The 56,539-nt window shown below is 57.0% G+C and carries 56 protein-coding genes (2 of these 56 running past the window's edge); 44 read left to right on the forward strand and 12 right to left on the reverse strand.

The window, feature by feature from the left end; genetic code table 11:
• Together N879_RS00765 and N879_RS00770 are read right to left on the reverse strand one after the other, a co-directional pair.
• Positions 1 to 22: the 5' end (the start) of a crotonase/enoyl-CoA hydratase family protein gene (locus N879_RS00765; protein WP_009461766.1), read on the reverse strand. The gene continues 773 nt to the left of window position 1, outside the view; 22 of the gene's 795 nt are visible here — the first part of the coding sequence; it begins with the start codon at positions 20 to 22; its stop codon lies off the left edge, out of view.
• A 44-nt stretch (positions 23 to 66) separates the two neighbouring features.
• On the reverse strand, positions 67 to 1,674 hold the full coding sequence (locus N879_RS00770; RefSeq protein ID WP_031231977.1) for a long-chain-fatty-acid--CoA ligase: 1,608 nt from the start codon (positions 1,672 to 1,674) through the stop codon (positions 67 to 69).
• 114 nt (positions 1,675 to 1,788) lie between these two features.
• Between N879_RS00770 and N879_RS00775 the strand changes: the two genes are divergently transcribed.
• Positions 1,789 to 2,841: an AraC family transcriptional regulator gene (locus N879_RS00775; RefSeq protein ID WP_009461767.1), complete on the forward strand. Its 1,053-nt coding sequence runs from the start codon at positions 1,789 to 1,791 to the stop codon at positions 2,839 to 2,841.
• Positions 2,842 to 2,877: 36 nt separating this feature from the next.
• Here N879_RS00775 and N879_RS00780 read toward each other — a convergent pair whose 3' ends face one another.
• The 4 genes from N879_RS00780 to N879_RS00795 all read right to left on the reverse strand — a co-directional run bounded on the left by N879_RS00780 (position 2,878) and on the right by N879_RS00795 (position 7,777).
• Positions 2,878 to 3,774 carry a recombination-associated protein RdgC gene (locus N879_RS00780; protein ID WP_009461768.1) on the reverse strand — a complete coding sequence of 299 codons (897 nt, stop codon included), beginning with the start codon at positions 3,772 to 3,774 and terminating at the stop codon, positions 2,878 to 2,880.
• A gap of 167 nt (positions 3,775 to 3,941) precedes the next feature.
• Positions 3,942 to 5,615: an MFS transporter gene (locus N879_RS00785; protein ID WP_009461773.1), complete on the reverse strand. Its 1,674-nt coding sequence runs from the start codon at positions 5,613 to 5,615 to the stop codon at positions 3,942 to 3,944.
• Positions 5,616 to 5,619: 4 nt separating this feature from the next.
• The gene (locus N879_RS00790) at positions 5,620 to 7,077 is read right to left on the reverse strand and encodes a sensor histidine kinase (protein ID WP_009461774.1); all 1,458 of its coding nucleotides are present in this window, start codon (positions 7,075 to 7,077) and stop codon (positions 5,620 to 5,622) included.
• 10 nt (positions 7,078 to 7,087) lie between these two features.
• A complete protein-coding gene (locus N879_RS00795; protein WP_003799515.1) occupies positions 7,088 to 7,777 on the reverse strand; it encodes a response regulator transcription factor in 690 nt (229 codons plus the stop codon).
• A gap of 206 nt (positions 7,778 to 7,983) precedes the next feature.
• Between N879_RS00795 and recA the strand changes: the two genes are divergently transcribed.
• Complete coding sequence (recA, locus tag N879_RS00800; RefSeq protein WP_021446515.1) at positions 7,984 to 9,066, forward strand: recombinase RecA; 1,083 nt, start codon at positions 7,984 to 7,986, stop codon at positions 9,064 to 9,066.
• 137 nt (positions 9,067 to 9,203) lie between these two features.
• Entirely contained in the window at positions 9,204 to 9,698 is a 495-nt protein-coding gene (gene recX, locus N879_RS00805; protein ID WP_009461777.1) for a recombination regulator RecX, read from the forward strand.
• A gap of 163 nt (positions 9,699 to 9,861) precedes the next feature.
• Here recX and N879_RS00810 read toward each other — a convergent pair whose 3' ends face one another.
• Positions 9,862 to 10,782 (reverse strand): LysR family transcriptional regulator, encoded by a 921-nt coding sequence (locus N879_RS00810; RefSeq protein WP_009461778.1) that lies wholly within the window; start codon positions 10,780 to 10,782, stop codon positions 9,862 to 9,864.
• 117 nt (positions 10,783 to 10,899) lie between these two features.
• Here N879_RS00810 and metE point away from each other — a divergent pair, with 117 nt between their 5' ends.
• The 22 genes from metE to N879_RS00915 all read left to right on the forward strand — a co-directional run bounded on the left by metE (position 10,900) and on the right by N879_RS00915 (position 32,221).
• Positions 10,900 to 13,194, forward strand: a complete 2,295-nt coding sequence (gene metE / locus N879_RS00815; protein ID WP_021446516.1) for a 5-methyltetrahydropteroyltriglutamate--homocysteine S-methyltransferase — start codon at positions 10,900 to 10,902, stop codon at positions 13,192 to 13,194.
• Positions 13,195 to 13,466: 272 nt separating this feature from the next.
• Entirely contained in the window at positions 13,467 to 14,045 is a 579-nt protein-coding gene (locus N879_RS00820; protein WP_021446517.1) for a DUF2889 domain-containing protein, read from the forward strand.
• 84 nt (positions 14,046 to 14,129) lie between these two features.
• A complete protein-coding gene (gene sucC, locus N879_RS00825) occupies positions 14,130 to 15,290 on the forward strand; it encodes an ADP-forming succinate--CoA ligase subunit beta (protein ID WP_009461782.1) in 1,161 nt (386 codons plus the stop codon).
• Between the two features lie 21 nt (positions 15,291 to 15,311).
• Entirely contained in the window at positions 15,312 to 16,193 is an 882-nt protein-coding gene (sucD, locus tag N879_RS00830) for a succinate--CoA ligase subunit alpha (protein ID WP_009461784.1), read from the forward strand.
• 301 nt (positions 16,194 to 16,494) lie between these two features.
• Positions 16,495 to 17,199, forward strand: a complete 705-nt coding sequence (locus tag N879_RS00835; RefSeq protein ID WP_009461786.1) for a TerC family protein — start codon at positions 16,495 to 16,497, stop codon at positions 17,197 to 17,199.
• Between the two features lie 4 nt (positions 17,200 to 17,203).
• Positions 17,204 to 17,329, forward strand: a complete 126-nt coding sequence (locus N879_RS20845; protein ID WP_003799533.1) for a hypothetical protein — start codon at positions 17,204 to 17,206, stop codon at positions 17,327 to 17,329.
• Entirely contained in the window at positions 17,326 to 18,288 is a 963-nt protein-coding gene (gene hemC, locus N879_RS00840) for a hydroxymethylbilane synthase (protein ID WP_009461790.1), read from the forward strand. Before N879_RS20845 ends, hemC begins: the two co-directional genes overlap by 4 nt.
• Positions 18,289 to 18,294: 6 nt before the next feature.
• Positions 18,295 to 19,095 (forward strand): uroporphyrinogen-III synthase, encoded by an 801-nt coding sequence (locus tag N879_RS00845; RefSeq protein WP_009461792.1) that lies wholly within the window; start codon positions 18,295 to 18,297, stop codon positions 19,093 to 19,095.
• Positions 19,096 to 19,119: 24 nt separating this feature from the next.
• Positions 19,120 to 20,478 (forward strand): uroporphyrinogen-III C-methyltransferase, encoded by a 1,359-nt coding sequence (locus N879_RS00850; RefSeq protein ID WP_009461793.1) that lies wholly within the window; start codon positions 19,120 to 19,122, stop codon positions 20,476 to 20,478.
• 3 nt (positions 20,479 to 20,481) lie between these two features.
• Positions 20,482 to 21,987, forward strand: coding sequence for a heme biosynthesis HemY N-terminal domain-containing protein (locus N879_RS00855; protein WP_021446518.1), 1,506 nt, complete (start codon positions 20,482 to 20,484; stop codon positions 21,985 to 21,987).
• Positions 21,988 to 22,015: 28 nt separating this feature from the next.
• Entirely contained in the window at positions 22,016 to 22,552 is a 537-nt protein-coding gene (gene ppa, locus N879_RS00860; RefSeq protein WP_009462201.1) for an inorganic diphosphatase, read from the forward strand.
• Positions 22,549 to 23,244, forward strand: coding sequence for a fumarylacetoacetate hydrolase family protein (locus tag N879_RS00865; RefSeq protein WP_009462199.1), 696 nt, complete (start codon positions 22,549 to 22,551; stop codon positions 23,242 to 23,244). The genes ppa and N879_RS00865 overlap by 4 nt, the downstream gene beginning before the upstream one ends.
• Before the next feature lie 252 nt (positions 23,245 to 23,496).
• Entirely contained in the window at positions 23,497 to 23,754 is a 258-nt protein-coding gene (locus N879_RS00870; RefSeq protein WP_009462197.1) for a hypothetical protein, read from the forward strand.
• Positions 23,751 to 25,013: a hypothetical protein gene (locus N879_RS00875; RefSeq protein ID WP_009462195.1), complete on the forward strand. Its 1,263-nt coding sequence runs from the start codon at positions 23,751 to 23,753 to the stop codon at positions 25,011 to 25,013. The genes N879_RS00870 and N879_RS00875 overlap by 4 nt, the downstream gene beginning before the upstream one ends.
• Positions 25,010 to 25,612 carry a hypothetical protein gene (locus tag N879_RS00880; RefSeq protein ID WP_009462193.1) on the forward strand — a complete coding sequence of 201 codons (603 nt, stop codon included), beginning with the start codon at positions 25,010 to 25,012 and terminating at the stop codon, positions 25,610 to 25,612. The genes N879_RS00875 and N879_RS00880 overlap by 4 nt, the downstream gene beginning before the upstream one ends.
• On the forward strand, positions 25,609 to 26,229 hold the full coding sequence (locus N879_RS00885; RefSeq protein ID WP_009462191.1) for a hypothetical protein: 621 nt from the start codon (positions 25,609 to 25,611) through the stop codon (positions 26,227 to 26,229). Before N879_RS00880 ends, N879_RS00885 begins: the two co-directional genes overlap by 4 nt.
• A complete protein-coding gene (gene cpaB, locus N879_RS00890) occupies positions 26,226 to 27,107 on the forward strand; it encodes a Flp pilus assembly protein CpaB (RefSeq protein WP_009462189.1) in 882 nt (293 codons plus the stop codon). Before N879_RS00885 ends, cpaB begins: the two co-directional genes overlap by 4 nt.
• Entirely contained in the window at positions 27,104 to 28,474 is a 1,371-nt protein-coding gene (locus tag N879_RS00895) for a type II and III secretion system protein family protein (protein WP_432763168.1), read from the forward strand. The genes cpaB and N879_RS00895 overlap by 4 nt, the downstream gene beginning before the upstream one ends.
• Positions 28,464 to 30,113, forward strand: a complete 1,650-nt coding sequence (locus tag N879_RS00900) for an ATPase, T2SS/T4P/T4SS family (protein ID WP_009462185.1) — start codon at positions 28,464 to 28,466, stop codon at positions 30,111 to 30,113. Before N879_RS00895 ends, N879_RS00900 begins: the two co-directional genes overlap by 11 nt.
• Positions 30,110 to 30,955 (forward strand): type II secretion system F family protein, encoded by an 846-nt coding sequence (locus tag N879_RS00905; RefSeq protein WP_009462183.1) that lies wholly within the window; start codon positions 30,110 to 30,112, stop codon positions 30,953 to 30,955. Before N879_RS00900 ends, N879_RS00905 begins: the two co-directional genes overlap by 4 nt.
• Positions 30,956 to 30,957: 2 nt before the next feature.
• Positions 30,958 to 31,818, forward strand: coding sequence for a type II secretion system F family protein (locus N879_RS00910; protein WP_021446522.1), 861 nt, complete (start codon positions 30,958 to 30,960; stop codon positions 31,816 to 31,818).
• Between the two features lie 4 nt (positions 31,819 to 31,822).
• Positions 31,823 to 32,221, forward strand: a complete 399-nt coding sequence (locus N879_RS00915) for a hypothetical protein (RefSeq protein WP_009462179.1) — start codon at positions 31,823 to 31,825, stop codon at positions 32,219 to 32,221.
• Here the strand turns inward: N879_RS00915 and N879_RS00920 are convergent.
• Positions 32,218 to 32,994, reverse strand: coding sequence for a BPSS1780 family membrane protein (locus N879_RS00920; protein ID WP_009462177.1), 777 nt, complete (start codon positions 32,992 to 32,994; stop codon positions 32,218 to 32,220). The genes N879_RS00915 and N879_RS00920 overlap by 4 nt on opposite strands.
• 14 nt (positions 32,995 to 33,008) lie before the next feature.
• Positions 33,009 to 33,980: a homoserine kinase gene (locus N879_RS00925; protein WP_021446523.1), complete on the reverse strand. Its 972-nt coding sequence runs from the start codon at positions 33,978 to 33,980 to the stop codon at positions 33,009 to 33,011.
• A gap of 203 nt (positions 33,981 to 34,183) precedes the next feature.
• Between N879_RS00925 and dusA the strand changes: the two genes are divergently transcribed.
• Positions 34,184 to 35,176: a tRNA dihydrouridine(20/20a) synthase DusA gene (dusA, locus tag N879_RS00930; RefSeq protein WP_021446524.1), complete on the forward strand. Its 993-nt coding sequence runs from the start codon at positions 34,184 to 34,186 to the stop codon at positions 35,174 to 35,176.
• Positions 35,177 to 35,196: 20 nt separating this feature from the next.
• Here the strand turns inward: dusA and N879_RS00935 are convergent, their stop codons facing one another.
• Both N879_RS00935 and N879_RS00940 read right to left on the reverse strand, forming a co-directional pair.
• Positions 35,197 to 35,658 carry a CBS domain-containing protein gene (locus N879_RS00935; protein WP_009462173.1) on the reverse strand — a complete coding sequence of 154 codons (462 nt, stop codon included), beginning with the start codon at positions 35,656 to 35,658 and terminating at the stop codon, positions 35,197 to 35,199.
• Entirely contained in the window at positions 35,642 to 37,021 is a 1,380-nt protein-coding gene (locus tag N879_RS00940) for a YihY family inner membrane protein (protein WP_009462171.1), read from the reverse strand. Before N879_RS00940 ends, N879_RS00935 begins: the two co-directional genes overlap by 17 nt.
• A gap of 56 nt (positions 37,022 to 37,077) precedes the next feature.
• Here N879_RS00940 and N879_RS00945 point away from each other — a divergent pair, with 56 nt between their 5' ends.
• From N879_RS00945 to N879_RS00975, 7 genes are all read left to right on the forward strand, one after another.
• Positions 37,078 to 37,488 carry a DUF2069 domain-containing protein gene (locus tag N879_RS00945; RefSeq protein ID WP_009462169.1) on the forward strand — a complete coding sequence of 137 codons (411 nt, stop codon included), beginning with the start codon at positions 37,078 to 37,080 and terminating at the stop codon, positions 37,486 to 37,488.
• A gap of 10 nt (positions 37,489 to 37,498) precedes the next feature.
• Complete coding sequence (locus tag N879_RS00950) at positions 37,499 to 38,965, forward strand: protein adenylyltransferase SelO (protein WP_021446526.1); 1,467 nt, start codon at positions 37,499 to 37,501, stop codon at positions 38,963 to 38,965.
• A 93-nt stretch (positions 38,966 to 39,058) separates the two neighbouring features.
• On the forward strand, positions 39,059 to 40,120 hold the full coding sequence (gene aroC / locus N879_RS00955) for a chorismate synthase (RefSeq protein WP_021446527.1): 1,062 nt from the start codon (positions 39,059 to 39,061) through the stop codon (positions 40,118 to 40,120).
• Positions 40,121 to 40,186: 66 nt separating this feature from the next.
• A complete protein-coding gene (locus tag N879_RS00960; protein ID WP_009462160.1) occupies positions 40,187 to 41,014 on the forward strand; it encodes a M48 family metallopeptidase in 828 nt (275 codons plus the stop codon).
• A 220-nt stretch (positions 41,015 to 41,234) separates the two neighbouring features.
• Entirely contained in the window at positions 41,235 to 42,701 is a 1,467-nt protein-coding gene (locus N879_RS00965; protein ID WP_009462158.1) for a sensor histidine kinase, read from the forward strand.
• Positions 42,698 to 43,336, forward strand: coding sequence for a response regulator transcription factor (locus tag N879_RS00970; protein WP_009462156.1), 639 nt, complete (start codon positions 42,698 to 42,700; stop codon positions 43,334 to 43,336). Before N879_RS00965 ends, N879_RS00970 begins: the two co-directional genes overlap by 4 nt.
• Positions 43,337 to 43,430: 94 nt before the next feature.
• Positions 43,431 to 43,931, forward strand: a complete 501-nt coding sequence (locus N879_RS00975) for a GlcG/HbpS family heme-binding protein (protein ID WP_031231990.1) — start codon at positions 43,431 to 43,433, stop codon at positions 43,929 to 43,931.
• 259 nt (positions 43,932 to 44,190) lie between these two features.
• Here the strand turns inward: N879_RS00975 and N879_RS00980 are convergent, their stop codons facing one another.
• The gene (locus tag N879_RS00980) at positions 44,191 to 44,622 is read right to left on the reverse strand and encodes a carboxymuconolactone decarboxylase family protein (RefSeq protein WP_009462153.1); all 432 of its coding nucleotides are present in this window, start codon (positions 44,620 to 44,622) and stop codon (positions 44,191 to 44,193) included.
• Between the two features lie 178 nt (positions 44,623 to 44,800).
• Between N879_RS00980 and pdxR the strand changes: the two genes are divergently transcribed.
• The 11 genes from pdxR to N879_RS01035 form a co-directional block, all read left to right on the forward strand.
• On the forward strand, positions 44,801 to 46,228 hold the full coding sequence (pdxR, locus tag N879_RS00985) for a MocR-like pyridoxine biosynthesis transcription factor PdxR (RefSeq protein ID WP_021446529.1): 1,428 nt from the start codon (positions 44,801 to 44,803) through the stop codon (positions 46,226 to 46,228).
• 234 nt (positions 46,229 to 46,462) lie between these two features.
• The gene (gene leuC / locus N879_RS00990) at positions 46,463 to 47,866 is read left to right on the forward strand and encodes a 3-isopropylmalate dehydratase large subunit (protein WP_009462151.1); all 1,404 of its coding nucleotides are present in this window, start codon (positions 46,463 to 46,465) and stop codon (positions 47,864 to 47,866) included.
• A gap of 13 nt (positions 47,867 to 47,879) precedes the next feature.
• On the forward strand, positions 47,880 to 48,524 hold the full coding sequence (gene leuD, locus N879_RS00995) for a 3-isopropylmalate dehydratase small subunit (RefSeq protein ID WP_009462149.1): 645 nt from the start codon (positions 47,880 to 47,882) through the stop codon (positions 48,522 to 48,524).
• A 120-nt stretch (positions 48,525 to 48,644) separates the two neighbouring features.
• On the forward strand, positions 48,645 to 49,721 hold the full coding sequence (gene leuB / locus N879_RS01000; protein WP_009462147.1) for a 3-isopropylmalate dehydrogenase: 1,077 nt from the start codon (positions 48,645 to 48,647) through the stop codon (positions 49,719 to 49,721).
• 45 nt (positions 49,722 to 49,766) lie between these two features.
• Positions 49,767 to 50,891, forward strand: coding sequence for an aspartate-semialdehyde dehydrogenase (gene asd / locus N879_RS01005; protein ID WP_009462145.1), 1,125 nt, complete (start codon positions 49,767 to 49,769; stop codon positions 50,889 to 50,891).
• A gap of 2 nt (positions 50,892 to 50,893) precedes the next feature.
• Positions 50,894 to 52,300 carry a type IV pilus assembly protein FimV gene (locus N879_RS01010; protein ID WP_021446530.1) on the forward strand — a complete coding sequence of 469 codons (1,407 nt, stop codon included), beginning with the start codon at positions 50,894 to 50,896 and terminating at the stop codon, positions 52,298 to 52,300.
• A 12-nt stretch (positions 52,301 to 52,312) separates the two neighbouring features.
• Positions 52,313 to 53,128, forward strand: a complete 816-nt coding sequence (truA, locus tag N879_RS01015; protein WP_009462143.1) for a tRNA pseudouridine(38-40) synthase TruA — start codon at positions 52,313 to 52,315, stop codon at positions 53,126 to 53,128.
• Positions 53,129 to 53,312: 184 nt separating this feature from the next.
• Positions 53,313 to 53,930 (forward strand): TRAP transporter small permease subunit, encoded by a 618-nt coding sequence (locus tag N879_RS01020; RefSeq protein ID WP_009462141.1) that lies wholly within the window; start codon positions 53,313 to 53,315, stop codon positions 53,928 to 53,930.
• A gap of 2 nt (positions 53,931 to 53,932) precedes the next feature.
• Complete coding sequence (locus N879_RS01025) at positions 53,933 to 55,606, forward strand: TRAP transporter large permease (RefSeq protein WP_021446531.1); 1,674 nt, start codon at positions 53,933 to 53,935, stop codon at positions 55,604 to 55,606.
• A 59-nt stretch (positions 55,607 to 55,665) separates the two neighbouring features.
• Positions 55,666 to 56,328 (forward strand): phosphoribosylanthranilate isomerase, encoded by a 663-nt coding sequence (locus tag N879_RS01030; RefSeq protein ID WP_009462139.1) that lies wholly within the window; start codon positions 55,666 to 55,668, stop codon positions 56,326 to 56,328.
• Positions 56,329 to 56,425: 97 nt separating this feature from the next.
• Positions 56,426 to 56,539: the beginning of a TlpA disulfide reductase family protein gene (locus N879_RS01035; RefSeq protein WP_009462137.1), read on the forward strand. Its footprint extends 702 nt past the window's final position; only the first 114 of its 816 coding nucleotides appear in the window; it begins with the start codon at positions 56,426 to 56,428; its stop codon lies off the right edge, out of view.

Here is a 56,539-nt window from a genome sequence, read left to right on the forward strand (position 1 = left end):
TGAGCAGGAAAGGGGCGGCCATAAAAAACTCCTTGTGTTACGTAAATGCGAGGGCAGTGGTGCAAATCAGCTGGGGTCGGTTTGATCCGCCAGCATTTTGCGCAGTGCCATTTTTTGAATCTTTCCAGTTGCCGTCATCGGCATCTGGTCGATGAAAATTACTTTGTCGGGTACGGACCAGCGGGTGACGCGATCCTGATAGCGCTCCAGCATGTGGGCCTCGTCCAGCTCAGCGCCTTCGCGTGGCACCACGAACAGCACGGGGCGTTCGCCCCATTTGTCGTCGGCCTGGGCGATGCAGGCAGCCAGCTCAACCAAAGGCTCTTCCATGGCGATGTTCTCAATCTCGATCGAGGAGATCCATTCGCCACCGGACTTGATTACATCCTTGCTGCGGTCGGTAATGTAGACGTAGCCATCGGCGTCGATGGAGCCTACGTCGCCCGTGCGGAACCAGCCGTTTTCACTGGCCAGATCGGGTTTGCCGTAATAGCGGTCCAAGATCCAGTTGCCCTGGATCAGCAGGTGGCCACTGCTCTTGCCGTCGCGTGGCAAGGTATTGCCTTCGTCGTCAACAGTTTTCAGGCGTGCGCCGAACAGGGCACGGCCTTGCGAGGCCAGCACGTGCTGCTTCTGGGCTTCGGGCAGATCGCTGTGTTTGGGTAGCAATTGGCAAACAGTGCCCAGCGGCGAGGTTTCCGTCATGCCCCAGGCGTGGCGCACGGTAATGCCGTAGCCCGCCCAGGCGGCAATCATATTGGGTGGGCAAGCGGAACCGCCGATCAGGATGCGGCTCAGGGTAGTGAATTGCTTGCCATTGGCTTTGGCATAGTCCAGCACGGTTTTCCAGATGGTGGGTACACCGGCGGACAAGGTGACGCCAGCGCGTTCGCAGAGGGAGTAAATGCGCTCTCCCTGCAAATTTGCACCGGGCAGAACAATTTTGGCTCCGGACATCAGGCCGGAGTAAGGCAGGCCCCAGGCATTGACGTGAAACATGGGGACCAAAGGCATGACGGCGTCAGCGCTGGCAATGCACAGTGCGTTCGGGTGGGCCGAGGCGTAGGCATGCAAGAGGGTGGAGCGATGGGTGTACAGGGCACCTTTGGGATCGCCCGTGGTGCCGGAGGTGTAGCACAGGCCGCTGGCAGTATTTTCATCAAACACAGGCCACTCAAAGCCCGTGCTGTCATTGCCCAGCCAGCTTTCGTATTCATCGGCCAAAGGGCCTTGAGCCTGGCTGCCCATGCGTACCCACTGCTTGACGGTGGGGCACTGGCCGCGCAGATAGCTGATCATTTCTTCAAAATGTTCGTCGTAGAACATCACCGTGTCTTGAGCATCATTGATGATGAAGGCAATTTGCTCGCGCGTCAGGCGCGGGTTCACGGTGTGACAGATCAGACCGATGCCCGAGGTGGCGTAGTAAATTTCCAGATGGCGGTAGGTGTTCCATGCCAAAGTTGCCACGCGTTCGCCGGGCTGCAGGCCTTCTCGGCGCAGTCCCAGAGCCAGATCCTGAACCCGGTGGGCAAATTCAAGATAGCTGTAGCGATGAAGCTCGCCATTATCCAAAGCGGTAACAATCTCCTGCTCAGGGTTATTCTCTACGGCGTGGGTGAGAATTGAACTGATGAGCAAGGGCATATGCATCATATTTCCAGTGCCTAACATGGTGATGTCTCCTTGTATTATGTGTGTCAGCATAGGATGGTTTAGCACCTTACCCAATAGCGAATACTGACGTCGAATATGCAAAAAGTGACAATCTTTGAGAGGTCATAGGAAATGAATGCTTTGCCCGGCACGCTCCCGGTGCCCGTTGATGCAGCCCATACGGCCACCGTGGCGCTGGATCTGGTTCAGGACTGGTTTCATAGCCTGCGCACCAGCTATTCCGAACATGTGCTGGATCATTGCCTGAAGCAGGCGGGCATCGTGAAAGATTTTATTGATCGGCCCGGCGCTCGTTTGACGCGTGATCAACTGGTGCGCCTGTATCAGGAAAGCGCCAGGAAAACGGGCGATGAGATGATGGGTTTCTGGACTCGGCCCATACGCGCCGGGGCCTTGAAATACATTGTGCGCACCGTGCGGGACGCGCCATCCATCAATGTGGCCTTGTACCGTTTCACCCAGTTCTGGAATCTGCTGCTGGATGATTTCAGCCTGAATCTGATACGCACGGATAAAGAGTTGGGCATTGAGCTGGTGCCGCGTTATCCCACCGCCTATGTGCATCGTTTCGGCCATGCACTGATGCTGAAGCTGACGCACGGTATTGTGTCCTGGCTGATGGGGCGCGAGGTGCCGGTGCAGCAAGTGGCCTTTGCATTTCCCAGACCGGCTTTTGCGGCGGACTATTCGGTGCTGTTTCCCGCTTCAGTCAGTTTTGATGCGCCGTGCTCGCATATCTTGTTTGGCGTGGAGTTGGGGCAGGTACGGCCACAACGCACTCAGGTTGAGGCCAGAGCCTTTCTGGAGCGTGCGCCGCGTGACTGGATTTTTACCTCCTATCACGAGCATGCCTTGCGCCTGAAAGTGCGGGAAATCTTGCATACCGACCTAGGCTACACCTTGCAGGATGTGTCCGGCAAATTGCATATGTCGGCGCGCACGCTGATACGCAGGCTGCAAGATGAAGGCCTGTCGTTTCAGGGGATCAAGGATGAGCTGCGCCGAGATTTGGCGATTTTCAAATTGCTGCGCAAAGATATGTCGCTGGCTGAAATTGCTTACGCATTGAAGTTCAGTTCGCCAGCGACATTTCACCGGGCTTTCCGCCATTGGACGGGCATGACGCCCGGTGTGTATCGCGCCGCCCAGCAGGAGCTGGCCTGAAGGGCGGTTCAGCCAAGCGGGCTGTGTGGTCCGGGTTTACTTGCGTTCGCCGCCCAGGACTTCGACCAGATCGCTGATCATCTTGGCCAGCTCGGAGGTCATCAAGGTCATGTCAGCGTCAAAGATTTCGTCATCGTTGACGGCCGTCACATCTTGTTTTTCAGTCAGGATGTCCAGTGGGGCCACGCGTTTGACGTCCAGCGCATCGGTCAGCACAAAGCTGATGCGATCCGCCCAGGTCATGGCCAAACGGGTGCATTGCTTGCCGGCTTCAACGTGCTTGCGCACTTCGTCAATGTCGGCGCTTTGCTTTACGTAGCGCACGGCGGCACCGCTATCGCCGGTGGAGCGCAGTTCCGTGTCCTGGTCCACAGTAAAGTTGGCCAGTTGCTCTTCGTCCACCAGCCAGGAGGTCATGGCGGCACCGGGTGATTGCTCGGTATACAGAGGCTGCACGGGGAAAGGTTCCACGCTCTTGGCCAGCAGGCCCAGAACTTCGTCGCTCTTGGCGGTAGCCGCGGCATCAATAGCCAGCCAGTGGTTGCGGGTATCCAGCCAGACGCGGGTGTCGCGCGAGACGGCGAAGGCACGAGGCATCAAGTCCACAATGACTTGTTCCTTGATTTCCTTCATTTGCTTGCGGCCAGGTTTGTAGCCTTGCTGCTCTTCGATATCACGAGCCTTCTCACGAGCGACTTGGTTGATCACTGTGGTGGGCAGCAGCTTCTTTTCGGCGCGCAGAGCGATCAGGTACTGACCGTTAACTTCGTGCACCAGAGCACTGTTCTCGCGTGGGCTGACCCAGCCCAGGCTTAGCGGTTCCTGGCTGGAACCAGGGGTGAAGCTGTGTTTGGAAAGGGCTTCTTCCAGCTCTTCGGCGGAACATACCCAGTCGGGGGAGAGGCGATAGATGCGTAGATTCTTAAACCACATGGATACGAAGATAAATAAACAGAAGAAAAAGGGCGGGCGTAAAGCCCGAGGCAATGTTCGATTGTACGCGCAGATCTTCCTGTGCCGCCCCGCCATTTACGGACCCTTGCATTTGCTTGACAGAGCGCGGGAAATGGCCGGTGCAACGCGTTTTTTGCCTGGACTGGCTAACGATTGATGTCGTTATGGCGGGTTTCCCGCACAAAGGGCGCACCAATCGCAACCGTCACCAGACAGATCAGAATCGGGTACCACAAACCATCGTAAATATTGCCAGTGACGGCAATCATGGCAAAGGACAGGGTGGGCAAAAAGCCCCCGAACCAGCCATTGCCAATGTGATAAGGCAGGCTCATGGAGGTGTAGCGGATGCGGATCGGGAACATCTCCACCAGCATGGCCGCAATGGGGCCGTAGACCGCGGTTACCAGCCCCACCAGATAGGTCAGCAGAACCACCAGCATCACTTTATTGATCTGCTCCGGGTCTGCGCCGTCCGGGTAGCCGTACTGGCGCATGGTCTGAGTCAACTCATTGCGCAACTCTTGCGAGTGACGGGCAAAATCGGCGCGGCTCAGATGTCCGCCTTCAAAACCATCGATCACATGATCGCCAATGCGTACCTGGGCCACCTGACCGGGCGAACCCTTGACGTTGTTGTAGCTGACCGCGTGGCTGGCCATGTAGGACTTCACGATATCGCAAGAGCTGGTGAAGGTGTGGCTGCCCACCGGATTGAACTGGAAGGAACAACTGGCCGGGTCAGTAATGACAGTGACGGGCGCGTTGCGCTGCGCCTGGACCAAAGCGGGGTTGGCAAAATAGGCCAGGCCCTGGAAGACCGGGTAGTAGGTCAGGGCGGCCAGCAAACAGCCCGTCAGGATGATGGGCTTGCGCCCGATTTGATCCGACAGCCAGCCAAAAAAGATAAATAGCGGGGTGGCCAGTAGCAGTGAAATTACCATCAAGGTTTGCGCCAAGGTGGCATGCAAACCCAGCATTTGGGTGATGAAGAACAAGGCGTAGAACTGCCCCGTGTACCAGACCACGCCTTGGCCGGCCGTCAGGCCGAACAGTGCCAGCAAGGCGATGCGCAGATTCGCCCAGCGCCCGAAGGATTCGGTAATGGGCGAGGTCGACAGCGTGCCTTCTTCCTTGATGTGCTGGAAGGCAGGTGACTCTTTCAGGTTCATCCGTATCCAGACGGAAATCGCCAGCAGCAGCACGGAAATCAGAAAGGGAATGCGCCAGCCCCAAACCACAAATGCTTCTTCCCCGACCAGACTGCGTATGCCCATGATGACCAGCAGGGACAGCAGCAAACCCACGGATGCGGTGGTCTGAATCCAGCTGGTGTAAAAACCGCGACGGTGCTGGGGCGCGTACTCAGCCACATAGGTGGCGGCACCGCCGTATTCGCCACCCATGGCCAGGCCTTGCAGCAGACGCAGGACGATCAGCATGATGGGGGCGGCAATCCCGATGGCTTCATAGCTCGGTAGTACGCCGACCAAAAAGGTGGACAGTCCCATCAGCAAGATGGTGATCAGAAAGGTGTACTTGCGGCCCACGCGGTCGCCAATACGACCAAAGAGCAAGGCTCCAAAGGGGCGTACGGCAAAACCGGCGGCAAAGGCCAACAAGGCAAAGATAAAGCCGGCTGTCGGATTAACGGCGGTAAAGAAGTGTTGCGCCAGAATGGCGGCCATGGAGCCGTACAGATAGAAGTCGTACCACTCGAACATGGTGCCCAGGGCGGAGGCAAAAATAACTTTGCGACCCTGGGTGTCCAGCTTATTCTTGGCTTTCGGGAAGGTTGCACTGGTGATTGTCTGGGGCATGTGCTCAGGCTCTCCAAGGCAAAGACAGTGGGAAACTGACGCGTAAGCGCAGGCCGCTTTCCTGGCCCCCAGTCAGTGGCATGAAGTCGATGGAGGCGCCGTGAATGTCGGCAATCTCCCGCACAATGGCCAGCCCCAGGCCACTACCGTCTGCCTGGTTGCCCATGATGCGATAAAAACGATCAAAAATTCGTGCTTTATGTTCCGTGGGAATGCCGGGGCCGTTGTCCTCGATTTCCAACCAGCCCTTGCCTTGAGTCTGGCCGGTACGCATGGTGATCCAGCCGCCAGCAGGGGTGTAGATCAGGGCGTTATCCAGCAAATTGTTGATCAGCTCATCGAGCAGGACCGGATCCGCTTGCAAGAGGATAGCCTTGGCAGTGTTTTCCAGCCCCAGATCCAGCCCCAGTTTCAAGGCATCGGGCACACGCTGGCCTACATGCAATTCAGTCAGCGTATTCAGGTCCAGGGTTTGTTTGGTAGGGGCGTACAGGACATCGCTGCTTTCGGCACGGGCCAAGGCCAACATTTGGGTGACCAGGCGCGTGGCCCGGTCGATGCCGCGTACCAGTTGTTGCAAGCTGGCTTCGGTCTGCTTGGGGTCGCGCTCGCGCAGGGCCAGTTCGGCTTGGGTGCGTATCCCCGCCAGCGGCGTTTTCAACTGGTGGGCCGCATTGGCCACAAACTGCCTTTGGGTGGCTGAAAATTGTGCCTGCTGGGCCAGGAGTCCATTCATGGCATCAATCAGCGGCACAATTTCGGCAGGTGCCTGCTCTTGATCTACCGGCGATAAATCACCGGGAGCACGAGCACGCAAGCGCGCTTGCAGCAGGTTCAGCGGCTCCAGGCCATGTGTCAGCCCCAGGCCCGCCAGCATGGCCGCCAGCGGTACCAGAATGAATTGTGGTGTCAGCATCCCGATCAGAATTTCTCTGTGTAGCACCGCTCTATGTTCATTGGTTTCGGCAGCAACCGCCAGAAAGGGCATGTCGTTTTTGTCCTTGCCCCCCCAGACATAGGCCAGCCGCAGGCTTTGATCGTCCAGAATAACGTCCCGGTAGCGCAGCAGGTCGGTGTCATACCCCCAACTGTCGGGAACCGGCAAATTCGCGTTGCCAGCCAGTGGCTCGCCATTGGCATCGCGGATTTGCCATAGCGTAGGGGTCGGGCTTTCCTGACGCAAAATTGTCTGTGCCCCGTGCGATAAATGGATGGGCTGGCTCAGATCCTGATGGCTGATTTCCACTCGCAACAAGTCCAGGTGATCGCGCAAGGTGCGGTCGTAAGGGGAGTTCGCAATGTGCTGGGCGATGAAGTAGGTAATGACAATGCCTACCGTCCACAGCAAAAACAAAGGCCCGAAAATCCAGATCATGATCTTGTGAATGAGCGGGCGTGGTGCGACACGCTTGCCTTTGGCAGGCGCAGCCTTGTTGCTGGTTGGGGGCGTAGCGTGCTGCATGGACGATCCTTTAGGCTGGAGCGTCTTCTCGCAATTTTTCCGGTTCCAGACAGTATCCCAGACCACGCACGGTCAGGATGCGTACGCCGCTAGGCTCCAGTTTTTTGCGCAGGCGGTGGATATAGACCTCGATGGCGTTAGGGGTGACTTCCTCACCCCACTCACAGAGCAGATCCACAAACTGGTTCTTGCTGATCATGCGGCCGCTGCGCGACAGGAAAATCTCCAGCAAGCTGGTTTCACGCGCCGACAGCTCCAGGGGCTGATTGTCTATATAAGCCATGCGACCTTTCAGGTCGAAGCTTAGTCGTTTGTGATGCAGCAAGGCGCTGCTGGTGCCGGTGCTGCGACGCGTCAGGGCGCGTACACGGGCTTCCAGTTCGGTCAGGGCAAAGGGTTTGGACATATAGTCGTCCGCGCCCAGGTCCAGACCGCGCACACGCTGTTCGACCGTATCGCTGGCAGTCAGGATCAGAACGGGGAGGGTGTCCTGGCGTTGGCGGATTGACTGCAGCACCGACAGGCCGGGCTTTTTGGGCAGGTCCAGGTCCAGGATCAGAAGGTCAAAGCTTTGCAGCTGCAAGGCCGAGTCGGCGCTATCGCCATCGTGCACGACATCAACCGCATAGCCTTCGTAGCGTAAGGAGCGAGAAAGTCCATCCGCGAGAATACTGTCGTCTTCAGCTATTAGTATGCGCATGACCCTACACAAACAGATGATTGAGTGGCTGTTCGGCATTGTTGCACAAGGCTGTAAGGCTGGTCAGTAGGGGATAACGATGCCGGCTAGTTAATTTATTTGAATATCTGTGTATATATACAGTATAATTTGATGCAATAATTAGGTTTGATTTTTAATTGCCGTGCCCGTCCGTTGGGGCGCCATTCCACAGTCAAGGATTTTTCATGGACGATAAAAACAGCAAAGCAGTGGCCTCGGAACGTTCCAAAGCGCTGGCCGCCGCTCTGTCGCAAATCGAAAAGCAGTTCGGCAAGGGCTCGATCATGCGTTATGGCGACGACAACGTCGAGCATGACATCCAGGTGGTCTCCACGGGTTCCTTGGGTCTGGACATTGCTTTGGGCGTCGGTGGTCTGCCACGTGGTCGCGTTATTGAAATTTACGGCCCGGAATCTTCGGGTAAAACCACGCTGACCCTGCAAGTGATTGCAGAGATGCAAAAGCTCAAAGGCACATGTGCCTTTATTGACGCCGAACACGCGCTGGACGTGCAATACGCTCAAAAACTGGGCGTGAATCTGGGTGATCTGTTGATCTCCCAGCCTGATACCGGCGAGCAGGCTCTGGAAATTACCGAAGCCCTGGTGCGTTCGGGTTCGGTAGACCTGATTGTTATCGACTCGGTGGCTGCCTTGACTCCCAAGGCTGAAATCGAAGGCGATATGGGCGATTCCTTGCCCGGTCTGCAGGCCCGTCTGATGAGCCAGGCCCTGCGTAAATTGACGGCCACCATCAAACGCGCTAACTGCATGGTCATCTTCATTAACCAGATCCGTATGAAGATTGGCGTCATGTTCGGCAACCCTGAAACCACCACGGGTGGTAACGCGCTGAAGTTTTACTCCTCCGTGCGTCTGGATATTCGCCGTATCGGTTCCATCAAGCGTGGCGACGAAATGGTGGGTAACGAGACCCGCGTTAAAGTGGTCAAGAACAAGGTTGCGCCTCCTTTCAAGCAAACCGAATTCGACATCATGTATGGCAGCGGTATTTCCCGTGAAGGCGAGATTATCGATCTGGGTGTACAAACCGGCGTGGTCGACAAGGCAGGTGCCTGGTATAGCTACGACGGCAACCGCATTGGTCAGGGTAAGGACAATGTGCGTGAATTCCTGAAAGAGCGCCCCGAGTTGGCCCGCGAAATCGAAAACAAAGTGCGTGAAAAGCTGGGCGTTGCCCTGATGAGCGCTGCTGTCAGCCGTCCAGCCGCTGCTCCTGTGGTTGATCCGGCCGAGGGAGAAGTCTGATTTTTCCCCCAGAGTTCGATGACGAACCCTTTGAGACAGACCCGGAGGAAATCCGGGAACGTAAACAAGCTCAAAGGGAGCGCGTTGCTGCGCTTTCTGCCCGGCCCACTCGGGCGGGCAGAAACGTAGAAGATAGCTTGGGCGACAATGCTCCTGCTGCTGAAAAGAAAGCCCCGTCCAAACGGCCGGGGCTGTCTCTTAAAGCCAGAGCGTTGAATTTTTTATCCCGACGCGAATACTCGCGCCTGGAGTTGGGCCGCCGTCTGGCACCCCATGCAGAAACCGCTGAAGAAGTGGAAGCTTTGCTCGACGCCCTGGTCGAACAGAAGTGGCTGTCCAACGAGCGCTTCGCACATAGTGTCGTCAATCGCCGTGCCTCGCGTGTGGGCACCCGAGTCATTCTGCAAGAACTGCGCCAGCATGGCGTGGATGTGGAACAGACCGAAATCATCAAAGAAGAATTGATGGCGACCGAACTGGAACGGGCCAAGCACGTGTGGAGCAAGAAATTCAGTGCGCCGCCCGATGATCCCCGCAGTTACGCCAAACAATATCGCTTCATGGCCAGCCGAGGCTTCTCGGGCCGTATCTTGCAGCAGATTCTGGGTGATTGGGAAGACGATCCGGCTTGAATAAGCCATCTGCAATGCTTCGTTTTGCTGTGTTTCTTGCTTGTCTGCTGCCGCCATCAAAAAACGTGGCCTCGTTCAAGTTGGCATGAGCCCGCCCGCCTGTACTTTTCCTCTATTTACATAGTGCTTGCAACAGAGTTTTGCCATGCCATTGCTAAATGGCTCAAGACTGCGCCGCCACAATCCCTTGCAGGCTTTTGAAGCAGGTTTCGCGTGCCTGTGCCAAAAAGGCCTGTACATAATCCGCCTGTAAATCCTCACTGCGTACCGTGGCGTAAAGCGTGCGCCAGACACCATGTTCTCCCAAGCGGCACGTGCGTATCGAAGCCGGGTTCAGGAACTCCGTCAAGGCCCAGTTCGGCAAAGCTGTCACACCGCGCTGGCTGGCAACCAGTTGCACGATCATGGGCGTTAGCTCGGCCTGCCGAATCGCAGCGGGCTCCACATCGGCTGGCGTCAGGAACTGCGTAAAAATATCCAGACGATTGCGTTCTACCGGGTAGGTAATCAGAACCTGATCGGTCAATTGGAAAGGTTCTACATAGCGGTACTGCGACAAGGGGTGCTGGTTGGAGACAGCCAGCACCAGCTCGTAGCGAAACAGGGGTTCGTAATGGACAGCCGGATTGTCCTGCGGGTCCGAGGTGATCACCACATCCAGATCCCCGCGCATCAAGGCGGGCAAGGGCGCAAAGGAAAAAGCCGCGCTCAAGTCCAGCGTGACGTCAGGCCATTGCTGCCTGAATGCGTCCAGTGCTGGCATCAGCCATTGAAAGCAGGAGTGGCAATCAATGGCCACATGCAGGCGTCCCGTGCGTCCGGCGGCCAGTCTTTGCAGATCGCGCTCGGTGGCGCGTACACGCGGCAGGATGTCATCGGCCAGCGTCAGGATACGCAGAGCGGCGGTGGTCAGGCGGGCAGGGCGGGTGCGGCGGTTCAGCAATTGCACTTGAAGCCGCACTTCCAGGTCGCGAAGCTGGTGCGAGAGGGCGGACTGCGTAACATGCAGGCGCTCGGCGGCTTCTTGCAAGCTGCCGCTGTCGCGGATGGCGCTCAGGGTTTCGAGATGGCGGATTTCAAGCATGTTGAGGAAAATTCATAATTAGCATGGTGTATTTGATTTTTTTTCAAATAAGTATACAGGCACAATAGATTTCAAACGCCTGATACGGGCCTTTTATTTCTAATTTATGGGCTTACTATGACTATTATTCATAATCTGGGTTTTCCTCGCATGGGCGCGCAGCGCGAATTGAAGCGCTCTTTGGAAGCCTATTGGGCCGGTCAGGTAAGCCAGCAAGAGCTTTTGGAAACAGGCAAAGCCTTGCGCGCCCAGCATTGGGGTTTGCAAGGCAAGGCTGGGCTGGATACGGTGCCTGTGGGCGATTTTGCCTGGTATGACCAGATTCTGGAGTGGAGCACCTTGCTGGGAGCGGTTCCCGCCCGTTTCGGCCAGGCTGAAAATGCACCCGTGTCATTGGATACCTTGTTTCGCATGGCGCGTGGCCGTGCGCCCAGCGGCACCCCTGCCGCTGCTTGTGAAATGACCAAGTGGTTCGATACAAACTACCACTACATCGTGCCCGAATTCACACCAGGTCAAAGCTTCCGGATTGCCCGTGAATTCTTGTTTGAGCAGATTGAAGAGGCCAAGGCTCTGGGGCACAAGGTCAAGCCCATGATTCCCGGACCCTTGACCTGGTTGTGGCTGGGCAAGGGCGATGCCTATGAGGGCTCGGCAGACGCGGGCAAGCTGGCCTTGCTGGATACTTTGCTGCCTGTGTATGAACAAGTGCTGGCCCGTTTCAAAGCTCAGGGTGTGGAATGGGTACAGATTGACGAACCTGTTCTGGTTCTGGATTTGCCTCAAGCGTGGCAAGACGCCTTCCGTCGCGTTTATCAAGGTCTGAATCAATCCGGCTTGAAGCTGCTGCTGGCGACTTATTTTGATGATCTGCATAAGAACGTCGCGGTATTGAAGGATTTACCCGTGGCGGGTGTGCATGTGGATGCGGTGCGCGCTCCGGCTGCTTTGCAGGCCGTACAAGCGGTATTGGGGCAAGACCAGGTGCTGTCTGCCGGTGTGATTTCGGGTCGGGATATTTGGCGCACGGATCTGCAAAAAACGGTTCAAACCTTGAAGCCCTTGAAAGCGGTTTTGGGCGAGCGCCTGTGGATTGCGCCATCCTGCTCGCTGCTGCATGTCCCTGTGGATGTGCAAAGTGAAACCGGCCTGGACGCTGAATTGAAGAGCTGGTTGTCCTTTGCGGTGCAAAAACTGGATGAGCTGAGACTGTTGCAAGGATTGCTGGACGGCACTTTGGACGAAGCGGGTCAGCAAGCGGTTCGAGCTCAGCAAGCTGCTTTGCAAACGCGCCGTGAGTCCAAGCGTACGCATAATCCTGCCGTGCAAGCCCAGATGGCCAAGATTGACCAGCTCAAGCGTCAACGTACGCCCTTCGCGCAGCGTATCCAGGCCCAGCGCAACAAGCTGAAGTTACCCGCCTATCCCACCACCACGATCGGTTCGTTTCCTCAGACCACGGAAATTCGTACTGCTCGCCGCGACTGGCGTGGGGGAGCCCTGAGTGACGCGGCTTATGAAAAAGCCATGCAGGCAGAAATCGAGCAAGTTATTCGTTTTCAGGAGCGGATCGGTCTGGACGTGCTGGTGCATGGCGAGGCCGAGCGCAACGATATGGTGGAGTACTTTGGTGAACTGCTGGGTGGTTTTGCCTTTACACAAAACGGTTGGGTACAAAGCTACGGGTCGCGTTGCGTAAAGCCGCCTATTATCTTTGGGGATGTGCTGCGCATCACGCCCATGAGTGTGGCCTGGTCCTCCTACGCCCAATCACTGACTGATCGGCCCGTCAAAGGCATGTTGACGGGGCCAGTGACGATGTTGCAGTGGTCTTTTGTTCGTGACGACCAGCCCCGTGCCGATACTTGCCGCCAGCTGGCTTTGGCCTTGCGGGATGAAGTTTCTGATCTGGAACAGGCCGGCATTCGTGTCATCCAGCTGGATGAACCCGCTTTCCGCGAAGGCTTGCCGCTCCGTCAGGGTGATTGGCAGGCCTACCTGGATTGGGCGGTGGATTGCTTTCGCCTGTCCACCAGCGCGGTGTCCGATGAAACCCAGATTCACACGCATATGTGCTATTCGGAGTTCAACGACATCATGCAATCCATTGCCGAGATGGACGCGGATGTGATCACGATTGAAACCTCGCGTTCCAATATGCTCTTGCTGAATGCCTTCGAGAATTTTGAGTATCCCAATCATATAGGCCCAGGCGTTTATGACATTCACTCGCCCAATGTGCCTGATAAGGACTGGATAGTGCGCTTGATGGGCGAGGCGGCCAAGCGCTTGCCCGCCGACCGTTTGTGGGTGAATCCCGACTGCGGTTTGAAGACGCGAGCGTGGTCTGAAACTGAGGCTGCCTTGCTGGCCATGGTGGATGCGGCCAAAGCATTGCGGGCGGCAGCCTGATTTGGTGCAGGCTTGAAATAAGCCGCTTGAATAGATTGACAGGGCAGGGCGCTTTTCGTCCTGCCACTCGATTTCCCAGGCTGGATGAAAACGACCGCCCGTCAGGTGGTCGTTTTTTTCATGCAAATTTGGTATACCGTAGGATCGACACCGCGTAGATCCTGTGTTTGGCCCGCTTGGGATGCGCTTACAGATTATGTAAGTGGCTGATACGGAACATACGAGGTGCGTTATACTTGATCAGTTTCAATCTTGCCGCCCCGTTCATATCAATGCCTTTGTCCCCGCCGTCCGTCGCCCGTGAACCATTGCATACGCGTACCATCACGGTAGAGTCGTTTGCACGGGAAGATGGCCTCTGGGACCTGGAGGCCTCGCTGCTGGATGTGAAGTCCTACGACTTTCCCATACGCAACGGCCAAACCCATAAGGCAGGTGATCCTGTCCACCTGATGCATCTGCGTATCACTATCGATAGCAGCTTTGCCATTGTGGATGCCGTGGCGGTCTACGATGCAGCCCCTTACCAGGACAACTGTTCGTCCATTGCGGACGCCTACCAGAAGTTGGTGGGCCTGAATTTGCTCAAGCAGTTTCGTCAGGGTGTCAAAGAGCGCTTTGGGCGTTCGGCTGGCTGTACGCACATGAGCGAGCTGGCACAAGTGTTGCCAACCGCCGCCGTACAAACCATGGCCGGGCGACGTCGCAGCAGCGGGGAATCAGAGATTTATCGCACCGACAAGCAGCCTTTCCATCTGGATGGCTGCCATGCCTTGCGTTTGAGCGGTCCCGTGGTTGAGGAGTTTTATCCCGTCTGGTATCGACCTAAAGTCACAGACGGGGTGGATTAGTTTTTTGTTTTAGTCAGGTCTCGGGCTCAGGCCTGGAGTTCCTGCCTTCTTTTTTTATTGTGTTTTTAGACTGACAGGTATCACATGAAAATTCACGAATATCAGGGCAAAGCACTGCTTAAGCAGTTTGGCGTTGCCGTGCCACGCGGAATTCCTGCCTTCTCCGTCGATGAAGCGGTTGCAGCTGCGCAGGAGCTGGGTGGCTCTGTGTGGGTTGTCAAAGCCCAGATTCACGCCGGTGGCCGTGGCAAGGGCGGTGGCGTCAAGCTGGCTCGCTCGATGGACGAAGTGCGTCAACTGGCCTCGGAAATCCTGGGCATGCAGCTGATCACTCACCAAACTGGCCCTGAAGGCCAGAAAGTGGGTCGCCTGCTGATCGAGGAAGGCGCGGACATCAAGAAGGAATACTACGTCGGTATCGTTACCGACCGTGCTACCCAGCGCGTGGCCGTAATGGCTTCCAGCGAAGGCGGCATGGAAATTGAAGAAGTGGCCGAGCGCGACCCCGACGCCATCCTGAAAGAATTCGTGGACCCTGCTGTTGGCCTGACCAACGAGCAAGCCACCAAGCTGGCTCGCGGTATCGGCGTTCCTGACGCTTCTATCGAAAAAGCCGTTGCTGAATTCCAGAAGCTGTACAAGTGCTACACCGAAACCGACGCTGAACTGGCCGAGATCAACCCTCTGATCCTGACCGGCTCGGGCGACATCATCGCTCTGGACGCCAAGTTCAACTTCGACGGCAACGCTTTGTTCCGTCACCCCGATATCGTGGCTTTCCGTGACCTGGCTGAAGAAGATCCTGCTGAAGTTGAAGCCAGCAAGTACGACCTGGCCTACATCCAGCTGGACGGCAACATTGGCTGCCTGGTGAACGGTGCAGGTCTGGCCATGGCGACCATGGACACCATCAAGCTGTTTGGCGGCGAGCCTGCCAACTTCCTGGACGTGGGCGGTGGCGCTACGGCCGAAAAAGTTACTGAAGCCTTCAAGATCATGTTGGCCAACAAGGGCGTCAAAGCCATTCTGGTTAACATCTTCGGCGGCATCATGCGCTGCGACGTGATCGCTGAAGGCGTGATCGCTGCGTGCAAGGCCGTCAACCTGAACGTGCCTCTGGTGGTACGCATGAAGGGTACCAACGAAGAGCTGGGCAAGAAAATGCTGGCCGATTCCGGTCTGCCCATCATCAGTGCTGACACCATGGCCGAAGCGGCGACTGCTGTTGTCGCTGCCGCCAAGTAAGAAAAGGTTGAGGATTAGCAAATGTCGATTCTGATCAATAAAGACACCAAAGTCATCACGCAAGGGATCACCGGCAAGACCGGCCAGTTCCACACCCGCATGTGCCGTGAATACGGTAACGGCATGGAAGCCTTTGTGGCTGGCGTGAACCCCAAGCGTGCTGGTGAGGATTTCGAAGGTGTACCTATTTACGCCTCCGTGTCCGACGCCAAGGCTGAAACCGGCGCAACCGTGTCGGTTATCTACGTTCCACCCGCAGGCGCTGCGGCTGCCATCTGGGAAGCTGTTGAAGCTGACCTGGACCTGGTTATCTGCATTACCGAGGGCATCCCTGTTCGCGACATGCTGGAAGTTCGCAACCGCATGCGCGCAGAAAACCGCAAAACCCTGTTGTTGGGCCCGAACTGCCCCGGTCTGATCACTCCTGACGAGCTGAAGATCGGTATCATGCCCGGCCACATTCACCGCAAGGGCCGCATCGGTGTGGTCAGCCGCTCCGGCACGCTGACATACGAAGCCGTTGCTCAAGTAACTGAACTGGGCCTGGGTCAATCCTCGGCTGTGGGTATCGGTGGCGACCCAATCAACGGTCTGAAGCACATCGACGTGCTCAAGATGTTCAACGACGATCCTGATACCGATGCCGTTATCATGATTGGCGAGATCGGCGGTCCAGACGAAGTCAACGCGGCTTTGTGGGCTAAAGACAATATGACCAAGCCTGTTGTTGGCTTTATCGCTGGTGTGACAGCGCCTCCCGGAAAACGCATGGGTCACGCTGGTGCCCTGATCTCCGGTGGTGCCGACACGGCCGACGCCAAGCTGGAAGTGATGGAAGCTTGCGGTATTCGTACCACTCGCAACCCGTCCGAAATGGGCAAGCTGCTCAAAGAAGTGCTGTAAATAGTAGTACCGGGGCCCGCTTTGGCGGGCTCTTTGTCTGGCTGCCCTGTGCAGCCGGGCAAAATTGGCCAGCCGGTTTCGTCAAGAAAAACACCACAACCCGGCGCATTCCTTCCCGAATCTGGCCAGCCTGATCATGCTCAAACGAATCAAGTAAGAAAAAGAAGCCCCGATGTTGCACAGGCTATGATTAGTTTGCTGCTTTAAGGGGCGTTGTTGTCTTGGGACAGCCTGGCGACAGAAAAAGAGCGTTTGTCCCGCGGCTGGGAAGAGAACTCACGTTTAGCTATACGGGAACGAAATGATTGAATTCCTCCAAACCCTGCATTGGGGTTCACTGTTTCAAATTGTACTGATTGATATTTTGCTCGGTGGCGACAATGCCGTCGTGATCGCACTTGCCTGTCGCAACTTGCCCAAGCAGCAGCGCATGCAAGGCATTTTGTGGGGGACAGCAGGCGCAATTATCCTGCGTGTAGTCCTGATTTTCTTTGCTCTGACCTTATTGGATCTGCCGTTTTTGAAAGTGGTGGGCGGTCTTTTGCTCTTGTGGATCGGGATCAAGCTGCTGATGCCGGACGACGACGCACACGGCAATATTCAAGGGGGCGGAACCGTCTGGGCTGCCGTCAAAACCATCATCATTGCGGATTTCGTGATGAGCCTGGATAACGTGATTGCCATTGCCGGTGCAGCACAAAACGCGCACCTGGATCATCAACTGGGCTACGTGATCTTTGGTTTATTGCTAAGTGTCCCCATTATTGTCTGGGGCAGCACCCTGGTTTTGAAACTGATCGACCGTTTCCCTATTGTCGTCACCCTGGGCGGTGCCTTGCTGGGCTGGATTGCAGGCGGCATGCTGGTCACGGACAAGATTGTGGAAAATCAATTTGGCGTGCAGCCCCAGCCTGTTAAACTCGGGGTCGAGATTGTTTGTGCCTTATTAGTGGTGGCGCTGGGCAAATGGCTGGCGCACCGTAAAGGTTCTACCAAGGAAGCTTAGTTCTATGGCAATTTTTAAATCCTCCGACGCCAAAGGTCAGGAAAGCGGTTTGTCCCTGCTGCAAGGCTTAGGGATCCTGGCCATTATCGGTATTGTTGCTGCCGCCATCGTGCGCTATTTTGCTGCATGACCGCTGTGGCTTCTACTCCTCAGGAATTGGTTATTGCCACTCGTGCCAGTCAACTGGCCTTGTGGCAAGCCAAGCATGTTCGCGACCTTTTGCAGCAGCTGTACCCGCAGTGCAAGGTGTCCTTGCTGGAAATGACAACCCGTGGTGACCAGATTCTGGATCGTACGCTGTCCAAAGTGGGTGGCAAGGGCCTGTTTGTCAAAGAGCTGGAAACCGCCTTGCTGGATGGCCGCGCCCATCTGGCGGTGCACTCCCTGAAAGACGTGCCGGTGGTGTTGCCCGAGTCCTTTGACCTGCCCATCATCATGGAGCGGGACGACCCACGCGATGCTTTTGTTTCCAATACTTATCCCAATCTTGAGGCTTTACCTGCTGGTGCCATCGTAGGCACTTCCAGTTTGCGCCGCGAGTCTCAGATTCGAGAGCGCTACCCGCACCTGGACATCCGTCCCCTGCGTGGCAATGTCCAGACCCGTTTGTCCAAGCTGGATCGTGGCGATTACGACGCCATTATTCTGGCTTCGGCTGGTTTGCGTCGTCTGGAATTGGCCGAGCGTATTCGCGATTACATCTCGACCGAAGACAGCTTGCCTGCCGCCGGGCAGGGGGCCTTGGGTATCGAGATTCTGAAAACTCGTACCGATGTGGCTCAATGGTTGGCGCCTTTGGCGCATTCCACCAGCCACGTATGTGCCTTGGCCGAGCGTGCCGTATCGCGTGCCTTGGGTGGTTCCTGTCAGGTGCCATTGGCGGCTTATGCCACACTGAATGGCGAGGAGCTGAGCCTGAGCGGCCTGGTTGCCGAACCTGATGGCTCCACGGTGTACCGCGCTCAGATCACGGGTGCGGCCAAAGATGCGGAAGCCTTGGGTCTGTCGCTGGCGGAAGATCTGAAGCAGCAAGGTGCTCAAGCCATTCTGGATCGCTTGCTTACGGAACAGCCCGCAGAAGGCGAGTAAAGCGGCATGAACCTGCCCTGTGTATTACTGACCCGCCCCGCGGGACGGAACGAAACCCTGTCGGCTGCCTTGGCCGCGCAGGGTTTTTCTTCCTTGCTTATGCCCGCCTTGAGCCTGGAAGCGCAAAACCTGTCCGAAGAACAATGGCAAGATCCCAAGGATTTTGACCTGGTGCTCTTTGTAAGCAGCAGTGCGGTCAATTTTTACTTTGCGGCTTTGCAAGCGCGCGGTCAACGCTGGCCTGACAAGGTATTGCTGGCTGCAGTTGGTTTTGCTACCGCCGCCTGTTTGCGCGCCCAGCCGGGCGTTTCCCCAGATGCCGTACTTCACCCTGAAAATACGGATTCCTTGCAGGACTCAGAGGCTCTGTGGGCGGTGCTGGAGCCTCGACTGGCGCAATTTGAGCGGGTTCTGATTGTGCGCGGTCATAGCGGTCGTGAATGGTTGGGACAGCAGCTGGAAAATCACGGTATTCAGGTCCAGCGCCTGGCGATTTACCAGCGTAGCCCCGCCCAGTGGAGTACAGAGCAGGGCCGTCAAATTCGTGACAGTTTGCAGGCGGGCCGTCTGGCCGTGTTGCTCAGCAGTTCTCAAAGCGCCGATGCGGTTTTCGCCAATGTACAAAGCCTGGGTTTACTGGATGTTTGGGCGCAATGTGCCTATGTGGTCATACATCCGCGTATTGAAGAACATTTACAGTCCTTATTGTTGCAGGCTGGAATCGCAGCGCCACCAATGGTAAAAAGGTGTACGCCAGACGATGATGACATTGTCGCTGCCTTGATGGCGGTGCTCTCGCGCGATTAGCCTCACACGGATTACAATCTTGCCATGAACGATAAAACAGAGAACGCATCCGCAAGCGAACCGGAGACTTCCATTTCCAGCCCAGCCAATACAGCGGCTCCTCGTCCGTATTCCGAACCCAAAGACAGCACCACTACGCCGCAAAAGCGTAAAAGTGGCGCGGGTCCGGCTTATGCTTTGACGGCTGTTGTGGTGGTGCTGGCCGCTGCCGGTCTTTGGTACCAGAATTCATTGCTGGAAAAGCATAAGGCCGAGCTGCAAGCCCAGCTGGCGACCAATATCAACACCACAGAGCAGGCGCGCCAAACCGCGCAGCAGGCCCTCGCCTTGGCGCAGCGTCAATCCGACAAGCTTGCCCAGCTGGAAAAATCCTTTAACGATTCCACCGAACAGTTTCATGATCTGAGCCAAGCCTTCCAGACCATGACAGACAGCGGTTCGGAACTGGTTTTGCTGAACGATATTGATCATCTCGCCACGATTGCGCAGCAACAGCTGATGCTGGGTGGCAATGTGGCCAATGCCATCGTTTCTCTGGAAGCTGCTCAGGCGCAATTGGCTCGTGCCAATCGCGTCGGTCTGGCTTCCTTGCAACAAACACTGAATGGCGATCTGGAACGCCTGCGCGCCGCTGCCACGGTGGATGTGGCCTCCTTGTCGCGTCAACTGGATACCTTGTCGCGCTACGTCTCGGAAGCGCCTTTGCTGGTGCCGGATGACGTTGCCGGTGGTGCGAATACTGAAGCGCTGGACTTGCAGTCCGACGTTCAGGAACCTACGGAACTGGCCGCTGATGCCCCTTGGTGGGAGCGCAGCTGGAATACGGTGGAACAGTGGGGTAGCAGCGCCTGGCGCTCGGTCAGCCACGATCTGGGGCAGTTTGTCTCCATCCGCCGTGTCGACGATGCCGCCGCCTTGCTGATGTCGCCCGATCAGGCTGCCCGTCTGCGAGAGAACCTGCGTCTGCGCATTATGGCCGCCCAACTGGCCATGATGATGAACCAGTCCGCCGTCTGGCAGACCGAGCTGAACGCAGTCGCGACGGCGCTGGAAAAACGCTTTGATACGCAATCCGGTCAGGTTCAGCAGGCCTTGCGTCTGACCCGCCAATTGCAGGACACCCGCATCGGTGCTCGTTTGCCTACCGTGAATAACACCTTGGCGGCTATTGAAAGCCTGCGTCAGGCTCAGGCCGGTCGCAGTCAGGATAATGCCGACGACACCAAGACCGAGCAGGGCGATACGGATCCTGTTTTGTCCGACCCTCCTCAATCCACAGAGCCTGCCAGCCAGGAGGAGCCCGCTGCTCCTGCTGCCGAACAGACTGAGTCTGCGACTCCCGCTCAGTCCGAGACGGAACAGCCCGCTCAGGCGCAGGGGTAAGGTATGCGTACTTGGTTCTGGACTCTCATCTTATTTATCGCCGCAGTCGCGCTGGCTCTGGTCTTGCGTGAACACGCCGGTAACGTCTATTTAGTCACGCCGCATTATTTGGCGCGCGCCTCGCTGACTTACGTGGTTCTGTGCACGCTGGGGCTGTTCATCGTGCTGTACGTACTGCTGCGCCTGCTGGCCTGGTTCAGCGATGGTCCGGAGCGTTTCCGCCTGTGGCGTGGTCGTCGCGCTCAACGCCGTGACCAGGCTTTGCTGGAAACTGGATGGATCAGCATTCTGGAAGGTCGTTACGAGCAAGCTGAAAAAGACTTGATGAAGCTGATGAGCAAAACCCGCTCGCAGTCCAGCAAGGTCGTGGCAGGTTTGGCAGCAGCGCGTGCTGCGCATTATCAAGGTCAGATTGCTCAACGTGACGAAGCCTTGGCCGCCGCTCGTGCTGCCGCTGGCGATGATGCTCGTTTGAACGAGGCCAGTGCCGTGGCTTCGGCCGAGCTGTACCTGGATCAGAATCGTACCGAAGAAGCCATCGAGCTGCTGCAGGATTTGCAGGATGCCAGTTCGCGCCACTTGCACGCCACTCGTTTGTTGTTGCGCGCCTATCGTCAGCAAGGTAATGCTGAACGTGTTTACGAGTTGACCCGTTTGCTGGTGCGCCGCAGTGGGATCGAACGTCAAGAGGCACTGAACCACATCGAATTTGCCGCTGCTGCTCGTTTGCGTGTGGGTGGTGCTGAACAGTTCAAGGCCTTATGGTCGGATCTGAAGTCCGAAGAAAAGATCCTGCCCGGCGTCGCGCTGGAAGCTGCCCTGATTCAAGAACATGAAGGTAATTACGAAGAAGCCGGTCGTATCCTGGAGCCTGCGATTGCAGTCAGTTTCGACAGCCGCTTGCTGGAAGCCTACGCCCAGTGCCCACCTGAATATGTGGGCCGCCGCTTGGCCAAGGCCGAAGAGTGGCTGCGCAGTCAGCCCAACAATCCGGTCTTGCTGTCCACCCTGGGCCATCTGTGTCTGACCAGCCAATTGTGGGGGCAGGGCGAGCATTACCTGTTGCGTAGCCTGAAAATCCAGGGCGATCTGCGTAATCATGCTTTGCTGGGTAATCTGTACGACAGCCTGGGTCGCCACGACGAAGCCGTCTCTTACTGGCGCAAGGCCGCCTCCATGGCCGGCACCTTACCGATTCTGGCGGTCAGTACGGCTTTGCCAGCAGCGGATACTCGTCATGACCCTAGCCATACCGATGCGGACAGCCTGCCATCGCAGGATGACGACGATCTGCCGCATTACACCTATGCCGCCAGCGTCGTGGCCGAGGACCTGCCAGATCAGGGCCGTCCATTGCCTGTGGTGGCCGAGCCAGTGCCTCCTGCTGCCACGCCTTCGCAAGACAGCTTGAGCTCCTCTTCGGATCTGGATGATTACTTTGATACGGCTCCCATCCCTGGGGTCGATCTCTCTCAAACTTCGGATCGTCCTCGACGCTCCAACGATTAATTTCTTTTATTTTTAAAGGTTTGCACGAATGAGCCTCGCCCAAGTACCTGCTGGCAAGAAACTGCCCGACGAGATCAACGTAGTCATCGAAATCCCCATGAACTCGGACCCCGTCAAATACGAAGTTGACGAGAACGGCGTGGTTTTTGTGGACCGTTTCATGCTGACCGCCATGCACTACCCCTGCAACTACGGCTACGTTCCACAAACCATTTCGGACGATGGCGACCCGGTTGACGTGCTGGTGATTGCTCCTTTCCCAATCCAGATCGGTGCCGTGATTCCTTGCCGTCCTATCGGCGTGCTGCATATGGACGACGAAGGCGGTGGCGATGCCAAACTGCTGGCCGTGCCTACCGACAAGCTGTACCCCCTGTACCGCAACGTGAAGTCGCCTGAAGATCTGCAGCCTGAAGAGCTGGAGCGCATCAAGCACTTTTTCGAGCACTACAAAGACATCGAAAAAGGTAAATGGGTCAAGGTCAAGGGCTGGGACGGTATCGAAGCTGCCAAGAAAGAGCTGGTAGACGGTGCCAAGCGCTTTGCTGACGGCCAGGCAAAATGAGTACCGTCATCCCCGCACCCGCCGTTGCGGCCCTGAACGTACAGGGCAGTGAGCAGGTTTTTCCTGTACGCCGCATTTACTGCGTCGGCCGCAATTACGTCGAGCATGCACAGGAAATGGGCTTTACCGGTCGCGAAGATCCTTTTTTCTTCTGCAAACCGGCGGACTCCATCTTGAACGTGCTGCCCGGCCAGGTCTGCGACATGCCTTATCCCTCTCGCACCCAGGATCTGCATCACGAGATCGAACTCGTCGTGGCTTTGTCCAAGGGCGGGCGTGATCTGACTGTGGAGCAGGCTGCTGAATGTGTGTGGGGATACGCGGTGGGTCTGGACATGACCCGCCGGGATTTGCAGACGCAAGCCAAAAAAGCTGGTCGCCCCTGGGAAGTGGGCAAAGCCTTTGACCACTCCGCGCCGACCGGCCCTCTGGTCCCACGCAGCCGTATTGGCGAGCTGTCCCAAGGTGCCATCACCCTGGACGTCAACGGCGAGCGTCGCCAGACCGGCGATTTGAATCAGCTGATCTGGAATGTGGCTGAATCCATCGCTTACCTGTCGGGCCTGTTCGAGTTGTTCCCAGGCGACATCATTTTCACGGGAACCCCAGCCGGTGTCGGCTCGGTGGAACGTGGCGATGTGATGCACGGGGCGATCGACGGTCTGGGTAGCATAGAGGTGCGTCTGGTCTAAGCCATCGGCTTGAAGAAAAAATCGCCTCCAGGCGTAATGCCAGTCAGTTAACACTGACTGGCATTTTTATTGGCCGTGCAGTGAGCAAGTTGTTTTTTGGGGTACGCGGTCACTACTCATGAGTAACATGCTTTTCGGGGCGTAATGAGCCCATAGGTATTAAAGCCGGACAAACCTATCCCGCTCGGCTTTTGCGAATATTCCGGCCCGCTGCCAAGGGGCAGACTGTGAACTGACTTTTGGGAGATTCCAATGAGACAGTTCATCAGACGGCAGCGCGGCCAGGGCATGGTCGAGTATTTAATTATTGTGGCTTTGGTCGCGGTGGCGGCTATTGCCGTTTATCAGTCCTTTGGTCAGGTGATTCGCAATCAGACCGCGGCCATGGCCAAGGAACTGGCGGGGGAGGATGGCTCCGAGCAGACTCAGCAAGCGCAATCGGCCGCTTCTGCTGCGGCCGCTCAAGGCAGTGCCAAGAGCTTGAAATCCTTTACGGGCAATGCGCAATGACGCCGCCCAACCGACCACAAGAGGGGGCGGTGTTGGCCTGGGGGCTGATAGCGCTGGCACTTCTGTCTGTCGCCTGGGGCGGCTACTTTCATGTGAACCAGATTGCCGAGCAGCAAGGGCGTTTGTCCCTGGTGCTGGATGCGGCTGCCTATGGTGCGGCCACCGAGCAGGCACGTACCTTGAACTTGCTGGCTTATATCAATCGGGCGCAGTTGGGGCATCAACTGGCTTTGGGTCATTTATTGACCTTGGCAACATGGGACAGGGCAGCGCAAACCCAGTCCGGGCAAGCGCGTAGGGCGAATCCGCCTGTGCACTTGGTCGCCATGATGTTTGGTCCTGCACATGGACTGGCGTATACCCAGGCGCGATCTGCTGGAGACAATCAGCAGGCTTTGGAGCAGGCTTTCCAGGCCCATCAGCGTTTGATTCAGGACGTGCTGGCGCTGGCCCAAGAGCAATTGGTAGAGGGTTTACCGCAACGGAGACAAGCCATTATTCAGGCGACCTTGGATGGCAGTTTGCCGGATTGGCCGGCTCAAGCCATTCGCTGGCAGTTTGAGCAGGACGGCTGGCCGCAGTTTCTGTTGCTACAGTCCGGACAAGCCCAATGGCAGTCGGGCTTGGCGCATCTGGTGTCTTTATACGGGTTTTTGTCCCCACGGGATTACGAGGCTCGCTCTTATCCCGGTGTCGATCGGCGTTGCCCTTTGAGGCAGCATCGTTTGCGTCGTGCTGGTCGTACCGAGTTTGACCGTTCGGGCCGCTGGCATTCCAACGATACGCAGTCCATGCATATGGTTCGCTCCAACCGTTGGATAGGCTGTTATTTCCGTGAATATGCCATGGCGTGGGCCTTGCAAACGCCAACTCATGCGTCCGGAATTGATGCGCCAGACGACTTTTCAGGGCAGAGCTTCTGGAAGTGGGCGCTGGAGCAGGGCAATAGCTCTTTGCTATCGGCTCAAGGCAATACAGTGGCGCAATCCTGGGCGCGGCGAGATGCCAGACCCTGGAGTCAAAGGTCATGGGTAGACGGGTATGCCTTGGCTGATTCTGAAAAGAGAGCAGGCCCCGATCTGGTGTTGACATTACAGGCTCAAGGCCATTGGGGACAAACCGTTCATACACGGGCGGCGGCGCAATCATTTTTCTCCCTGCCACCGGATAGGGCAGATTCTGGTGTGGATGCCAAGCCCAGCCTGTTTTTGCCCTTTTGGCAGGCACGGCTGATGGATGCAGGAGGCCGCCAATTATGAACACGCGACAAAAAGGGATCGCACTGGTCGAGGCCTGTTTGCTGGGTGTGGTGTTGGGCCTGATGGTGATGGCGGGACGTTGGCTGATGCAGCAGCAGTATCGCTTGCAGCAAATGCAGCAGAGTACACACTTGAGCCTGTTCACGCACGATGCCCATGGCAAGCCAGTTCGAGCAGTGAGCAGCCCCGTTCAAGAAGCAGTACCGACCCGTTTTTCGGAGTCGCCGATAGCGACAACCCAGCCCTTGCAATGGGAGCTTTTGAGCTTGCGCAGTGGATTCTGGACGGCACAGTCGCGTGTTTCCATTCCGTGGCCGCGTTGGCTGGCAACTCTGTCCATCAAAACACAGTTGCAGCGCCAATCCCGGCTGTGGGCGGCTGCGGGGCAGGCTAGCAGTACACAACAAACACGTCAGCGTCTGGAAAACAGTACTACTGCTTGGGGTGAGGCCATGGCCTCAAGCCGGCCCGCTGCCAGAGAAACGATACGGCAGGCAGGACCTATGGACGCGGCCTGGGGGCGGACACGAGCCGATTTGGATTGGCTGAGCCGGTGGCAGGATTACGTGCCGGATCATGGCCCCAAGGAGCGACCATGAGACAGCTGCTTGCCTTGATCTTGCTGTTTTTCTTGATGTTCAGCCCTTTGCCGGCCAAAACGCAGCCCTTGCTCCTACCTTTGCAGGACTCCCAAGTTCAGTGGGGTCAAGGGCAAATGGCACAGACCGATGTTGGACCTGTGTATAGCTGGGGACTGAGCACAGACCTGGATGCGCAGACTTTGGCTTCTCGTTTGGAGCCATTCTGTGGAGCTCATTACGGCGCAATCAGATTGGAAGGGCAATGGGTATTTCTGCGTGCCAAAGATGGCAGGAATTGCGTTTTGTGGTTGGAGGATATACAGGCCTCGACCTTGTCGGGTTTGTTAAGTGTTTCCGAACACAGTCAGCCTGTTTCCCCCTCATCGGTTTGGTCAGCGCCACCCGTTGCTGGTGCCGTCCTGTGGCAACACGAACAGCCAGGGCAAGTGCAAAGCTGGCTGTTGAAGGCCGAGCCTGGATGGCGAGCCGATTTGCGTCGCAAGGACTGGGGAGCCGAGGCGGGCGAGCGTTATTGGCGCAAAGGCCCGGCCGAACTGGATGTCATGGAGCTGGAGCATGAGCGGCAGCGCTACTTGCTCTTGATCTGCCGTGCCTGTGGAAAGGAGGCCTCATGATACGGGCGAAATTCTTGTGGCTATGCCGTCATCCCAGCGCAGGGTTTGGCCTGCTGGCCTTGGTGGCTGGTTTGATGGCCGCCGGGACCAGCAGCCGTTACTTGGACCGGCAGGAAGAGGCTCTGCGGCAAGCGGCGCATCGTGTGCAATTGGATAGGGTGGTAGCCGCCTCCAGTCTGACAGCGGGGACGGTGTTGCAGGCGGAGCATTTGGCCGCCCGCGCCTTTCCTGCTGAACTGGTGCCTAGTGACAGCTGGGATGTAGCGCAGTTTGAGAGTCTGCTAGGGCAAGTGCTCAGCCAGCCTTTGCGGGCAGGGGATTTGATCAGCAAGGCGCATGTGCAGGAGGTCAGCAGTCCATTTTCACAGCAATTGCTCTCTGGCAGGCGTGCCCTGACTGTGCCGGTGGATGCGATCAGTTCGGTGTCGGGGTTGATCCGGCCAGGAGATCTGATCGATATCTATGTCAGTTTTGATGATCGGCAGCGGCGGGTAACGGCCCCCTTGCTGCAGTCTGTTCTGGTTCTGGCGACCGGACAAAGGTCGGGTGAAGGCTCGACCACGGCCAGATTGGATCAGGACGTCTACAACACCTTGACCCTGGATGTAGGCCCGGACGATGCCTTGAAGTTGCTGGCAGCCAGGCAACATGGACGCATCAGTGCCTTGCTGCGCAATCCGGATGACCATACACCCCATCAGGCTGCCGTGCGGGGTGAGCTGGCTGACATTCTGGGTCTGGGGCCGGGTGCAAGGCCCAAACAGCCTGTACAAGTTTTGTACGGCAACAGACCGGCAGGGCAACTTGGCCAGACAGAAGTGGAGCGTCTGGGTTGGCTGGATATGCCGGACGGCTTTTCTGTGGGGCAGCAGCCATGAGCAAAAATCGCTATTGGTGTAGGCGGGCCGCTGTGAGTTTGCTGTCTGGTGCCCTGTGTAGTGCAACTTTGCAAAGCCAGGCCCAGGGCTTGGGGCTGCAAGTCGGTGAGTTGATGGTTCTGCCTGACACGCAGGTGGAGCGGGTGGCGGTCGGCGACGGTGATATTGTTCACGCTGTCACCACGGAATCGGGCGAATTGATTCTGTTTGCACGCAAGACGGGCAGCACGGTGGTGCAAGTCTGGTCCCATTCCGGGCAAAGCCAGTCCTACCAAATTGAGGTGTCTCCAGAAAATCATAGGCAAACCTTGGCGGAGCTACGAAGTTTGCTGGAACGCATTCCCGAGTTACGCATCAGCGAACTGGGTGGCAAGCTGGTGCTGGAAGGAGAAGGTTTAAGTGATCAGGACAAGCAACGCATTCAGGCATTAAGTCAGGAGCATCCTCAATTGCTGGATTTCACGCAGCAGGACGGTTGGGAACCGATGGTCTTGCTGGATGTGCAGGTAGTGGAGGTGCCGCGCAACAGTCTGCGAGAGCTGGGAGTGCGTTGGGATGGGAGCTCTCAGGGTGGTTTGAGTATGGGCGGTGCCTGGGATGCGGCTACTCATCAGTTTTTGGACAGGCCAGGTGAAGCTGTTTTGCCTTTGGCGTTTCCTGCCAAGCAGGGGGCAGCATTCTTTGGTGTTGGCGCCTTGATGTCTGCTCGCGTTCAGGCCATGGCACAGGAAGGACATGCGGTTGTACTGGCGCAACCGCAGCTATTGGCACGCAGTGGTTCTCAAGCCGAGTTTCTGGCCGGGGGCGAGCTGCCTTACACCACCACGGACGACAAGGGAAACAGCAAGACCAGCTTCAAGCCTTACGGTGTGTCGCTGCGCATTGTGCCGCGAGTTGAGCGTGGCGGGTTGGTGCGTTCGCAGATCGAGGTGGAGGTTAGCTCCGTTGACGCCAGCCTGTCCCAACCCGCCGGGCCGTCTTTGAAAACCCGACGAGCTTCGACCGAGTTCAATGTCCGTTCAGGACAAACGCTGGTGCTGGCAGGGTTTATCTCGCGTGAAGAGTCCCGGCATGTGGATCGTCTACCGGGATTGGCCAGTTTGCCAGTGCTGGGCGCCTTGTTTCGTTCCGAACGCTTTGCCCGACAGGAAACGGAGTTGGCGGTATTTGTGACGCCGACTTTGGTGGCGGTAGAGCATCCTGGTTTGCTGGCTCGGCAGGCGAATGCTGCCCAGTGGTTGGATCAAACCTTTCCTGATGCTCCGCGCTTGAATACACCTGTGCGTGCCATCCCGAAGGGAGCAGGGCGAGGCACCTGGTCGCAATGGGTAGAACCTGATAGTGAGGTATTTCGTGTTGAACCTTGAGCTTGAGTCGGAGCTGGGGACGACGCGCCCCTGCACGGTCAGTTTGCCGGCCTTGATAGGGCGTGACCCGGCCTGTGATGTGGTTCTGCCGTCCTGGCGTATCGCGCGCCAGCATGCCAGTTTTCTGAAGCGGGCGGGGGCGGTGTACATCCAGGATCACGGCTCTTTGACGGGCGTACAGCTTAACGGCAAACGGGTTTATGACGATGGGCCTTTGCGCTTGGGCGATGTGCTGGTGCTGGGAGGGTTCAAGTTGCGGATTGCCGGTTTTGGGCAGAAGGTTCAGCCTAGAGTTGATATGGCTGTTTCGGACTTGGGAAACCCACCGGAAACCTCAATACCGCAGTCCTTTACGATGGAAGAACCGCGTCAGACACCACAAGGTGAGCAAGGTTTTTTCCCTCCTGGGCAAGCTGATATTCCGGTATCCGATAGTGATCTGTTCAGACAGGAACAGCAACGCCTGCATCAAGCCTTGTTGAGTGCGTTGGAATTGGAGCGTCGAGACCTCTCCCGCGTCACAGACAAACAGTTGGAGCAGGAAGCCTTTGATTGCTTGGGTCGTTTGATCCAGGCCCAATGTGCTGTCCCCAAGCATGAGCAAGCCAGACTGCAAGCCAGTGTTTGTGCCGAAGCGGTGGGTTTGGGTCCCCTGGAGCTTTTACTGGCTGATGCCTCGGTCTCGGAAATTATGGTCAATCATTATGATCGGGTATTTGTTGAGCAGGCGGGGCGGCTTCAGGCCCATCCTCTGGTGTTCAGCAGCGAGTCGGCCTTGCGGGCGATTATTGACCGCATCCTGGCTCCCTTGGGTAGACGGCTGGATATCAGCTCGCCCGCAGTGGATGGGCGCTTGGCCGATGGCTCGCGTTTTCATGCCGTACTGTCGCCCATTGCGGTCAAGGGAACCTGCGTGACCATACGCAAGTTCCCCAAACGACGCCTGGGGCTGGAGGATCTGTTGCAGACGGGCAGTTTGTCGCCGGAGATGGCCGCTTTCCTGCAACAGGCGGTGCAGCGACGCTGCAATATTCTGGTTTCGGGTGGAACCGGGACAGGCAAAACGACTTTGCTGAACGTGCTTAGCACCTGCATTGATTCAGGTGAAAGAATCGTGACCCTGGAAGACGCGGCTGAGCTGCAGTTGCAGCACAGTAATTGGGTGGCTTTGGAGTCCCGACCCGCGAATGCAGAAGGTCAGGGGCAAGTGGATATACGGAGCCTGTTACGACAAGCCTTGCGAATGAGGCCAGACCGGATTGTGGTGGGGGAGTGCCGGGGCGCAGAAGCTTTCGATATGTTGTCGGCCATGAACACCGGCCACGAAGGCTCGATGGGGACCTTGCATGCGAATACGCCTCGCGATGCTTTGTCCCGCCTGGAAGGGATGGTGTTGATGGCAGGTCTGGATTTGCCTTTGCTGGTTGTGCGAGAGCATATCGCGCGGGCTTTGCACATTATCGTGCAACTGAGCCGCTTGCCTGATGGCAAGCGTTTGGTGCACGAGATTGTGGAGGTGACCGGCATCGAGGCGCAGCGTATTCAACTGCAAACCTTGTACCGCTATCGCCCGGAGTTCGGTTTTGCCGCCAGTGGCTTGCGTTCCGAACATGTTTCGTCTGCAGAGAGGCAATCATGAGATTTCTCAGTATTTTGCTGATTGTCTTGGGTACCACGGCGTTGGCCTATGTATTGCTACGTTCAGGACAGCGTCTTGCCAAGCGTTATAGGCAGCAACTGCTCAGGCAGTCCGAGCAGAGTTTGCAATCACATTTTGTATTTGTGCGCAGTCAGTATCTGGCTTTTGGGGCCTGGGCTTTATTGCCCCTGATCTTTTTGACGGCTTGGTGGCTGATGCAGTCGTTCTGGCTGGCAGCGATGGTAGCCCTGCTGGCTGCAGTCACGCCTTTACTGGTTCTGCGCTGGATGGGACAGCGGCGCTTGGCAAGCTTACGACGACAGTTGCCTGACTTTGTTCTGTCTTTGGCCTTGAGCCTGCAAGCAGGTTTGGCCTTGCAAGCGGCTTTGCAGCAGCTGTCTCAATCTTTGCCTGCGCCCTTGGGGCAAGAGCTGCGTTTGCTATTGCGTCAGCAGCGCTTGGGGGTGAGTGCCAAGGACTCGTATCAAGACCTTCTGGATCGAGTGCCGGTGTCAGAACTGGCCATGTTGTTCAGTGCCTTGCAGATGGGCCAGAGCACGGGGGCTGGATTGGGGGAGCGTTTGAAAATATTGGCGCAAACCATTCGGGCGCGACTGACCATCGAGGACAAGATTGTTGCCTTGACCGCGCAGGCCCGTTTGCAGGCGCGCATCATGTTCTGCTTGCCGGGTTTTGTGGCGGGCGCCTTGTACCTTCTGGATGCCACGGCATTTGAGCAGGCCTGGTTCAACACATTGGGTGTTTGGGTGGCGGGGGCGCTAGTGGCCATGCTGCTGATGGGGCTGTGGTGGATGCAAGTGATCCTGCGAGGGGAGGGGTGATCATGCTCACACTGATCTGGATGCTCTCTGCCTTGAGTGCAGCCTTGTTCCTGATGGCATTCCTGTGGGCTTGGCGCGGTCGTTATCTGCTTTTGCTGCAAGGAGGCAGCAGTTTGGGGCAGGCGGCCTGGCAGGCTTGGGAAGCCCCGTTTTCCAGAACTCTGAATCTCTGCCTGTCCTTGCCTTTTATGCATGAGTGGCCCGAGCGATTGTGGGGTTCGTATGCCAAGGAAGTACGGGGGTTTTTAAGCAAACGTTTGGCCTTGACTGGATTGCTCACGAGTCTTGTCAGTGCTTTCTTGTTAACTCAGGGAGCCTCATTGATGGAGCTTGCAGGGCTGGCTGTGACTGGCTTCTTCCTGAGCGTACTGCAAGCTATCTCACGAGGAAGAAAACTGCAGCGTCAGCATCATTTCCGTTGCCGCCGGGACTTGCCATTTTTTCTGGATCTGCTGGTGCTGGCTGTCGAATCCGGACTGGGCTTGCAGCAAGCCTGGGCGCGTGCAACGCAGGCCCTACCGCAAGGCAGTCTGCTGATCAGCTTGAACAAGGTACAGGGCGAGGTTCGGGCGGGACGACGTTTGCCGCAAGCCATGCGCAATGTCGCTTTGAGTTTCAGGCAGGCAGAGCTGGAAGAATTGGCTTTGTCTTTGGAACTGGCACAGGACACGGGTTTGTCTTTGGCTTTGTTGCTACGCGCTCAAGCTGAAAAATTGCGTAGTCATTTGCACTTGGAAGCTGAGCAAAGAGCCCTCAAGCTGCCTGTTTATTTGCTGGCCCCTTTGGTCGTGTGCATTTTCCCCTGCACGTTTCTGGTGATTGCGATGAGCCTGTTAGGCCCTTGGCTGGCAGGGGGAGGCTAGGGCGATGTCTATCTCAGTACTGATCAAACAGCCGCTGCAACAGGTGCCACAGCAGCCCTTGTATCTGTTCGACGCCAATATTTTCTGGGCCCGTTGGCGTGGCTGGAAGGCATTGCCACAGAACAAGAGTTTCGCAGTTGCGGTGTGGCTGCGGCCTTGTAGGGCGGTGCACCTATGGGGAATGCGGCAGGCTCTGGATATCTGCTTTCTGGATGAAGATGATCAGCCCTTGAGGTTTTGTCCGGCTGTACCTGCGGGAGCGATACGTTGGCACAGAAAAGCCAGATCGGTACTGGAGGCGCCGGTCACTTTTCTGTCGGGGCCGGAGCAGTTTTCGCCCTGGGCCGCCGCCCTGCAGGAAATACGTCAAACAGGGGGCGGGGTATGGCTGGACCGGGCTTAGCCTTGTGCGGCGTCGCGCATCGGATCACCAAACACGCTGCGGTAAGCCGGGTAGAAGCTGGCGTACAGGATGGCAGCCATCGCCAGATTGATAGGTGTCAGCACCATGGTGGCCGTGCCTGGACTTAAACCCGCTCCCAGCAGCAATTCGCCCAGAGTCTGGATGGCGAAGAAGGCAGCCGCCCAGCATAGGCCGTACAGCAGGAAGGCGGCCTTGTTGCGCCAGCAAGCCACCATGGAAAAGAACAGGGCTTGCTTGACCGGGATGGCATGCCAGCCTACCAGGGCGGGGGCGTGCCAGAACAGGGCGGACAGGCCCAGATACAGCACAAAGAACAAAATGATGGGCTTGCGAAAGGCCGCCATGACTTCCTGTGGAGTGGCATTGCTGTTGTCCATCAACTGGGACAGCTCATTCACAAAAGGGAAAGTCGCCACAAAGCCGACGACCAGGCAGGCCAACAAGTAAATGATGCCCAGTCTGATCAGGCGGTTGCGTACCGGGGCGGGCTTCAAGGGCTCGGTCCACATGCCCAGGCGAATGACCTCGCCCTCATGAATGCGGCGACAGGCATTCTGAATGATAAAGGTCATGGTCGGGACCAGTACGATCAGTACCATCTGGCCGACGATAGGGAAAATATTGCTCAGATTGATCAGGATGGAGGTGATCAAGCTCCAGAAGAACAGAGCAGCTGGTTGCAGCTTGAACAAGCGCAATCCTTCCTGAATCCAGTACCACCCGTAAAGAAAGGGGAGCTTGGCAGCTTGCATATCAGTATCCGTGTTTATCGAGGGAGCGCCGGTACAGCATGGTCGCGACGCTGGCGCAGCACACGCTCAAAGTGCCGCGGGTCATGCGGCTTGAGGGTTTGAGCGGGGCGGGGCAGATAAAAGTCGTACAGGCGCGAGATCCAGAAGCGCAGCGCGGCGGCCTGAATCAGTATAGGCCAGGCGCTGTGCTCGGCTTCGGTAAAGGGGCGCACCTGGGCGTAGGACTCCAGCCAGGCCTGGGCTTTTTCCAGGTTCAGGGCACCGCTCAGGCGGTCGATACACCAGTCGTTCACGGCAACGGCCACATCAAATAGCCAAGTATCGCAACCGGCAAAGTAAAAGTCGATGATGCCGCCCATCTGGGGTGCTTCCGAGGTGCCGGCAAATAGCACGTTGTCGCGGAACAGGTCGCAGTGAGCCGGGCCTTGTGGCAAGGCGCGATAGGTGTCGCTGTCGGCAAAACGGCTTTGTTCTTGCAAGACGGTCTGGATCAGCTCGGACTGGCTCTCGTCCAGAAAGGGCAGAACCTGGGGAACGGTGGCTTGCCACCAGCTCAGGCCGCGCAGATTGGGTTGTTCCAGAGGGAAGTCCTGGGCAGCCAGGTGGGCCTGAGCTTGTGTACGGGCGATCTGGCGGCAGTGTTCAACCGTGGGCTCGGGCTCGTAACCACCACGCAGGCGCGTCACAATCGAGCAAGGCTTGCCGTGCATGACACAGATGCGTTTGCCATCGCGGCGAGTCATGGGCTCGGGCACTGGGACACCTTTGGCGGCCAGGTGGTGCATCAGCTCGATATAGAAAGGCAGTTGTTCCAGCGTCAGGACTTCAAACAAAGTCAGAACGTACTCGCCCTGGGTGGTGCTCAGAAAGTAATTGGTGTTTTCAATGCCGGCGGTAATGCCACGTAAGGAAACAAATTCGCCAATTGTGTATTGTTCCAGCAGTTCGCGGGCGTCAAGTTCGCTGACAGAAGTAAAAACAGCCATGCTTTCAGTGAGGGTCCGGTTGTTGGCGCACTATCAGGCGCGCAAGTATGTCAAACGGCCGATTTTAGACCAGTGCGCCCGCTTTTTGGAGCCTTGCGGCGATTTACCGCGCTTTATCTTCATCCTGTGGTCGGCTGAAACCATTAAAATGGGTGTTTACCCTTTTTCACCAAGCCTGCGATCAGGCTATTTGCTCCCTGTTTATGACTAATTTTGTGATGCCGGACAGCCAGATGTGGCGTTTGAGTGTGGCGCCCATGATTGACGTGACTGACCGCCACAGCCGCTTTTTTCATCGTCTGCTGGCGCCGCGCGCTTTGCTGTTTACTGAAATGATCACCACGGGCGCACTGACGCACGGCGATCAGGCACGTCATCTGGATTTTGATCAGGCGGAGCATCCAGTTGCCTTGCAACTGGGGGGCAGCGACCGGGACGCCTTGGTGACCAGCGCTCTGGCAGGTGAAAAGTGGGGCTACGACGAAATTAATCTGAACTGTGGCTGCCCCTCGGAGCGGGTTCAAAAAGGCGCTTTCGGTGCCTGTTTGATGAACGAGCCGCAGTTGGTGGCAGACTGCGTTAAAGCCATGCAGGACGCGGTCTCTGTGCCTGTGACGGTCAAGCATAGGCTGGGGCTGGATTACAACGAGTCCTATGGCTTTGTGCGGGACTTTGTGGGGATTTTGTTCGAGTCCGGGTGTCGAGTCTTTACGGTTCATGCCCGCAATGCGGTCTTGAAAGGCTTGTCGCCCAAGGACAATCGGGAGATTCCGCCTTTGCGCTATGACATGGCCATGCAGTTGAAAAAGGACTTTCCTGAAGCACTGGTCATCTTGAATGGCGGCATTCAGGAGCCGGATCAGGCGCTAGCGCTGGAGGAACAGTTCGATGGTGTGATGCTGGGCCGGGCAGCCTGGCATACGCCGGCGGTATTAAGCGAGATTCATCGTCGGCTGTGGCCTGAGCATCCCTTGATGGGCGAGGATGCCGTGGTGGAGCAGATGATTGCTTATGCCCGGCACCATGTTCAGGCGGGTGTGCCGTTACGCATTGTGATCAAGAGCATGTTGGGCTGGCCGCACGGCAAGAAGGGCGCACGTCAGTGGCGTCGTACCTTGTCAGATCACAATTGGTTGGCCAAAAACGATCCAGGCCTGCTTGCGCAGGCCTGGGAAGAATTGCAACGCCGTCAGTAAAGGCGGCCTGATCCAGGGGATCAGGATGCGCTGGCTTGCTCGGAATCGGTAGGCCAGTCGCGGATGTAGGCTTTGAGCATATTGTTCTCGAACTGCTGGGCGTGAACAATGGCGCGGGCCATATCAAAGAAGGAAATAACTCCCATCAGCACGGGACCGTCCATCACGGGCATATAGCGTGCGTGGTTGTTCAGCATCAGGCGCTGCACCTCGTCGGCGCTGGTGTTGGGGGTGACGCTGACAGGGGCGTCATCCATGATGCTGCGCACCGTAAAGCCCTGGGCCTTGTCGCCCTGAGCGTGCCAGTGGCGAATGATCTCGCGAAAGGTCAACATACCCACCAACTGACCATGCTCCATGATCACCAGCGAACCAATATCCAGCTCGCTCATGCTCTGTACCGCTTTTTCAACGGTCATTTCGGGGGTGCCTGTATAAAGCGTGTCTCCCTTGACACGCAGGATTTCACTGACTTTTAGCATACTGGGTCTCCTGACCGGGATCGGCGTTTAGTATGGCTGGTTGTCCTGTCAGAATGCCTTGCGGCGACTCAAACAGTTCTTCCAGATTGGATAGTCGCTGATCGAAAAACTGAGAAAGATAATTGAATACATATTCTAGCGGACCCTCGTGGGTATGGGAGCGGTCCAGCAGAAATGCCTTGGTAAGTTGTTTCAGGCTGACCTGACGCAGATCGCAACTCAGTACCCACTGTTCGTCATTGTCTTGCTGGGTGTCAGCAATCAGTCCCATGGACTTGAGCTTGCATAAAATGCTGTAGAGCTCGTCCGGGTCGCGTTCCAGCTTGTGGCTGAGTTCACGTACGCTAAGTCCCTGCTGGCTCTGACGGTTCAGCCACAGCTGGTAGAGCAGGTTCACGGCATCGGTAAAGGCGATGCCGGGCACATTGGTCTTGACCCAGTTGCGGCCACGCCAGTCGGGCAGAATCGCCACCATGGAGGCACCCAACAGGACGATCAGCCAGGAAATGTAGATCCACAGCAGGAAGATCGGCAGGATGGCAAAGGCGCCGTAGATAATCGTGTAGGTGGGAAAGCGGGTCAGGTAAAAGGCGAAACCGGCCTTCATCAGCTCCAGTAAGGCAGCGGTAACCACCCCGCCAATCAGCGCATCGCGCCACCATACGCGGCGGTTGGGCACATACATGAACAGCGCCGTCAGCCCCAGGGCGGTAAACAGGAAGGGGACGTAAGACAGGGCAAAGGTCACTATGCCGGACAAGTCGCCGATATAACCCAAGGACTCCCGAGCCAGAATGGTCGTGGCCCACAGGCTGGCACCGGTCAGAATCGGGCCCAGCGAAATAATGGCCCAGTACACCAGCAGGCGTTGCCCCAGTGGGCGTTGCACGTGGACCTGGAAAATATTGTTGAAGGTCTCGTCAATGGTCATGATCAGCATGATGGACGTGACAATCAGGAACAAGCTGCCTACCGCCGTCAGGCCTGACGCTTTGGAGGCAAACTGGTTCAGATACAACATGATGTTTTCTGACACCACTTCGGGCATCAGGTTACGGGTCAAAAACCCTTCCAGGGCACTTTCAAATTCCTGGAACAGTGGAAAGGCCGTGAACAGCGCCAGTACCACCGTCAGCATGGGGACAATGGCCAGGATCGTGGTGTAGGTCAGGCTGGAGGCCACCTTCATCAGATCTTTTTCAGCCACCCGCTTGATGGCAAAGCGCGCCACACTTAAAAAGTGATGCTTGGCGGTGGGGGCGGGCGGGGGCTCCTGCGCGGAGACAGGATCGGTGTTATCTGGGTTCAAGTCTGTTTGTTCAGCTTGCTCAGAGGGCATAGGGAAGTTCTCGTCGTTTTTCATAGCGGTTTGATGCGGCGGACGCTGCTTTTCGACAGGGTTCAGGTGATAATAACAGCATGCATGAACCTTTAAACCCCATACTTCATCGAGTGGCGGCCCTGGCTTTGGTCGCCTTGATTGCTTTGTGCCTGGCCTGGGAGCTTCATTTTGCGCCCTTGAAACCTGGTGGCTCCTGGCTGGTGCTGAAAGTGATTCCTTTGGTGCTGCCGCTGCGCAGCGTGCTCAAGGGCAATTTATATACCCTGCAATGGACGTCCATGATGATTCTGCTGTACTTCGCAGAAGGGGTCATGCGTGCCTGGTCGGACCCGGTGGCTGAAGTTATGCCCTGGGCGATTGCAGAAATTGTCTTGTCCCTGATTTATTATTTCTGCGCCATTTTTTATCTTTGGCCAGCCAAGAAAGCGGCCAAGCAGCGCAGCAAGGCCGAAAAAGCCGAGGCTGCCAAAGCCGCCAAATCGGCCTAAGGGGGTCTGTATGTCCAGCTTGTTCGATGGCCTGGCCATCAGTCATCATTTTGCGGATTTGCCCTCGGCTTTCCATACGGCGGTTCCGCCGCAACCCCTGGCCAATTCCCGCCTGCTGCACGTCAATAAGGAATTGGCGGCGCAACTGGGTCTGGATGTCTCCCGTTTGGGGGAACAGGAATTTCTGGATGTAGTCAGCGGCCAAGCCCCCTTGCCGGGTGGCCTGACGGTGTCGGCTGTCTATAGCGGTCACCAGTTTGGTGTCTGGGCAGGACAGTTGGGCGATGGCCGCGCGCATTTGCTGGGGCAAATCGACACCCCCACGGGCCCGCAGGAATTGCAGTTGAAGGGCGCCGGTAAAACCCCGTATTCCCGTATGGGCGATGGCCGTGCCGTGCTGAGATCCAGTGTGCGCGAATATCTGGCCAGTGAGGCCATGGCCGGTTTGGGCATTGCCACCAGCCGGGCCCTGGCCCTGGTCACTTCGGATACGCCTGTGTACCGGGAAACCGTGGAAACGGGCGCGATTGTGACACGTGTTGCCCCCAGTTTTGTGCGTTTTGGCTCGTTTGAACATTGGGCCAACGACGCAAGCCGTGTGCGTGAATTGTTGGACTATGTGCTGCGCGAGTTCTATCCGGAACTGCTGGTCGAAGGCGATTCGGAGCAGGAGCGCGTCTGCCGCTTCTTGCAGGAAGTGATGCATCGCAGCGCAGAAATGGTGGCCGACTGGCAGACTGTCGGCTTTTGCCACGGCGTCATGAATACCGACAATATGTCCATTCTGGGCCTGACCATTGACTACGGACCGTACGGCTTCATGGACCGATTCCGCGTGAATCACGTCTGCAATCACAGCGACAATCAAGGCCGTTATGCCTGGAATGCGCAGCCCGCGATTGTGCATTGGAACTTGTATCGCCTGGCCAGTGCCTTGATGGTGCTGGATCCAGATGTGGATGCGGTGAAAGAGCGTTTGCAAACCTTTGAAGCCAGTTTTCTGAAGCGCTATCACGCCAATTTGCAGGCCAAGCTGGGCCTGCGCACCTGGCAGGCGGATGACGCGCAACTGGTCGATGACTGGTGGCGCTTGCTGCACAACAGCGGGGCGGATTTCACCTTGTCCTTCCGTGCTCTGGCACAGGCCAGCAAGGCACCCGAGGCTTTCCTGAGCCTGTTTGAGGGTTCCGAAGATCAGGCCCGGGCCTGGTGGCAAGCCTATAGCCAGCGTCTGAAGTTGGACGGTTCCGACACGCCAGAGCAGCGCGAGTCCATGAATCGCGTCAATCCTTTATATGTGCTGCGTAACCATTTGGCTGAGCAGGCCATCCAGGCTGCTGCCAAGGATGACGCCAGCGAAATCGACACCTTGCTGATGCTGCTGCGCGACCCATACACCGAGCGGGCCGGTTTTGAGGCCTATGCCATGCCGCCGCCAGAAGGCAGTGCGGAGCTGGCCGTCAGTTGCTCTTCCTGAAAGACCGGGCGCGGCGCATGTCCGGATTCGGGAACAATGCCATAATCGTGCCTGTCTTTCATTTTTCCTCATTTCTTTGCGTTCACTTTCTCTATGTCCGGCAATACTCTAGGTAAAAGCTTCCGCGTCACGAATTACGGCGAATCTCATGGTCCAGCGATCGGCGCAGTGATCGACGGCTGCCCTCCGGGCCTGGAGCTGTCTGAACAGGATATTCAGTTTGAACTGGATCGCCGCCGTCCTGGCACCTCGCGCCACGTGACTCAGCGCCGTGAGCCGGATCAGGTGGAAATTCTGTCCGGTATTTACGAAGGTCGTACAACTGGCACGCCCATTAGCCTGCTGATTCGCAACTCCGATGCACGCAGCAAGGATTACGGCAATCTGCTGGATACCTTCCGTCCCGGCCATGCGGATTACACCTACTGGAAGAAGTTCGAGAACCGCGACCCGCGTGGTGGTGGTCGCTCTTCAGCTCGCCTGACTGCGCCTACCGTGGCGGCCGGTGCAATTGCCAAGAAGTGGCTGGCCGAGCACTTCGGCGTGAAGATTCGCGGCTATATGAGCCAACTGGGCCCCATCGCCATTCCTTTCAAAAGCTGGGATGTGGTCGAGCAGAATCCCTTTTACGCGCCAGACATGGACGTGGTGCCGCAGCTGGAAGCCTATATGGACGAGCTGCGCAAAGAAGGCGAATCGATTGGCGCACGCATTGAAGTTGTGGCCGAAGGCGTGCCCGCTGGCTGGGGTGAACCTATTTACGACCGTCTGGATGCCGATATCGCCCATGCCATGATGGGTTTGAACGCCGTTAAAGGCGTGTCGATTGGCGCTGGCTTTGATTGCATTACGCAAAAAGGCTCGGAGCACGGTGATGCGCTGTACCCCGATGGTTTCAAGACCAACCAGGCCGGTGGCGTATTGGGTGGTATTTCCTCCGGGCAGGCCGTGACGGTTTCTCTGGCGATCAAGCCTACTGCCAGCATCCGTACCATGCGTCCTTCCGTGAATCGAGCCGGTGAAGCGGTTGAAGTGCAGACACTGGGCCGTCACGACCCTTGTGTGGGTATTCGTGCCACGCCGATTGCCGAAGCCTTGCTGGCCATTGTCTTGATGGATCATTGTCTTCGTCATCGTTCGCAGTGCGGCGTCTGAAACTGAGGGTTTGCGCAGGACCCTAGCACTTCATTTTCTTGTCAGGTTTGTTTTTTGGAGCTGAGCATGAAAGGTATTGCGAAAGGAAAACGCTTTTTGGCGGCGGGGTTGATACTGGCCATGACGGGCTGTGCCACGGTGCAGACGACGGAAAGCGGGACGGTAGGTGTCGAACGCAAACAATTTATCTCCAATCTGGTGTCCGAGGCCGAGCTCAATCAGGCGGCGGCCCAGAATTATGCTCAGGTCTTGTCCCAGGCTCGGCAGCAAAAGGCGCTGGATACCGATGCGGCCCAGACTCGTCGGGTCAAGTCCATTGCCCAACGCCTGATCGATCAAGTCGGTGTTTTCCGGGCGGACGCCCGTTCCTGGAATTGGGAAGTCCACGTCATCAATGAGGACGAAGTTAATGCCTGGTGCATGCCGGGCGGCAAGATGGCGGTTTACAGCGGCTTGATCAAACGGATTCAGCCAACGGACGCGGAACTGGCTGCTGTCATTGGGCATGAGATTGCTCACGCCTTGCGCGAGCATTCGCGTGAGCAGGTTTCCCAGAAAATGGCGACTTCTTTCGGTTTGACGGTGCTCTCCGCCCTGACTGGTGTGCAGGCTGTGAACGATTTGGGCGGTACGCTCAGCGAAGTCATGTTTGAACTGCCTAACAGCCGCACTCACGAATCCGAGGCCGATCTGATCGGGGTTGAGCTGGCTGCGCGTGCAGGCTACGACCCGCGTGCTGCGGTCAGCTTGTGGCAGAAGATGGGGGCCCTGGAGCAGGGCAGAAGTCAGCCGGAGTTCCTCTCTACTCACCCGGCTTCCTCAACCCGTATTGCGGATTTGCAGGCGATCTCGGAACGCGTCATGCCCTTGTATCAGCAGGCGGCCAAGCCGTGAAAGGCTGGCTTCAGAGGTTCATGATCTGAAATGAACAACACCCTTGATGAGGCTTTGTTGGAGATTGCCAAGCTCAGCTCTCATCATGGAGTGGGAACTGAGATCCAGACCTTGCCGCTCGCAACGGCGCGGGACAGGGACATTGTTTAGTATAGGAAAGCCTGGTTTCTCGACCCGTCGACCTATTTATCTGATTGTTTCCCATACTCACAATGCACTCATGAAATCGCGCCATCGCACTTTTCTGTATGGTTTGTTGATTTGGCTCGGCCTGTCTTTGGCCGGCGCCATCGTGTTGACGCGCGCTGAACTGGCGCGGCAGCAGGAGGCATTCACGGTGCAAAGCAATATAGCCTACCGGCTGCTGGGCCAGCGTCTGGCCCAGCATGACGCCATTTTACAAATGCTGGCCCTGTTGCAGCCGCCCGTGCAGCGCATTGAACGTCTGGGAACGCTGAAAGCCATGTTTCCCCAGATCATGGCGATCTATCGCGAAGAGAGCGACGTCGCGTGGGCCAATCCTCAATGGCAGCAGGCGCAGTTGCAGTCTCTAAAGGCCGAGCGCGCCGTGTTGACGGATGTGCAACTGGCACAAGGGCGCTATGTTCTGCTGGTAGCGGCGCATCCGGCCAGCTTTGCCGTGCTGCTGGATTTGAATGCCGCCATCGCCTGGGACGAATGGCCTTTTCGGCGTGATGGCAGTCCCGTGCGCGTGGTGCTGGAGTGGCAGGACCAACAATGGGTGATCAGTCCTGGGTTGGAGCATGCCGGGCCTGTGGTATTCCAGTCAGGCAAGACAATGACTTCCACCAGCCAACCCTTTCAATTGCACACGCGTCGCGTCGTGGGCTATGCCGACCTGCCTTGGGGACAGGCGGCACTGTTCGCCCTGGCCAGTGCCTTGCTGGTGGCGCTGGTCATCTATGTGCGCAAACAGCGTGAACAGACCTTGCGCGCTCAGGAGTTGCTGCGTATCGGTCAGGTGGGCCGTTTGAATGCGCTCGGCGAAATGGCCGCGGGCCTGGCGCATGAATTGAACCAACCTTTGACCTCCGTATTGGCCAATACACAAGCCAGCCTGCGGCTCTTGCAGGATGATCCCCCCGACCTGGAGCCGGCACGTGAAGCCATGGCGCATTCGGTGGAGCAGATCAAGCGTGCGGCCAGCGTGTTGACACGCCTGCGGCACAGCTTGTGTGAAAGCGGTCTGGCTGAGCAGTGCTGCCCGGTGTCCTTGACGCGGGTGTTGGGCGAGGCTGTGCATTTGCTGATGCCGGAGTTGGAGCGGCATGGTATTACCCTGGAAAAACGCCTTCCTTCACACGATGTCGTTGTTGTTGGTGAACCCGTGGCGCTCGGACAAATCATCCACAATCTGCTCAATAATGCCGTATCCGCTTTGGGCGTAGCCCAGATCAGCAATCCGCGCATCTGGCTCGAGGTGTTGCAGCGACAAGGGCGCGTGGAATTGACCGTGCGTGACAATGGTCCGGGAATAGTCCCGCAGCATCTGGATCGTGTGTTCGAGCCTTTCTTTACGACGCGCTCCGACGGCCTGGGGCTGGGCCTGAGCCTGAGCGAGTCGCTGGCTCAGGCCATGGGCGGCGGCTTGAAGGCGTTCAACGATCCCATGGGGGGAGCCGTGTTTGCGCTGGAACTGCAACTCGTGGATGAGGAAGCATCATGAACCCTACTGAAAATGGCTCTAGCCTGTCGCCCTTGATCCACCTGCTGGACGATGATGCCGCCGTGCGTCAAAGCTTGTCCTTGCTGATCAGCACAGTCGGGTTACGGGTGCAGACTTGGGCGGATCCGCAGCAGTTTCTGGAGTCTTTTGATCGGCAGTCTATCGGGGCATTGATTCTGGATGTGCGCATGCCCGGCATCAGTGGATTGACCTTGCTCGATACCCTGATTGAACAAGGCGTGGATCAGCCTATCATTCTGTTGACCGGGCACGGCACGGTGGATATGTGCCGGCGCGCCTTCAAGGCGGGTGCTGTCGAGTTCCTGGAAAAGCCGGTCAGTGACGATGTGTTGCTGGACACGGTTCAGCAGGCCGTGCGTCAGCACGTGCGCCGTCGTGAGCGGCTTGCGGCCGACCAGTGGGTGCGTGAACGCTACACAAGTTTGTCCGAGCGCGAGCGCGAGGTGCTGGCGCTGATTGTCGAGGGCTTGACCAACAAGGAGATAGGTCGTGTGCTGTCGCTGTCGCCCCGTACAGTTGAAACGCATCGTGCCAACCTGTTTGCCAAACTGCAGGTCGATAACCTGGCCCACCTGATTCGGCATTACGCCAGCTTGGTGAGTGTCTCTCCGTAAAACTACGTAGATGCCAGGGTAAGCGTCCGAATAGTCACGTTCGGGCGGCGCAAGTATAGTTTTTCCATGCCGACAGTGTTGTCGGAACTGATAAATGGAGATTACTGCTATGTTGCGCTCTTCCCTTTTGATGGCGTTGTTGTTTGCCGCTGGTGCCGCCCAGGCCCAGGGTGTGCTGACCGAAAAAAACATCTCCCTGGATCTGGCTAACCGTTTGGCTGCTGAAACCGTCAAGCAATGCTCGGCCAAAGGTTACAACGTGTCTGCGGCTGTGGTTGACCGCGCCGGCGTATTGCGTGCGTTTCAACGTGCCGACCAGGCCGGTCCGCATACGGTCAATGCCAGCATCGACAAGGCCTATACGTCCGCTTCGGCCCGCAGCCTGACCAGCGCCATGCTGGAGGGTTCGCAGAAAAATGCCGGTGCCGCCAATCTGGGCGATATCCAGGGCTTTCTGCTGCTGGGCGGCGGCGTGCCGGTCAAGGTCGGCAATGACACGATAGGCGCCATCGGCGTGGGCGGTGCCCCTGGCGGCCACCTGGACGAAGCGTGCGCCGTAGCGGCTCTGGAAACCCTGAAGGCCGATCTGAAGTAGTCGCATTCCTGCAGATTGGGGAGCCGCCCCTGAACTGCCCCCCCCCGGAACTTGGGCATTACTCCAAGCTTCGGGGGTTTGCTTCATGGCTAGTTCAGGGATCGCTTGATGTGTTTGCGGTAAGGCCTGCGGTAAAGGCGGGATTGTTGGCAAATAAGCTGACCGTTCAGTGTTGCCGCTGAACGGTCGTATTCCGTCTGACGATTGACTTCTGGCGTAGGGTTTTTGATTCTTGCCGCTGCAGAATCATCCTTCGCGTTCACTTGCGCATGCTGATGGCCAAGCGATTGAAGGCGCTCATCAAGGCAATCGCAAAACTCAGATCCGAAATTTCTGTATCGCTGAAATGGGCTTTCAAGGGCTCGAAGTGCTCGTCGGGTGCATGAGTGTGAGCAACATCCACCACGGATTCTGTCCATTCCAGGGCCGCGCGTTCGCGTTCGTTAAAGTGCGCACTGACACGCCAGCCTGCCAGGCTGTCTATCTTGGCATTGGCCACGCCCGAGCTGCGCAAGGAGGCTGCGTGCATCTCCAGGCAGAAGGAGCAGCCGTTGATTTGCGAAATGCGCAAATTAACCAGCTCAATCAACTCTTTGCCCAGAGTGCTTTTGTCCAAAGCAAGCTTCGTTTGCAGCAGGCCTTGATAGGCTTTGGGAGACAGGGTGTCGTAGGGAAGGCGAAGTGCACTCATGGCGTATCCAATCGAAAGTAAGACAGGGGGCGGAGCAGGCCGTAGCTGTATGGGGCGGGATTCACTGTTTGCGTCAGTCTGAGTATCAAGCTGGGCTATCCGCTTTACTTGTTGATTATCCATGAGTAATGTCCTGGTCATCAGTGACAAGAAATCAGTAATTGACTAGGACATGGGTATGGATCTACGCCACTGGAAACCCAGCCGGGAACCAGGCATTCCTGTTTATCAGCAGTTGTACGAGCGCTTTCGGGATGCGATTGCTGCAGGCCAATTGCGCCCCGGCGACCGGGTGCCATCCATACGCAGTCTGGCCAGTGAGCTGAATGTGGCCAAGGGTACGGTGGAGCAGGCCTATCAAATCTTGCTGGGTGAAGGCTACTTTCTGGCACGAGGGCCGGCAGGAACGGTGGTGTCACCGCAGTTGGCCAGTTTGGCTGCGAAAAGATATGCCAGTGTCCCTGCCTCATCCCTGCGTGCCTCGCCATATGTGCCAGCAGAAGACTCACCCCCTTTGCCATTTCAGCTGGGCCTGCCGGCTTTGGATGCCTTTCCGCGCAAGACCTGGGCACGACTGGCCAACCAGAATCAGCGCTCTTTGGGGGGCGTGGCAATGTGTTACCCCGATCCGGTGGGCTATGCGCCGTTGCGGCGGGCTATTGCGGCTTATTTGGGCGTATCGCGCGGCATAGCTTGTCTGCCGGAGCAGATCTTTGTGACGGCCGGGTATTGGGGGGCGCTGGAGCTCGTGTGTCGTAGCGTTCTGAATCCGGGTGACGCGGGCTGGTACGAAAATCCTGGCTATATTTTTGCCCGCCAGTTCTTGAAGCAGGCCGGTATGCACGTGCATGCGGTGCCGCTGGATGAAGACGGCCTGAACCTTATAGCCGGGCAGCAGCATTGCCCACAGGCACGCTTTGCCATCGTGACCCCCACTCATCAGAGCCCTATGGGCATGGCCATGTCCCTACCCAGGCGTTTGCAATTGCTGGAGTGGGCCAGACAGCAGCAGGCCTGGATTGTGGAGGACGATTACGACAGCGAGTTTCGCTATCATGGGCGTCCTTTGCCTGCCCTGAAAAGTCTGGATAGGGACGACAGGGTGATCTATACCGCCACCTTCAGCAAGGTTCTGAATCCCGGTTTGCGGCTGGCGTACTTGGTCGCACCCTTGTCCCAGGTGGAGCGTTTCCAGCAGGCGGCTCACTATTCAGGCGGGCCGGGTTCCATCCTGACGCAGGCTACCGTGGCGGACTTCATGGAGCAGGGCTACTTTGCGCGGCACTTGCGCAAGATGCGGGCTTTGTATGCACAACGTCGGGCTTATTTGGTACAGGCGCTGCAACAGATATTGGGGGAGCGCTTGCAGGTGCAAAGCCAGGCAGGCGGGATTCATGTGCTTGCCAATTTGAGGAGGGCAGAAGATGACCGGCCTTTGGCCAAGGCTGCCCAGGAACAGGGCCTGGCCGTTCAGGCTTTGAGCGACTGGCAAATATCGCCTGCGGTGCATAAGGGGCTGTTGATGGGCTTTGCCAATATTAGCGATCAGGGCATGGCCGATGAATGGGTAGAGCGTTTGAGCTTGGCCATTGCTGAACCTTCTTGAACAAGAGTCCGGCCTGAAGCAATCGCCAAGGCTGACGATGTTGGTTTTTCAGAGCTTTCTTTGACAAGGCTCCGGGAGTCCTTGTCGAGGGGCATGTTTCTATTTAGGGTGGTAGTCCCAATACTAGTATGGAAACTGGTCTTGTCCCAGTTACTGCGCCTGTCATAATAAGAAAAAATTAATGTGCAGCCCGCTCTGTGCGGACTGTAATTTCAACTGAATCGCGAGAGCGCAATGGCAAAAACCTTATACGATAAGTTGTTCGACGAACACGTCGTGCATCAGGACACGGATGGCACCTGTTTGATCTACATTGATCGCCACTTGCTGCATGAAGTGACCAGCCCCCAGGCCTTTGAAGGCTTGACTCTGGCCGGCCGCAAGCCTTGGCGCATCAGTGCCAACCTGGCTGTGGCGGACCACAACGTCCCCACCACCTCCCGCCAGAACGGCATTGAAGACCCGATCTCGCGCCTGCAGGTCGATACCCTGGACGCCAACTGCGAAGAATTCGGCATTACCGAATTCCGCATGAACGACGTGCGTCAGGGCATTGTGCACATTGTCGGCCCTGAGCAGGGCGCGACCTTGCCTGGCATGACCGTGGTTTGTGGTGACTCCCACACCAGCACGCACGGTGCCGTGGGCGCTTTGGCCTTTGGTATTGGTACCTCGGAGGTCGAGCACACGCTGGCCACTCAGACCTTGCTGATGAAGAAAAGCAAAAGCATGCTGATCCAGGTGGACGGCAAGCTGCCTTTTGGCTGTACTGCCAAGGACCTGATCCTGTACGTGATCGGTCAGATCGGTACTGCTGGTGGTACCGGCTACGCCATTGAGTTCGGCGGCTCGGCAATTCGCGCCTTGTCTATGGAAGGCCGCATGACCGTGTGCAATATGGCGATTGAAGCCGGTGCACGTTCAGGCATGGTGGCTGTGGACGAGCAAACCATTCAGTATCTGCGTGGCCGTCCTTACTCGCCCAAAGGTGTGTTGTGGGATCAGGCTGTGGCTTACTGGAACACCTTGCACACTGACGAAGGTGCCGAGTTTGATCGCGTGATTCGCATCGATGCCAGTCAGATCACCCCTCAGTTGACTTGGGGCACCTCGCCTGAAATGGTCTTGCCTATTGACAGCCGCGTACCCGATCCAGAGAAAGAAAAAGACGAAGTCACCCGCAATGGCATGGAGCGTGCATTGGAGTACATGGGCCTGACGCCCAATATGCCCTTGACCGACATCCGTATCGACCGCGTGTTCATTGGCTCCTGTACCAATGCCCGTATCGAGGACTTGCGTGCGGCTGCCAGCGTGGCCAAGGGTCGCAAAGTCGCTTCCAACGTCAAGCAGGCCATGATTGTTCCCGGCTCCGGTCTGGTGAAACGTCAGGCCGAGCAAGAAGGTCTGGACAAGATTTTCCTGAACGCCGGTTTTGAATGGCGTGAGCCTGGTTGCTCCATGTGTCTGGCCATGAACGCTGACCGTCTGGAACCGGGCGAGCGTTGCGCTTCGACCTCCAATCGTAACTTTGAAGGACGTCAGGGGCAGGGTGGTCGTACCCACCTGGTCAGCCCAGCCATGGCAGCGGCTGCCGCCATTGCCGGCCATTTTGTCGACGTGCGTTCGTTCAACTGAGGAAATCCACACCATGCAAGCATTTACTACTCATGAAGGTCTGGTCGCTCCCTTGGATCGGGAGAACGTGGATACGGACTTGATCATCCCCAAGCAGTTCCTCAAATCCATCAAGCGCACCGGCTTTGGCCCCAACTTGTTTGATGAGTTGCGTTATCTGGATCACGGCGAGCCCGGCATGGACAATTCCCGCCGCCCGCTGAACCCGGACTTTGTGCTGAACCAGGACCGCTACCAGGGCGCTTCCGTACTGCTGGCGCGCAAGAACTTTGGTTGTGGCTCCAGCCGTGAGCACGCTCCCTGGGCCTTGATGCAATATGGTTTTCGCGCCATTATCGCGCCGTCTTTTGCCGATATTTTCTTCAACAACAGCTTCAAGAACGGCTTGCTGCCCATCGTCCTGAACGAGCTGGATATTGCCCGCCTGTTCGATGAAGTCAAAGCTTTCCCCGGCTACAAGCTGCGTATTGATCTGGCCGAACAGCGCGTGATCACGCCTGAAGGCCGTGAATTGCCGTTCACTATCGATGCGTCGCGCAAGCACAGCCTCTTGAATGGTCTGGATGAAATTGGCCTGACCTTGCAGAAAGCGGACATGATCCGTCAGTACGAAGCCGAGCGTCTGGCCCGTCACCCCTGGCTGGTTGGTCAGCCTTGAGCCTGGGCGCAGGTTTTGTAGAAGCTTCGCTGTTGCTGCCTTTCCGGGGCAGCCAAGATGCTCCGGCCATCAGGCCGGAGTTCTTCACACTTATTCCCTAATTTTTACGTCCTACTCATCATGACTCATAAAATTGCAGTATTGCCCGGTGATGGCATCGGTCCCGAGATTACCGAACAGGCGCAGCGCGTACTGGGTGCTCTGGGCATGGATCTGGAAATGACCGTGGCTCCCGTGGGCGGCGCCGCTTACGATTTGCACGGCCACCCCCTGCCACCTGAAACGCTGAGCCTGGCTCAAAACTCCGACGCTGTGCTGTTCGGCGCCGTGGGTGACTGGAAATACGACTCGCTGGAGCGTCACCTGCGTCCCGAACAAGCCATTTTGGGTTTGCGTCGTGCCATGGGCCTGTTCGCCAACCTGCGTCCCGCCATCCTGTACCCGCAACTGGCTAACGCCTCTACCTTGAAACCAGAAGTTGTGTCCGGTCTGGATATCCTGATCGTGCGCGAACTGACAGGTGATATTTACTTCGGTCAGCCTCGTGGCGTGCGTACGGTGGAAGAGGGCAACTTCGCGGGCGAGCGTCAGGGCTTTGACACCATGCACTATGCTGAAAGCGAAGTGCGCCGTATCGCTCACGTGGGTTTCCAGGCCGCACAAAAACGTCAGAAGCGCTTGTGCAGCGTGGATAAATCCAATGTGCTGGAAACATCCCAGTTCTGGCGTGACATCATGATTGATGTGGCCCGTGAGTATCCGGACGTGGAATTGAGCCACATGTACGTGGACAATGCCGCCATGCAGTTGGTGCGCGCACCAAAAGAATTTGACGTGATTGTCACAGGCAACCTGTTTGGCGATATCCTATCGGATGAAGCAGCCATGTTGACAGGCTCCATTGGCATGTTGCCTTCGGCATCTCTGAACGCATCCCAGCAAGGTTTGTACGAACCCAGCCACGGCTCGGCACCCGATATCGCCGGTCAGGACAAGGCCAATCCTTTGGCCACCATTTTGTCCGCTGCCATGTTGCTGCGCTACTCGCTCAATGCAGAAGACCAGGCCAAGCGTATCGAAGCGGCGGTTGCCAGCGTGCTCGAACAAGGTTTGCGTACCGGCGACATCTACGAAGACGGTTGCCAATTGCTGAGCACCAGTGCTATGGGGGATGCAGTGCTCAAGGCTTTGCGATAGTATCTTTTATCGTTTTATTTTTTTATATATCCAGGTGGTATTACCATGACTCAAGCGGTAGGTTTGGTCGGCTGGCGTGGGATGGTGGGCTCCGTGCTCATGCAGCGCATGCGCGACGAAGGCGATTTTTCCCTTTTTCAGCCGGTGTTTTTCTCGACTAGCAATGCTGGCGGCGCAGCTCCTTCGTGGGCTGACGGTGCTGGCCCATTGCAGGACGCCCACGATATTGACGCCTTGAAAAAGTTGCCAATTATTGTGACCGCCCAGGGTGGAGATTACACAAGCCAGATCTACCCCAAGCTGCGTGCCGCTGGCTGGAATGGTTTGTGGATTGACGCGGCCAGCACGCTGCGCATGGACGAAAACTCCGTGATCGTGCTGGACCCGATCAACCGTCCTGTTATCGATGCTGCACTGGCCAAAGGTGGCAAGCAGTTCATCGGTGGCAACTGTACGGTTAGCTGCATGCTGATGGGTCTGGGCGGTCTGTTCAACCAGAATCTGGTTGAGTGGATGACCAGCATGACTTACCAGGCTGCTTCCGGTGGTGGCGCACAGCATATGCGCGAACTGCTGACTCAGTTCGGTCTGATCAACCAGTCCGTCTCCAGCCTGCTGGACGATCCCGCATCGGCCATTCTGGATATTGACCGCGGTGTCTTGCAGACACAACGCGACCCCAATCTGCCTCAGAAAAACTTTGGCGTACCCCTGGGCGGTAGCTTGATCCCCTGGATCGACTCCGATCTGGGCAATGGCATGACGCGTGAAGAGTGGAAAGGCGGTGTGGAAACCAACAAAATCCTGGGCCGTGGTGCACAGGACAAGCACATTCCTATCGACGGTCTGTGCGTGCGTATTGGTGCCATGCGCTGCCACAGCCAGGCACTGACCATCAAGCTGACCCGCGATGTTCCGCTGGACGAGATCACCGACATCCTGGCTGAAGGTTCCAAGTGGGCCAAGGTTGTGCCTAACGAGCGTCAAGCCACGGTCCAAGCGCTGACTCCAGTTGCCGTCACCGGCACGCTGGATATCCCTGTGGGCCGTCTGCGCAAGCTGAACATGGGCCCCGAGTACCTGAGCGCCTTCACGGTTGGCGACCAGTTGCTGTGGGGTGCGGCTGAACCGCTGCGCCGCATGTTGCGCATCGCTTTGGGCGAGCTCTAATCATGGCTGGCCGCCTGCATCCTGTACGTACGCTGGGTTCGGCCCTGCTATTGGCCGGGATGCTGGCGGCTGCGCCGGTTTCCGCCCTGGAAATCGGTCATAGTCGTTTTGTGTCGGCTCCTAATCAGGTTTTCAAGCTGGATGTGGGCATTCGACAGATCAGCCCTGAAGAAAGCCTGTCCTTGAAGGTGACACCTGCCCCCTTGTCCGCCTGGCAACAGGCGGGCTTGACCCCTCCGGTTGACTTGGACTCCTTGAAGGCCGTGATCGAGCGGGATGGGCAGGGGCAAGTACGACGCATTCGGTTGTCCTCCGAGCAGATGTTCTCGGGCTCGGTGGCCGATGTGCTCTTGCAGATTCAAAGTGATAGCGGGCAGTTCCTGCATCAGGTCAGCGTACTGGCTCCGGCCCCGGTGGCCGTGAAGGCAGTGGCTCAGCCACAGGCAGCGTATCGGGCACCGGTATCCGTGCAGGCTTCTGCTTCGAGCTCTGCATCCAGTGTGCAGACCCAAAGTGCGGTACGCGTGAAATCGGGTGATACCTTGCATGCCTTGGCGCGCCGCCATGCGGTGGATGGTGTCAGCTCTTATCAGTGGATGATGGCGGTTCAAAAGCAGAACCCGAATGCCTTCATCGACCAGAATATGCATCGCCTGAAGGCGGGCCAAACGCTACAGATTCCTGATGCGGCGGCCATGTTGTCCATTGACGATGCCCAAGCTCGCCGCTTCTATGTTGACCAGGCTCAGGCCTTGCGCTCCGCTGCGCAAGCAGGGCAGGATCAGGCGGATGCGTCTCAAGGTGTAGCACAAACAGGCTCCGGCGAGCCAGGTGCTCAGGTGCAAGGCCAGGATCGTTTGCTATTGTCGGCAGGGGCAGATGCCCGTGACGCCAAACAGCAAATGCAGCACGAGCTGCGCGAGACCGGCGATCGTGTCTCGCAGCTGGAAGAGAATGTCTCCACCCTGGGCCGTGCCTTGCAGTCTCAAGGCGAGGCCGCTAAAGATCTGATCCTGGATTCAGCGCAGGAGCTGGGTCTGGGTGACTCCGGCAGCGATGCTGCTACTGGTAGTACTTCTTCTGGCGCCTCAGGCGCCGCTTCTTCTGCCGCCGTGGCAGGAGCGATTTCCGTGCCGTCCGAGCCCGAACAGGGCAAGATGGCCGGTGCAGTTAACAAGGCAAAAAAGACCGTGTCCTGGATTCAAGAAAATATGTTGGCCGTGATGGCCGTGGTACTGGCGTTGATTGTGGTCCTGGTGACCTGGGTTTTGCGTCGTGCCAATACTGAAAATCGCCATGGCGATGATTCCCCTGCGCCTGTCAGTGAAGCGATGGTTCGGGAAAAGCTGGAAAAAATTAATCTGGACTTGGATCAGCCGCCTTCGGACGAGCCTCCCGTTCGTCAGTAAGGCAAAGCCACCATGAGACGTATTGCATTGGGTGTCTGCTATGAAGGGACGCCCTGGCTGGGTTGGCAAAGTCAGGCCGGTGGCAACACCGTTCAAGATGTTCTGGAGCAGGCACTGGGCCGTTTTACGGCCCAGCCTGTTTCTACGATCTGCGCCGGTCGCACCGACACTGGCGTTCATGCCCTCAATCAAGTGGTTCATCTGGATACGGCTGCCGAGCGCAGCCTGGAGTCGTGGGTACGCGGCTTGAATGCCTTGCTGCCGGACTCTGTATCCGTGCAATGGGCACGCGAAGTGCCGGATGATTTTCATGCCCGCTTCTCGGCCCAAGGCCGTCATTACGTTTATCTGCTGCGCCAGCACCGGGTGCGTTCCCCCTTGTTGCATGGTCGAGTGGCCTGGGTGTTTCGTCCTTTGGACCTGGCTCTGATGCAAGAGGCCGCCCAGCACCTGGTGGGCGAACATGATTTCAGCGCGTTTCGTTCCTCGCAATGCCAGGCGGCCAGTCCGGTGCGCACCATGTCGCAGATTCGGATTGAACAGCAGGGCGACTTTTTCCTGTTCCGTTTCAGCGCCAATGCCTTTTTACATCACATGATCCGCAATCTGATGGGCATGCTGATTTATATCGGCCAAGGCCGTCAGCCGCCTGATTGGGTGCTGCATTTATTGGCACAGCGCGATCGCCGCTTGTCAGCCCCGACTTTCGATGCCAGTGGCCTGTATCTGGCCGGGGTGGATTACCCCAAGCAGTTCGATATTCCCGCCAGCAATCCCTACGATTTGCTCTATGAGTTAAGTGGATTGCGTTTTGGTGAAACGGCCTGAAAAAATCATGATTTAGTCCGTTTCTAAAGGGTTTATCCCCGGTATTCGAACCGGCTTCACATGCTTCAATCGTATAAAATGTGAAGCCATTTTCTTCTCTTACATTCTTATCTGTATAAGGCCGACCACCTTCGAGCATTAGCCACAAGCGAATCCTGAAGGCGACCATATCCTGAGCAAGGCCATGAAATTCTTCTTACGATTGTCTAGTTTGATCGACCGTCTGAATACGGTCGTTGGTAAGTCCGTGACTTGGCTGACCCTGATCGTGGTGTTGGTCAGTGCGATTAACGCTGTAGTACGCAAGGTCTACGGCGTCAGTTCCAATCAGTGGCTGGAATTGCAGTGGTATTTGTTCGGTGCAATTTTCTTGCTGGCCGCTGGTTATACCTTCTTTGTGAACGAGCATGTTCGGGTGGATGCCCTGGCGGAACGTTTTCCGCCGCGCGTTCAGATCTGGATCGATATTATCGGCGTGATCTTTTTTCTCCTGCCCGCGACCTTGCTGATTTTCTGGCTCTCGATTCCATTTTTTGAGCAGTCCTACGTGCTTAACGAGCAGTCTTCCAATACGGGGGGGCTGGTACGTTGGCCGGTCAAGTTGCTGATTCCCGTCGGCTTTGCTCTGTTAGCGTTGGCAGGGGTATCCCACTTGATCAAATGCATAGGCTTTTTGCTTGGTGCCTGTCCTAATCCTTTATTAAGGAATGGCGGACTGAGTGCAGAAGAAGAACTTGCCCAGGAGATTCGCGAGATGGCCCAGGCAAATGAAGCGACAACCTCTGTTTCCAAGGGCCAGTAATAATGGAATTTCTCGTTGATAATCTGGCTCCGATCATGTTTTTTAACTTGATCGTATTTTTGCTATTGGGCTTTCCCGTTACCTTCACCTTGTCGGCAATCGGAATTTTGTACGGCCTGGTTGCCATTGAACTGGACATGATGCAGCCGGCCTTGTTCCAGGCCTTGCCTCAACGTGTATTTGGTATTGTCGAGAACGATACCTTGTTGGCGGTTCCCTTCTTTACCTTGATGGGCCTGATATTAGAGCGATCAGGCATGGCAGAGGATCTGCTCGATACCATTGGCCAGCTCTTTGGGCCTTTGCGTGGTGGTTTGGCAATTGCTGTGGTGCTGGTCGGTGCCATGCTGGCAGCTACAACGGGTGTGGTGTCGGCCTCCGTCATCTCCATGGGCCTGATCTCCTTGCCCATCATGCTGCGCTACGGCTATGACCGCAAGCTGGCAACCGGGGTGATTGCCGCCTCAGGCACCTTGTCGCAAATCATCCCGCCCTCCATCGTGCTGATCATTCTGGCTGACCAACTGGGCCGCTCCATCGGTGATATGTACCGTGGCGCCATGCTGCCGGGTCTGCTGCTGGTAGCGATCTACATTCTGTACATTGTGGTGATGTCTTACATCAAGCCCAAGTCGGCTCCCGCCTTGCCACCCGAGGCCCGTGTGTATGTAGAGCCTAACGGCAGTCGTGGTTTGACTTCGCTGATCGCCTTGACGATTGTGGCCTCGGCCGTGGCGTATTTCGGCTCGCAGCATTACTTTGCCACGCATCCCAATATCCCGATGGACGAGCACATTGTCGTGCTGCTGCTGTTGTGGGGCGTAACGGCCTGGGTGATCGCGCTGATCAACAAGCTGCTCAAGCTGAAAATGCTGTCCAAGATCGCCGAGCGTGTGGTCTTTGTGATGGTGCCCCCGCTGTTCCTGATCTTCCTGGTGCTGGGTACGATCTTTATTGGGGTGGCAACGCCCACAGAGGGTGGGGCGATGGGGGCGGTCGGTGCCATCATCATGGCGGTATCTCGCGGCCGCCTGTCCTGGAAGCTGCTGCGTCAGGCCATGGAATCGACGACCCGCCTGTCCTGCTTCGTGGTCTTCATTCTGGTGGGTTCGACCGTCTTTAGCCTGAGCTTCCGTGGCATTAATGGCGATCTGTGGGTGGAACACCTCTTGATCGACATGCCCGGTGGCGAGTGGGGCTTCCTGATTATCGTCAGTATCCTGACCTTTCTGCTGGCTTTCTTCCTGGACTTCTTTGAGCTGGCCTTCATTATTGTGCCGCTGCTCGGGCCGATTGCCGACAAGATGGGCATTGACCTGATCTGGTTCGGTGTCTTGCTGGCGGTCAATATGCAGACCTCCTTCATGCACCCGCCCTTTGGTTTTGCGCTGTTCTTCCTGCGTTCGGTGGCCCCCAAAGAGGACTACACCGACAAGGTGACGGGCGAGCGCATCAAGCGTGTGGCCACAACGGATATTTACTGGGGCTCGGTACCGTTTATTATCATTCAGTTGTTGATGGTGGCAACGGTACTGGTCTTCCCCGGACTGGTTACGCACTATAAGCACGGCGAAGTTCTGCTGGAGGATTCGCAAATCCAGTTTGGTACGGAATCGACTTACGGTTCTGACAGCTACGGATTTGGAACGGATGACGCGGCCAGCAGTTTCCAATAAGCTTATTTCATGATTCACACGGGGGCATCTGGCCCCCGTTTTTTATTCAAGGATGTGTGATGTTCAGCCGTACCCGAGTCAAGATTTGTGGCTTTACCCGAGCGCAGGATATTGATGCTGCCGTGCAGTTGGGCGCGGATGCGGTGGGTTTTGTCTTTTACCCGAAAAGTGCCCGTATGCTGAGTACGGAGCAGGCTGTTGCCCTGCGCGCCCGTGTGCCGGCGTTTGTGCAGGCAGTCAGCCTGTTTGTGAATGCGTCCGAGAGCTTTGTTCGGGAAATTCTGGAACAGGTGCAACCGGACTTGCTGCAATTTCACGGTGAAGAAAGCCCGGAAGAATGCCGTCGCTACGCGCATCCGTATATCAAGGCTTTCCGAGTCGGTGCGCCTGGTCTGGATACAGTGGATGGCCTGCTGGAACAATGCTTGAAGTATCAGGATGCCCGTGCCTGGTTGATGGATGGTTATCACGATGCCTATGGCGGCACCGGTACGGCTTTTGATCCGGAGCTGATTCAGGGGCTGCAGGCGTGTCTGGAAGGCCATGACGGGCTGCCGCCGCTGGTCCTTGCCGGAGGCATGCGTATCGACAATGTGGCCGAACGAGTCGCCTTGCATCGCCCCTATGCGATTGATGTCAGCAGTGGAGTCGAGCTGGAACCGGGCATCAAATGCAAAATGAAAATGGGCCAATTCATGCAGATTTTGAGTAGCGCCTCCTGATTGAGGGAATCTTTTAGCAGCGACGCTGTCTGTACTTATTGCCCCGACCCGCTTATGGCGGGTCGATCTTTATTTGGTCTTGTCAGGATTTATGTTTATGCAAAGCATACAGCTCGGTCCCTTTACCTTTGCCACGTCTCTATTTGCTTTTATGGTCGCGGCATTGCTGGGGCTGTTTCTGGCCGCCTGGCTGGATAGACGCAAGCAGACC

Source organism: Alcaligenes sp. EGD-AK7, from assembly GCF_000465875.3.
Classification (GTDB): domain Bacteria; phylum Pseudomonadota; class Gammaproteobacteria; order Burkholderiales; family Burkholderiaceae_B; genus Alcaligenes; species Alcaligenes phenolicus.

Coding starts and splice junctions, on each gene's coding strand:
- N879_RS00770 (WP_031231977.1), bottom strand. CDS start 1,674: ATGTTAGGCACTGGAAATATGATGCATATGCCCTTGCTCATCAGTTCA.
- N879_RS00775 (WP_009461767.1), top strand. CDS start 1,789: ATGAATGCTTTGCCCGGCACGCTCCCGGTGCCCGTTGATGCAGCCCAT.
- N879_RS00780 (WP_009461768.1), bottom strand. CDS start 3,774: ATGTGGTTTAAGAATCTACGCATCTATCGCCTCTCCCCCGACTGGGTA.
- N879_RS00785 (WP_009461773.1), bottom strand. CDS start 5,615: ATGCCCCAGACAATCACCAGTGCAACCTTCCCGAAAGCCAAGAATAAG.
- N879_RS00790 (WP_009461774.1), bottom strand. CDS start 7,077: ATGCAGCACGCTACGCCCCCAACCAGCAACAAGGCTGCGCCTGCCAAA.
- N879_RS00795 (WP_003799515.1), bottom strand. CDS start 7,777: ATGCGCATACTAATAGCTGAAGACGACAGTATTCTCGCGGATGGACTT.
- recA (WP_021446515.1), top strand. CDS start 7,984: ATGGACGATAAAAACAGCAAAGCAGTGGCCTCGGAACGTTCCAAAGCG.
- N879_RS00810 (WP_009461778.1), bottom strand. CDS start 10,782: ATGCTTGAAATCCGCCATCTCGAAACCCTGAGCGCCATCCGCGACAGC.
- metE (WP_021446516.1), top strand. CDS start 10,900: ATGACTATTATTCATAATCTGGGTTTTCCTCGCATGGGCGCGCAGCGC.
- N879_RS00820 (WP_021446517.1), top strand. CDS start 13,467: ATGCCTTTGTCCCCGCCGTCCGTCGCCCGTGAACCATTGCATACGCGT.
- sucC (WP_009461782.1), top strand. CDS start 14,130: ATGAAAATTCACGAATATCAGGGCAAAGCACTGCTTAAGCAGTTTGGC.
- sucD (WP_009461784.1), top strand. CDS start 15,312: ATGTCGATTCTGATCAATAAAGACACCAAAGTCATCACGCAAGGGATC.
- N879_RS00835 (WP_009461786.1), top strand. CDS start 16,495: ATGATTGAATTCCTCCAAACCCTGCATTGGGGTTCACTGTTTCAAATT.
- N879_RS20845 (WP_003799533.1), top strand. CDS start 17,204: ATGGCAATTTTTAAATCCTCCGACGCCAAAGGTCAGGAAAGCGGTTTG.
- hemC (WP_009461790.1), top strand. CDS start 17,326: ATGACCGCTGTGGCTTCTACTCCTCAGGAATTGGTTATTGCCACTCGT.
- N879_RS00845 (WP_009461792.1), top strand. CDS start 18,295: ATGAACCTGCCCTGTGTATTACTGACCCGCCCCGCGGGACGGAACGAA.
- N879_RS00850 (WP_009461793.1), top strand. CDS start 19,120: ATGAACGATAAAACAGAGAACGCATCCGCAAGCGAACCGGAGACTTCC.
- N879_RS00855 (WP_021446518.1), top strand. CDS start 20,482: ATGCGTACTTGGTTCTGGACTCTCATCTTATTTATCGCCGCAGTCGCG.
- ppa (WP_009462201.1), top strand. CDS start 22,016: ATGAGCCTCGCCCAAGTACCTGCTGGCAAGAAACTGCCCGACGAGATC.
- N879_RS00865 (WP_009462199.1), top strand. CDS start 22,549: ATGAGTACCGTCATCCCCGCACCCGCCGTTGCGGCCCTGAACGTACAG.
- N879_RS00870 (WP_009462197.1), top strand. CDS start 23,497: ATGAGACAGTTCATCAGACGGCAGCGCGGCCAGGGCATGGTCGAGTAT.
- N879_RS00875 (WP_009462195.1), top strand. CDS start 23,751: ATGACGCCGCCCAACCGACCACAAGAGGGGGCGGTGTTGGCCTGGGGG.
- N879_RS00880 (WP_009462193.1), top strand. CDS start 25,010: ATGAACACGCGACAAAAAGGGATCGCACTGGTCGAGGCCTGTTTGCTG.
- N879_RS00885 (WP_009462191.1), top strand. CDS start 25,609: ATGAGACAGCTGCTTGCCTTGATCTTGCTGTTTTTCTTGATGTTCAGC.
- cpaB (WP_009462189.1), top strand. CDS start 26,226: ATGATACGGGCGAAATTCTTGTGGCTATGCCGTCATCCCAGCGCAGGG.
- N879_RS00895 (WP_432763168.1), top strand. CDS start 27,104: ATGAGCAAAAATCGCTATTGGTGTAGGCGGGCCGCTGTGAGTTTGCTG.
- N879_RS00905 (WP_009462183.1), top strand. CDS start 30,110: ATGAGATTTCTCAGTATTTTGCTGATTGTCTTGGGTACCACGGCGTTG.
- N879_RS00910 (WP_021446522.1), top strand. CDS start 30,958: ATGCTCACACTGATCTGGATGCTCTCTGCCTTGAGTGCAGCCTTGTTC.
- N879_RS00915 (WP_009462179.1), top strand. CDS start 31,823: ATGTCTATCTCAGTACTGATCAAACAGCCGCTGCAACAGGTGCCACAG.
- N879_RS00920 (WP_009462177.1), bottom strand. CDS start 32,994: ATGCAAGCTGCCAAGCTCCCCTTTCTTTACGGGTGGTACTGGATTCAG.
- N879_RS00925 (WP_021446523.1), bottom strand. CDS start 33,980: ATGGCTGTTTTTACTTCTGTCAGCGAACTTGACGCCCGCGAACTGCTG.
- dusA (WP_021446524.1), top strand. CDS start 34,184: ATGACTAATTTTGTGATGCCGGACAGCCAGATGTGGCGTTTGAGTGTG.
- N879_RS00935 (WP_009462173.1), bottom strand. CDS start 35,658: ATGCTAAAAGTCAGTGAAATCCTGCGTGTCAAGGGAGACACGCTTTAT.
- N879_RS00940 (WP_009462171.1), bottom strand. CDS start 37,021: ATGAAAAACGACGAGAACTTCCCTATGCCCTCTGAGCAAGCTGAACAA.
- N879_RS00945 (WP_009462169.1), top strand. CDS start 37,078: ATGCATGAACCTTTAAACCCCATACTTCATCGAGTGGCGGCCCTGGCT.
- N879_RS00950 (WP_021446526.1), top strand. CDS start 37,499: ATGTCCAGCTTGTTCGATGGCCTGGCCATCAGTCATCATTTTGCGGAT.
- aroC (WP_021446527.1), top strand. CDS start 39,059: ATGTCCGGCAATACTCTAGGTAAAAGCTTCCGCGTCACGAATTACGGC.
- N879_RS00960 (WP_009462160.1), top strand. CDS start 40,187: ATGAAAGGTATTGCGAAAGGAAAACGCTTTTTGGCGGCGGGGTTGATA.
- N879_RS00965 (WP_009462158.1), top strand. CDS start 41,235: ATGAAATCGCGCCATCGCACTTTTCTGTATGGTTTGTTGATTTGGCTC.
- N879_RS00970 (WP_009462156.1), top strand. CDS start 42,698: ATGAACCCTACTGAAAATGGCTCTAGCCTGTCGCCCTTGATCCACCTG.
- N879_RS00975 (WP_031231990.1), top strand. CDS start 43,431: ATGGAGATTACTGCTATGTTGCGCTCTTCCCTTTTGATGGCGTTGTTG.
- N879_RS00980 (WP_009462153.1), bottom strand. CDS start 44,622: ATGAGTGCACTTCGCCTTCCCTACGACACCCTGTCTCCCAAAGCCTAT.
- pdxR (WP_021446529.1), top strand. CDS start 44,801: ATGGATCTACGCCACTGGAAACCCAGCCGGGAACCAGGCATTCCTGTT.
- leuC (WP_009462151.1), top strand. CDS start 46,463: ATGGCAAAAACCTTATACGATAAGTTGTTCGACGAACACGTCGTGCAT.
- leuD (WP_009462149.1), top strand. CDS start 47,880: ATGCAAGCATTTACTACTCATGAAGGTCTGGTCGCTCCCTTGGATCGG.
- leuB (WP_009462147.1), top strand. CDS start 48,645: ATGACTCATAAAATTGCAGTATTGCCCGGTGATGGCATCGGTCCCGAG.
- asd (WP_009462145.1), top strand. CDS start 49,767: ATGACTCAAGCGGTAGGTTTGGTCGGCTGGCGTGGGATGGTGGGCTCC.
- N879_RS01010 (WP_021446530.1), top strand. CDS start 50,894: ATGGCTGGCCGCCTGCATCCTGTACGTACGCTGGGTTCGGCCCTGCTA.
- truA (WP_009462143.1), top strand. CDS start 52,313: ATGAGACGTATTGCATTGGGTGTCTGCTATGAAGGGACGCCCTGGCTG.
- N879_RS01020 (WP_009462141.1), top strand. CDS start 53,313: ATGAAATTCTTCTTACGATTGTCTAGTTTGATCGACCGTCTGAATACG.
- N879_RS01025 (WP_021446531.1), top strand. CDS start 53,933: ATGGAATTTCTCGTTGATAATCTGGCTCCGATCATGTTTTTTAACTTG.
- N879_RS01030 (WP_009462139.1), top strand. CDS start 55,666: ATGTTCAGCCGTACCCGAGTCAAGATTTGTGGCTTTACCCGAGCGCAG.